45 protein-coding genes and 2 pseudogenes (1 of these 47 running past the window's edge) are annotated in these 57,671 nt (G+C 71.2%); 23 read left to right on the top strand and 24 right to left on the bottom strand.

The window, feature by feature from the left end:
- Positions 1-291, bottom strand: partial view of a hypothetical protein gene (locus AB0I71_RS27190; protein WP_357589290.1) — the 5' portion only. The gene continues 51 nt to the left of window position 1, outside the view; 291 of the gene's 342 nt are visible here — the first part of the coding sequence; the start codon lies at positions 289-291; its stop codon lies beyond the left edge, outside the window.
- Positions 288-680, bottom strand: coding sequence for a YbaB/EbfC family nucleoid-associated protein (locus AB0I71_RS27185; protein ID WP_099852692.1), 393 nt, complete (start codon positions 678-680; stop codon positions 288-290). The genes AB0I71_RS27190 and AB0I71_RS27185 overlap by 4 nt, the downstream gene beginning before the upstream one ends.
- Positions 681-831: 151 nt before the next feature.
- Between AB0I71_RS27185 and mycP (AB0I71_RS27180) the strand changes: the two genes are divergently transcribed.
- Entirely contained in the window at positions 832-2,130 is a 1,299-nt protein-coding gene (gene mycP / locus AB0I71_RS27180; protein ID WP_357589288.1) for a type VII secretion-associated serine protease mycosin, read from the top strand.
- 100 nt (positions 2,131-2,230) lie between these two features.
- Here the strand turns inward: mycP (AB0I71_RS27180) and AB0I71_RS27175 are convergent, their stop codons facing one another.
- The 3 genes from AB0I71_RS27175 to eccB form a co-directional block, all read right to left on the bottom strand.
- Positions 2,231-2,521: a WXG100 family type VII secretion target gene (locus AB0I71_RS27175; RefSeq protein WP_357589286.1), complete on the bottom strand. Its 291-nt coding sequence runs from the start codon at positions 2,519-2,521 to the stop codon at positions 2,231-2,233.
- Between the two features lie 15 nt (positions 2,522-2,536).
- Positions 2,537-2,866, bottom strand: a complete 330-nt coding sequence (locus AB0I71_RS27170) for a WXG100 family type VII secretion target (protein ID WP_204008955.1) — start codon at positions 2,864-2,866, stop codon at positions 2,537-2,539.
- 156 nt (positions 2,867-3,022) lie between these two features.
- Positions 3,023-4,450 carry a type VII secretion protein EccB gene (gene eccB, locus AB0I71_RS27165; protein WP_357589284.1) on the bottom strand — a complete coding sequence of 476 codons (1,428 nt, stop codon included), beginning with the start codon at positions 4,448-4,450 and terminating at the stop codon, positions 3,023-3,025.
- Between the two features lie 141 nt (positions 4,451-4,591).
- Here eccB and AB0I71_RS27160 point away from each other — a divergent pair, with 141 nt between their 5' ends.
- The 3 genes from AB0I71_RS27160 to AB0I71_RS27150 all read left to right on the top strand — a co-directional run bounded on the left by AB0I71_RS27160 (position 4,592) and on the right by AB0I71_RS27150 (position 6,971).
- A complete protein-coding gene (locus AB0I71_RS27160; protein WP_357589282.1) occupies positions 4,592-5,332 on the top strand; it encodes an SUKH-3 domain-containing protein in 741 nt (246 codons plus the stop codon).
- Positions 5,333-5,405: 73 nt separating this feature from the next.
- A complete protein-coding gene (locus tag AB0I71_RS27155) occupies positions 5,406-6,152 on the top strand; it encodes an SUKH-3 domain-containing protein (RefSeq protein WP_357589280.1) in 747 nt (248 codons plus the stop codon).
- Positions 6,153-6,224: 72 nt separating this feature from the next.
- Entirely contained in the window at positions 6,225-6,971 is a 747-nt protein-coding gene (locus AB0I71_RS27150) for an SUKH-3 domain-containing protein (RefSeq protein WP_357589304.1), read from the top strand.
- Positions 6,972-6,978: 7 nt separating this feature from the next.
- On the opposite strand, the gene eccD is transcribed toward AB0I71_RS27150, so the two are convergent.
- Positions 6,979-8,367 carry a type VII secretion integral membrane protein EccD gene (gene eccD / locus AB0I71_RS27145; RefSeq protein ID WP_357589278.1) on the bottom strand — a complete coding sequence of 463 codons (1,389 nt, stop codon included), beginning with the start codon at positions 8,365-8,367 and terminating at the stop codon, positions 6,979-6,981.
- Positions 8,368-8,507: 140 nt separating this feature from the next.
- Here eccD and eccCa point away from each other — a divergent pair, with 140 nt between their 5' ends.
- The 5 genes from eccCa (at position 8,508) to AB0I71_RS27120 (ending at position 16,951) form a co-directional block, all read left to right on the top strand.
- Positions 8,508-12,470: a type VII secretion protein EccCa gene (eccCa, locus tag AB0I71_RS27140; protein ID WP_357589276.1), complete on the top strand. Its 3,963-nt coding sequence runs from the start codon at positions 8,508-8,510 to the stop codon at positions 12,468-12,470.
- A gap of 132 nt (positions 12,471-12,602) precedes the next feature.
- A complete protein-coding gene (locus AB0I71_RS27135; protein ID WP_357589274.1) occupies positions 12,603-13,223 on the top strand; it encodes a hypothetical protein in 621 nt (206 codons plus the stop codon).
- Positions 13,224-13,254: 31 nt separating this feature from the next.
- A complete protein-coding gene (locus tag AB0I71_RS27130) occupies positions 13,255-15,018 on the top strand; it encodes a hypothetical protein (protein ID WP_357589272.1) in 1,764 nt (587 codons plus the stop codon).
- A gap of 106 nt (positions 15,019-15,124) precedes the next feature.
- Positions 15,125-16,420: a type VII secretion-associated serine protease mycosin gene (gene mycP / locus AB0I71_RS27125; RefSeq protein ID WP_357589270.1), complete on the top strand. Its 1,296-nt coding sequence runs from the start codon at positions 15,125-15,127 to the stop codon at positions 16,418-16,420.
- A gap of 24 nt (positions 16,421-16,444) precedes the next feature.
- The gene (locus tag AB0I71_RS27120; RefSeq protein ID WP_357589268.1) at positions 16,445-16,951 is read left to right on the top strand and encodes a hypothetical protein; all 507 of its coding nucleotides are present in this window, start codon (positions 16,445-16,447) and stop codon (positions 16,949-16,951) included.
- 89 nt (positions 16,952-17,040) lie between these two features.
- On the opposite strand, the gene AB0I71_RS27115 is transcribed toward AB0I71_RS27120, so the two are convergent.
- From AB0I71_RS27115 to AB0I71_RS27105, 3 genes are read right to left on the bottom strand one after another with little or no spacing between them, the layout of a single operon-like run.
- Positions 17,041-18,303, bottom strand: a complete 1,263-nt coding sequence (locus AB0I71_RS27115; protein ID WP_357589302.1) for an SseB family protein — start codon at positions 18,301-18,303, stop codon at positions 17,041-17,043.
- Positions 18,297-18,782, bottom strand: coding sequence for an SUKH-3 domain-containing protein (locus AB0I71_RS27110; RefSeq protein ID WP_357589266.1), 486 nt, complete (start codon positions 18,780-18,782; stop codon positions 18,297-18,299). Before AB0I71_RS27110 ends, AB0I71_RS27115 begins: the two co-directional genes overlap by 7 nt.
- The gene (locus AB0I71_RS27105; RefSeq protein WP_357589264.1) at positions 18,779-19,162 is read right to left on the bottom strand and encodes a YwqJ-related putative deaminase; all 384 of its coding nucleotides are present in this window, start codon (positions 19,160-19,162) and stop codon (positions 18,779-18,781) included. Before AB0I71_RS27105 ends, AB0I71_RS27110 begins: the two co-directional genes overlap by 4 nt.
- 187 nt (positions 19,163-19,349) lie before the next feature.
- On the opposite strand from AB0I71_RS27105, the gene AB0I71_RS27100 reads away from it, so the two are divergent.
- Genes AB0I71_RS27100 through AB0I71_RS27090 form a run of 3 tightly spaced genes read left to right on the top strand, consistent with a single transcriptional unit; the run spans position 19,350 to position 23,240 of the window.
- Positions 19,350-21,029: a right-handed parallel beta-helix repeat-containing protein gene (locus tag AB0I71_RS27100; RefSeq protein ID WP_357589262.1), complete on the top strand. Its 1,680-nt coding sequence runs from the start codon at positions 19,350-19,352 to the stop codon at positions 21,027-21,029.
- A 31-nt stretch (positions 21,030-21,060) separates the two neighbouring features.
- Positions 21,061-22,551, top strand: coding sequence for a type VII secretion protein EccE (eccE, locus tag AB0I71_RS27095; protein WP_357589260.1), 1,491 nt, complete (start codon positions 21,061-21,063; stop codon positions 22,549-22,551).
- Complete coding sequence (locus AB0I71_RS27090) at positions 22,548-23,240, top strand: hypothetical protein (protein WP_357589258.1); 693 nt, start codon at positions 22,548-22,550, stop codon at positions 23,238-23,240. The genes eccE and AB0I71_RS27090 overlap by 4 nt, the downstream gene beginning before the upstream one ends.
- Positions 23,241-23,253: 13 nt before the next feature.
- On the opposite strand, the gene AB0I71_RS27085 is transcribed toward AB0I71_RS27090, so the two are convergent.
- Positions 23,254-24,147: an arginase family protein gene (locus AB0I71_RS27085; RefSeq protein ID WP_357589256.1), complete on the bottom strand. Its 894-nt coding sequence runs from the start codon at positions 24,145-24,147 to the stop codon at positions 23,254-23,256.
- Positions 24,148-24,329: 182 nt separating this feature from the next.
- Here AB0I71_RS27085 and AB0I71_RS27080 point away from each other — a divergent pair, with 182 nt between their 5' ends.
- Both AB0I71_RS27080 and AB0I71_RS27075 read left to right on the top strand, forming a co-directional pair.
- Positions 24,330-28,703: an ExeM/NucH family extracellular endonuclease gene (locus AB0I71_RS27080; RefSeq protein WP_357589254.1), complete on the top strand. Its 4,374-nt coding sequence runs from the start codon at positions 24,330-24,332 to the stop codon at positions 28,701-28,703.
- Positions 28,704-28,899: 196 nt separating this feature from the next.
- Complete coding sequence (locus AB0I71_RS27075; protein WP_357589252.1) at positions 28,900-30,300, top strand: MBL fold metallo-hydrolase; 1,401 nt, start codon at positions 28,900-28,902, stop codon at positions 30,298-30,300.
- A gap of 57 nt (positions 30,301-30,357) precedes the next feature.
- On the opposite strand, the gene AB0I71_RS27070 is transcribed toward AB0I71_RS27075, so the two are convergent.
- The 3 genes from AB0I71_RS27070 to AB0I71_RS27060 all read right to left on the bottom strand — a co-directional run bounded on the left by AB0I71_RS27070 (position 30,358) and on the right by AB0I71_RS27060 (position 34,128).
- The gene (locus AB0I71_RS27070; protein WP_357589250.1) at positions 30,358-31,770 is read right to left on the bottom strand and encodes an ATP-binding protein; all 1,413 of its coding nucleotides are present in this window, start codon (positions 31,768-31,770) and stop codon (positions 30,358-30,360) included.
- Positions 31,771-31,808: 38 nt separating this feature from the next.
- Positions 31,809-33,467, bottom strand: coding sequence for an FAD-dependent oxidoreductase (locus AB0I71_RS27065; protein WP_357589248.1), 1,659 nt, complete (start codon positions 33,465-33,467; stop codon positions 31,809-31,811).
- A gap of 97 nt (positions 33,468-33,564) precedes the next feature.
- A complete protein-coding gene (locus AB0I71_RS27060; RefSeq protein WP_357589246.1) occupies positions 33,565-34,128 on the bottom strand; it encodes a TetR/AcrR family transcriptional regulator in 564 nt (187 codons plus the stop codon).
- Between the two features lie 112 nt (positions 34,129-34,240).
- Here AB0I71_RS27060 and AB0I71_RS27055 point away from each other — a divergent pair, with 112 nt between their 5' ends.
- Entirely contained in the window at positions 34,241-35,173 is a 933-nt protein-coding gene (locus tag AB0I71_RS27055; RefSeq protein WP_357589244.1) for an SDR family NAD(P)-dependent oxidoreductase, read from the top strand.
- Positions 35,174-35,195: 22 nt separating this feature from the next.
- Here AB0I71_RS27055 and AB0I71_RS27050 read toward each other — a convergent pair whose 3' ends face one another.
- From AB0I71_RS27050 to AB0I71_RS27040, 3 genes are all read right to left on the bottom strand, one after another.
- Complete coding sequence (locus AB0I71_RS27050) at positions 35,196-35,768, bottom strand: hypothetical protein (RefSeq protein ID WP_357589242.1); 573 nt, start codon at positions 35,766-35,768, stop codon at positions 35,196-35,198.
- Between the two features lie 121 nt (positions 35,769-35,889).
- Positions 35,890-37,200, bottom strand: coding sequence for a sigma-70 family RNA polymerase sigma factor (locus AB0I71_RS27045; RefSeq protein WP_357589240.1), 1,311 nt, complete (start codon positions 37,198-37,200; stop codon positions 35,890-35,892).
- The gene (locus tag AB0I71_RS27040) at positions 37,197-37,532 is read right to left on the bottom strand and encodes a YciI family protein (protein WP_282236493.1); all 336 of its coding nucleotides are present in this window, start codon (positions 37,530-37,532) and stop codon (positions 37,197-37,199) included. The genes AB0I71_RS27045 and AB0I71_RS27040 overlap by 4 nt, the downstream gene beginning before the upstream one ends.
- Before the next feature lie 392 nt (positions 37,533-37,924).
- On the opposite strand from AB0I71_RS27040, the gene AB0I71_RS27035 reads away from it, so the two are divergent.
- Both AB0I71_RS27035 and AB0I71_RS27030 read left to right on the top strand, forming a co-directional pair.
- Positions 37,925-39,730: a hypothetical protein gene (locus AB0I71_RS27035; protein WP_357589237.1), complete on the top strand. Its 1,806-nt coding sequence runs from the start codon at positions 37,925-37,927 to the stop codon at positions 39,728-39,730.
- 83 nt (positions 39,731-39,813) lie between these two features.
- Positions 39,814-42,597, top strand: coding sequence for a LuxR C-terminal-related transcriptional regulator (locus AB0I71_RS27030; protein WP_357589235.1), 2,784 nt, complete (start codon positions 39,814-39,816; stop codon positions 42,595-42,597).
- A gap of 42 nt (positions 42,598-42,639) precedes the next feature.
- On the opposite strand, the gene AB0I71_RS27025 is transcribed toward AB0I71_RS27030, so the two are convergent.
- Positions 42,640-43,809 (bottom strand): low temperature requirement protein A, encoded by a 1,170-nt coding sequence (locus tag AB0I71_RS27025; protein WP_357589233.1) that lies wholly within the window; start codon positions 43,807-43,809, stop codon positions 42,640-42,642.
- A 151-nt stretch (positions 43,810-43,960) separates the two neighbouring features.
- On the opposite strand from AB0I71_RS27025, the gene AB0I71_RS27020 reads away from it, so the two are divergent.
- Complete coding sequence (locus AB0I71_RS27020; protein WP_357589231.1) at positions 43,961-44,953, top strand: DUF817 domain-containing protein; 993 nt, start codon at positions 43,961-43,963, stop codon at positions 44,951-44,953.
- On the opposite strand, the gene AB0I71_RS27015 is transcribed toward AB0I71_RS27020, so the two are convergent.
- Positions 44,922-45,044 carry a 50S ribosomal protein L36 gene (locus AB0I71_RS27015; protein WP_204008814.1) on the bottom strand — a complete coding sequence of 41 codons (123 nt, stop codon included), beginning with the start codon at positions 45,042-45,044 and terminating at the stop codon, positions 44,922-44,924. The genes AB0I71_RS27020 and AB0I71_RS27015 overlap by 32 nt on opposite strands.
- 79 nt (positions 45,045-45,123) lie before the next feature.
- Positions 45,124-45,402: pseudogene (locus AB0I71_RS27010) on the bottom strand (metalloregulator ArsR/SmtB family transcription factor); the annotation flags it as partial.
- Here AB0I71_RS27010 and AB0I71_RS27005 point away from each other — a divergent pair.
- Positions 45,398-46,186 (top strand): annotated as a pseudogene (locus AB0I71_RS27005) (flavoprotein); the annotation flags it as partial. The pseudogenes AB0I71_RS27010 and AB0I71_RS27005 sit on opposite strands and share 5 nt — an antisense overlap.
- Here AB0I71_RS27005 and AB0I71_RS27000 read toward each other — a convergent pair.
- Entirely contained in the window at positions 46,152-46,604 is a 453-nt protein-coding gene (locus tag AB0I71_RS27000; RefSeq protein ID WP_357589229.1) for a hypothetical protein, read from the bottom strand. The pseudogene AB0I71_RS27005 and the gene AB0I71_RS27000 overlap by 35 nt on opposite strands.
- Complete coding sequence (locus AB0I71_RS26995; RefSeq protein WP_357589227.1) at positions 46,604-48,424, bottom strand: carbon starvation protein A; 1,821 nt, start codon at positions 48,422-48,424, stop codon at positions 46,604-46,606. Before AB0I71_RS26995 ends, AB0I71_RS27000 begins: the two co-directional genes overlap by 1 nt.
- A gap of 111 nt (positions 48,425-48,535) precedes the next feature.
- Here AB0I71_RS26995 and AB0I71_RS26990 point away from each other — a divergent pair, with 111 nt between their 5' ends.
- On the top strand, positions 48,536-49,318 hold the full coding sequence (locus AB0I71_RS26990) for a pyridoxamine 5'-phosphate oxidase family protein (protein ID WP_357589225.1): 783 nt from the start codon (positions 48,536-48,538) through the stop codon (positions 49,316-49,318).
- A 24-nt stretch (positions 49,319-49,342) separates the two neighbouring features.
- Here the strand turns inward: AB0I71_RS26990 and AB0I71_RS26985 are convergent, their stop codons facing one another.
- Both AB0I71_RS26985 and AB0I71_RS26980 read right to left on the bottom strand, forming a co-directional pair.
- Positions 49,343-50,242, bottom strand: coding sequence for a redoxin (locus AB0I71_RS26985; RefSeq protein WP_357589223.1), 900 nt, complete (start codon positions 50,240-50,242; stop codon positions 49,343-49,345).
- Entirely contained in the window at positions 50,239-50,964 is a 726-nt protein-coding gene (locus AB0I71_RS26980; protein WP_357589221.1) for a DUF1223 domain-containing protein, read from the bottom strand. The genes AB0I71_RS26985 and AB0I71_RS26980 overlap by 4 nt, the downstream gene beginning before the upstream one ends.
- Before the next feature lie 397 nt (positions 50,965-51,361).
- Here AB0I71_RS26980 and AB0I71_RS26975 point away from each other — a divergent pair, with 397 nt between their 5' ends.
- The 3 genes from AB0I71_RS26975 (at position 51,362) to AB0I71_RS26965 (ending at position 56,181) form a co-directional block, all read left to right on the top strand.
- Positions 51,362-52,429 (top strand): lytic polysaccharide monooxygenase, encoded by a 1,068-nt coding sequence (locus tag AB0I71_RS26975; RefSeq protein ID WP_357589219.1) that lies wholly within the window; start codon positions 51,362-51,364, stop codon positions 52,427-52,429.
- Positions 52,430-52,658: 229 nt separating this feature from the next.
- Positions 52,659-54,326 (top strand): right-handed parallel beta-helix repeat-containing protein, encoded by a 1,668-nt coding sequence (locus AB0I71_RS26970; RefSeq protein WP_357589217.1) that lies wholly within the window; start codon positions 52,659-52,661, stop codon positions 54,324-54,326.
- Positions 54,327-54,396: 70 nt separating this feature from the next.
- Entirely contained in the window at positions 54,397-56,181 is a 1,785-nt protein-coding gene (locus AB0I71_RS26965; RefSeq protein WP_357589215.1) for an N-acetylglutaminylglutamine amidotransferase, read from the top strand.
- A gap of 17 nt (positions 56,182-56,198) precedes the next feature.
- Here the strand turns inward: AB0I71_RS26965 and AB0I71_RS26960 are convergent, their stop codons facing one another.
- Positions 56,199-57,344 carry a glutamate--cysteine ligase gene (locus AB0I71_RS26960; RefSeq protein ID WP_357589213.1) on the bottom strand — a complete coding sequence of 382 codons (1,146 nt, stop codon included), beginning with the start codon at positions 57,342-57,344 and terminating at the stop codon, positions 56,199-56,201.
- Between the last annotated feature and the right edge of the window lie 327 nt (positions 57,345-57,671).

The following is a 57,671-nucleotide window of genomic DNA, read 5'->3' as shown; positions in this document are numbered from 1 at the left end:
GGTGCCCTCGACCGCCCCCTTGACGGTGGGTCCCAGCACCTCGACCAGCGGCACGAGATCCGCGGCGAGGTCGAGGACCCGCTGCGCCGGCTGATCGTCGCCACCGAGGTAGTTCTTGTTGAACTCGTTGCCCGGCTCGTCGTCACCCCAGGGCCGGTCTCCGTTCAGGGTCCCGATGGTCGCCGCGAGGTTCTGCCAGGTGGTAGCGAGCCGAGCGCCGGCCGCGCCGAGTTCGTTTGCGCCCTCCAGGGCAGCGTCGGGCTTGACGAAGGTCTCGCGCAGCTCGCTCATCGCCTCTCCTCCCCGGGCAGTTCGCTGTCCAACTGACGGAAGATGCCGTCGAGATCGTGATCGATGTAGGCCTGGAACTGACTGTCCGGTACGAACGGTCGGACCAGCTTCTCGACCTCGGCCATCGCCTGCTCGGTCGCCCGCCGGATCGTCTCGGTGACCGTGGCGGAAAGCTCCTTCGAGTTGGGCCGGCGGTAGATGCGCGGATCGAACTCGACCTTCGTCACCTGACCACGAGGACCGACCGTCACGGTGACCAGGCCGTCTTCGGAGGTGACCGTGGCCTTCACCGTCTTGAGCTGTTGCTGCAGATCGCCGACGCCGGAGCGCATCCGCTCGAACTGCGCCATCAGCTCGTCGGCACGGGCGCGCAGCGCCTGTACGTCCATGGCGTGTTCCTCCCCGCGCAGGTCCCATCCGCCGCCCACGCCCGGGCGTGACAACTCGACCATACTGAATGGGCACGACATCGGGGTGCCCGGTCTGGAGGCCACCCGCCGCTAGGATGCAGCGGGATCGGTTGACGGGAGGCGCGCAGACATGTTCCGGGACCGTCCTGTGGCGACGTTCGCGCTGGTGGGCACGCTGTTGGCCACGGTGTTGACGATTCCCTTCGCGAGCCAGGCGGCTGCCGCACCGGCGATTTGCGATAATCCGAGCGATCCGGGAGAGGTCAACACCGAGACGCCCTGGCACCAGCGGTGGCTCGCCCCGCAGCGGGTGTGGCCGTTCAGCACCGGCTCCGGCGTGCGGGTCGCGGTGATCGACTCCGGCACCGACAGCAGCCACCCCCAGTTGGCCGGTCGGGTGACCAGCGGCTTCGACGCCCTGCGCGGCACCGCCGGAGGCGACGTGGACTGCGTGTCCCACGGCACCGCCGTGGCCAGCATCATCGCCGCCGGCCGGCAGGACGGCGTCGGCTTTCACGGCCTCGCCCCGGATGTCACGATCGTGCCGGTACGGGTCAGTGAACGCAACGCCAACGACGGCCCGGGCGCTGGGGGCGACACCGTCACCGGCGCCGTCTTCGCCCAGGCGATCCGGTACGCGGTCGATGACGGCGCCGATGTGATCAACCTGTCGGTGACGCTCTACCAGCCGGACCGCGACGTGGAGCAGGCCGTGCGCTACGCCCTGGAGAAGGACGTCGTGCTTGTCGCCGCCGCCGGCAACAAGCATCAGGACGGCGCTCGCCCTGATCCGGTGCCCTACCCCGCGGCCTACGACGGCGTGATCGGCGTAGGCGCCATCGATCAGTACGGCGCCCGGATCCGGCAGTCCCAGATCGGGCCGTACGTGGACATCAGCGCCCCGGGCGGTGCGGTGGTAGCCGCTACCCGGCTGTTCGGACACGGAGCCTACGACGGCACCAGTTTCGCCGCCCCGATGGTGAGTGCGACCGCCGCACTTGTCCGCGCGGCGGAGCCCAATCTGTCGGCCCGGGAAGTCACCCGACGAATACTGGCCACCGCCGATCCGGCCCGGGGCGACGCCACGCGCGGCTACGGCAGCGGGGTGGTGAACCCGTACCGGGCGGTCACCGAACGGCTGACCACAGGGGCGCCGGTGGCTCAACCTCCGCTGCCCGACGTGCCGTACGACGCAGCGGCGCAGGCGCGCGCGGAGCGCTGGGCGCTGTTCGGTCGGCTGGCCCTCTGGATCGGCCTCGGGCTTGCCGCGCTGGCGGTCGGGGTCGCGGTGCTTGCCACGTTGCTGCCACGCGGTCGCCGCACACGGTGGCGGCCCACCCGCCCGTCGGCGCCGCCGCCGACCCATCCCGAGATCGACGAGCCCGAGGAGATCTTCTTCCGGGTACCGAACTCGATGCCGCGCGGGTGACAGTGGAGTAGGCGGAACACCTCGGACGGTGACCGCTGCTTGCGGCACAGACGACGATGGCCCGGCGCGGGCCGGGCCATCGGTACTGCGGGTCCAGGTTTCAGCCGCCGAACTTCGCGCGGTTCGCCGCCTCACGGGCCTGCATCTTCGCGGCCGACTCGCGTAGCGCCTTCTCGATCCGACCGAGCAGGTCACGAAGGTCGTTGGCGGCCGACTCCCACTCGGACTGCCGCTGGAAGTACGCCTCTTTGGCGTCACCGTCCCAGGTGGCCAGCAGCGGCGCGATGCCGGACTTGAGCCCGTCCAGCTCTCCGGTCATGTTCCGCACCGCACCGTTGCAACTGTCGGCCGCGGCGTTCAGCCCGGCGAAGTTGTACCGAATCTCCGTCATGAGTCTTCTCCCCCGTCAGAGCTTCAGCGCCGCGGTGATCTGACCGGCGGTGGCACCCGCGCCATCCATGTCGGCCCGGATCTCCTCGTCACTGACGTCGTAGTCCTTACCGGCAGACCCGACCGCCTCGGCGATCGCCCGCAGCGCGACGTTGAGCCGGGCCATGTCCTGGTCGAACCGCTCACGCACCTGCTGGAAGGAACCGGCACCAGCGCCCCTCCACTGGTCGTACAGCGGAGCGAGCTGGTCCATCAGCGAGTTGAGGTTGCCGGTGAGCCGATCGGCGACGGCATCGACGTCACCTTCGGTCTTCAGCATCAAGCCGGTGTCGGTGTTCATCGACATGGCGGAAGTCACCCCCGTCCTCAATTGATCGCCCCGATTCACCGGGGCGTCCTGTCAGTCGGTGCTCGCGCACCATCGTCGTACGAACGGTAACGGGTCGTGTCCAGCCCGCGCTAGACCGTGACTCGTTCCGCATCTCCATTGTGGCTGGTCAGGTCATTCCGGGTCGAGGGCGAGTTTCGCCGTGGTCGGGTCGAGCACCGGTCCTGCGGGCAGGCGGACCACCAGACTGGCGGGCAGCCGTACCGGTTGCACACCCGCGTAGCCGAGGATGGCGGGAACGCCCTCGGAGGCCAGCGGGTAGCGGTGGCCCAGATCGGTGACCAGGTTGAGGGTGCCCGCCTCCTGGTCAGGGGAGGAGACCGCGGCGACCAGGACGCCGTGACCCGGCTCGATGACGACCCGATCGGCCAGCGGGATGCCGTCACCGGTCTGCTCACCGGTGCGTACCGGTTCACGTACCGGTTGGACCTGTGCGTCGAGCAGCAGCGTCGGCTCGTCCGCATCCGGTTGGTAGGCCGCGCAGATCGCGGGCTGGTCGCCGGACAACCGGGCGATCTCCGGCCGCTGGTCCGGCGCGCGATGCCGCCCCTGGGCCGGCGCGGCCGCCTTGGGTGCGGCGGCAGCGGCGCCGGCGGCCAGTTCGATCGGGTAGGGCCGTGCCTCTCCCGGATACGCCAATTGTGTCTCCCCGTCGGCCAGCACCACGTCCGCTTGAAGAGGTGTGATCGGCACCAGCCTCGACCGTTCGGCGAGGTAGTACTGCCGGCTGCCGCCCTGGCTCTCCACCACGAAGACCTGACCGATGCGGGCGTCCGGCAGAGCGGTCGAGGGTGTCCCCCGATCGGCCACCCGTCGGGGTGCGATCGGCTCTCCGGCCGGCAACGCGTTCAGCCACGCCCCGCCGACCTCCACCACCGGCTCGGCGCTCATGGTGAGGCCCTCCAGCACGATCTTCTCGCTGCGGATCTCGTACCGGTGGTCGTGCCAGACCAGGTGCAACCGTTCTGTCTTGCGGTCACGAACCAGCAACGCGCTGTCGCCTGGTTCCCGCCCGCCACCGGGTGCCCGCCCGACGGTGAGCACGGTGGTGGCGACGATACCGCCGGCCGCGTTACGAGCCGGCTGGGTGCAGAGCGTCCACGGCCCGTCCAGGATGCGGCCGGCCGGGGGCAGCGCGTCCGGAGCGAACGGGATGCCGATCCGTGGGCCGCGCGGGGTCCCGACAAGAGAGTTCCGGGAGACCGAGATGGTCGGTGCCGCCGTCTCCATGGCGAGCAGGGCGGAAGCGTAGTTGAGCACCGGGTGCAGCCGACCCTCCCGGTACAGGTAGCGGGTGCCGGTCTCCTTCTCCAGGATGACCGCACCGCCCTCCTTCCATTTGGTCGCCCCGCCGGGACGCAGCAGGCCGTAGACCCCCACCGCGGCTAGAAAAAGCACGGCCACCATGACGCTGGCGAAGCCGGCTCCACCCAGCCGGCGGAACGGTGCCGCCTCCGGATCGGGCTCGCGCGCCACCAGCGCGGAGGTCATCCGCTGGACGAAGAACTGGTACGACTGGACCTGATCCCGCCGCGACGGCATGGCACCCCTCCCCTGGCGTACGCCGGCACGGTCACGAACTCCGGACCGCGGTGCCTACCATAGGCACGGCGTCGAGCCGCCCGGTGCCCGCATCCGGCGTTGGCCGGCGGAACCGACGACGGCAGCCCGAGGAGTCCTTCGATGATCAGCCGCGACGAGGCCCTGGCCATCGCCCGCGAGTGGGCCGACGAGCGCCGTGCCGCATTCGAGGTGACCCTGTTCGAATTTGATCTCGGTTACGTCGCCTGTCTCGTCGAACCTGTCGCCGCTGCGACAAACGGTCCGCCCATGCCGCCCCCGTCCACCGGGTATCCCCGGGCCGTCATCGACCGGGAAAGCGGCGAGGTTTCCCAGTGGCCCTCGCTGCCGTGGCAGACCATCGCCGAGCGGTACGCGCAGCGCCGGGCCGCCGAGGGACGCTTCCCGCCCGACGTGCGGTACGTGCTGGACGAGGCCGGTTGGTTTCCCGGCCGCGATGCAAGCGCGGCAGTCGATCACTGGATGGTCCGCTTCGCCGATGAACTGACCGGGCTTGAATGCCCACCCGTCGTACGGGCCGCCCTTGTGGAATTCGGCGGCTTACGGCTCCCCCAGTTCGGTCGGAGTGGCCGTCCAGGCGCCGGCTTTATGAGCTTCATCCACCCCACTCGCGGTGGTGTGGTCACGGAGGCGGCCCGCGACTTCGCCGAGGAGTTCCACAACCCGGTCTATCCGATCGGCAACAACGAGGACGGACCATCCGAGCTGGTCGCCGATGCGCAGGGCCGCGTGTTCATGCTGCACTGGGCCGATTACTTCTTCGTCGGACCGGACATCGACTCCGCCATCGTCAAGCTGATTCGCGGGGGTCCCATGGCCGAGGCCCATGACCGCGACTGGTGATCCTGCCCGGCCGTCGACGCCGTACAAGCCCGCGGCTGTGGCGAACGGAGGGGATGATCCGAAAAGCCCTTCGATGATCAGCCGCGACGAGGCTCTTGCCATCGCCCGCGAGTGGGCCAGTACGGGTAAGCCCGGGCCGGCGCCCGAAGTGGACCTGTACGAGTTCGACCTCGGCTACGTCGTCTGGCGCGTTCTTCCGGAAACAGCCGTCGTCGACGGTGTACCCGTGCCGCCACCGTCGACGGGATATCCCCTGGCGGTCATCGACCGCGAGACCGGTGAGGTTTCCCAATGGACCGCGTTGTCCGCACCCCTGGTGGCCGAAGAGTACGCATTTTACCGCGCAGCCGAGGGCCGCTTTCCCCCTGACGTGCGGCAAGTACTGGACCGGGCTGGGTGGTTTCCCGGCAGAGACGTGACATCCGCGGTGAACCACTGGATGGTCCGCTTCGCCGACGAACTGGCCGGGCTTGAGTGCTCGCCCGTCGCCCGGGGCGCACTAATCGAGTTCGGCGGCCTTCAACTGCCTCAATTCGGCCGGAGCGGCCGCTTGGGCGGCGGCTTCATGAGTTTCATCCACCCTACGCTTGGCGGTGTGGTCACGGAGGCGGCCCGCGAATTCGCCGAGGAGTTCGACAACCCAGTCTACCCGATCGGCAACAACGAGGACGGACCGTCCGAACTGGTAGCCGACGCGCAGGGGCGGGTGTTCATGTTGCACTGGGCCGACGACTTCTTCGTCGGCCCGGACATCGATTCCGCCATCGTCAAGCTAATCCGGGGCGGCCCGATGGCTGAGGCCAGCGACCGCGACTGGTGAACCTGGCCTGACCGCCGACGTAGCGCCACCGTGGCCGCCGTCAATCAATGCGGCAAGCCCGAGGAGTCTTCGATAATCAGCCGCGACGAGGCCCTGGCCATCGCCCGCGAGTGGGCCGGTGCGGGCAAGCCCGGGCCGGCACCCGAAGTGGACCTGTACGAGTTCGACCTCGGCTACGTCGTCTGGCGCGTTCTTCCGCCCGTGGCCCCCACTGAAGGACCGCCCGCCCCGCCGTCTGCAACCGGCTATCCCCGAGCCGTCGTCGATCGGGAGACCGGCGAGGTGTCCCAGTGGCGCTCGCTGCCGCCGTCACTGGTTGCGGAGGAGTACACGCAGCACCGGGCCGCTGAGGGGCGTTTTCCGCCCGACGTGCGGTACGTGTTGGAAAAGGCAGGCTGGTATCCCGGAAGAGATGTTACCTCCGCGGTGAACCACTGGATGGTGCGCTTCGCCGACGATCTGGCCGGGCTTGAATGCTCACCTGTCGCACGCGCCGCGCTTGTCGAATTCGGTGGCCTGCGGTTGCCGCAGTTCGGTGGCCACGGGGAGCCGGGCGGGGGTTACACCAGCTTTATCCACCCCACACTGGGTGGGGTGGTAACCGATAAGGCGCACGGCTTCTCGGAGGACTTCGAGAATCCTGTGTTTCCGCTCGGCAACAACGAGGACGGGCCGTCCGAGTTGGTCGTCGACGCGCAGGGTCGCGTGTTCATGTTGCACTGGGCCGACGACTTCTTCGTCGGCCCGGACATCGATTCCGCCATCGTCAACCTGATCAGAGGTAACGAGATGTCCGAGGCCAGCGACCGCGACTGGTGAGGGGACGTCAGCCGTTGAGAGCCCGCATGAACGCGTACAGGCCGAGCACGCTGCACGCGACCGGCACCACGGCCAGTTGGAGCAGGATGTCGAACATGTCGCCGAGCCGGGCCAGTCGGGGCGACGGGGCGCGCCGGCTGTAGGCGAGCCCGGCTGCGGCCGACAGCCCGGCCGCGACCAGGGCCACCGGCAGCACGGCCAGCACCCGGGCGCCGGTCGACGCGTCGGCCGCACCGACCAGGGGTAGCAGGCCCAGGCCCACCAGACCGACGGCGAGCATCGGCACCCGGTGCCGGACCGTCGACACCAGTCGGGCGCGCAGCAGGTAGCCGAGCGAGATGATGCCGGCGAGCAGCAGCGCGGAGAGCGTGCCGGTCGCGGTGAGCACGATCAGGCCGGCGATGGTGACGACGAACGCCCCGAAGACCATGCCGGTGAAGACCTCGTCGGCCCGGGCGGTGGCCTGGTAGATCACTTCACGCTTCGGCTGCGGCTCGTCGCGGAGCAGGTCCGCGGCGGTGCGCGGCAGCGCCGGCATCGGCATCTTCCCGAGCCGTACGGAGAGCAGCGGCATGGCCGGCAGCAGCAACGCCACCGCACCGACCACTATCGCGCTGCCTTGGGCGGCGTCCATCGAGCCGAGGGCGATCAGGCCGCCGACCATCCCCCAGAAGCCGACGAAGACCGCGGCCACGAAGACCCTGGTCGCGTCGCCGACCCCGAGCAGCCCGAGCAGCCCGGAGAGGAGCAGCACCGCCGAGCCGAGCAGCACGTGCGGGGCGCCGAGCGCCCAGACCGATTCGCCGGTGCCGATCACCAGCACGCCGCCGACGAAGGCGTAGGGCAGGCCGGCGGCGGCGACGACCGCGCCGGCGAGTGAGTCGGCCATCGCCCGGGACAGCACGATCCCGCAGACCAGCAGCAGACCGGCCGCGCCGAGGGCCACCGCACCACCGAGCCAGCCGGGCTGCTCGGACGTCACGATCACGACCAGACCGAGCAGGAGCAGCACGCCGGCCACGATCAGGCCGGTCAGCCGGGTCGCGAACGGGCTCCAGGCCACCCCGCGGCGTCGGGCACCGTCGGCGACGGCCTCCATCAGGTCGTCGTACGCCAGCTCCGGCCACTCGGTGCGCCGTGGCACCAGGTGCAGCGTCTCGCCGTCACGAACGTTCTGCGCGGCCAGCGTACGGGTCAGTTCGACAGCGCTGCCGTCGCTTCGCCGCAGCATCCAGCCGCCGTGGCTGGTGCCGTCCGACGGTTCCTCGTCGGCCTGTCGCAGCACGGCGGGTAGCAGCCCGACGAGCGGCAGGTGCTCGGGCAGGGCGAGGTCCAACCGTCGGTTGGGAGCGACGACGGCGATGCGCGCGAGTCCGGTTCCGGCCTGGGTGACCACTAAAGACCCCTCGGTACGAGGAGCGGGCCGACGGCCCGCGGCTGTCCTGACGGGCAAAGGCTACCTACCATGTGCCGGTGACGCGGGGGGCGGTTCACCGCGGCGCACCAGACCCAGGAGAGGCGACGGAGGTCTGTCACGTGAGCACGGTGGTCGTCAAGCGACCCGCCCGCCAGCCGGAGCCGGAGTATCCCTCCGGCGAGGTGCTGCTGGACGCGCCGCCCGAGGTGCCCGCACCGAGCGGTAAAGCGTGGGGGCAGATGCTGATGCTGCTGCCGATGCTCGCCGGCTCGTTCGCGATGGCCCTGATGTTCGCCGGCCGGGGCGGGTCGACCCTCGGCTACGTCACCGGTGGCCTGTTCGGACTCTCGGCCATCGGGATGCTCGGGTCACAGCTGGCCAACAACTCCGGCGGACCGGGCAAGCAGGAGATGCTGCAAAAGCGCCGCGACTACATGACGCATCTGTCCCGCCAGCGGCGCCGCGTACTCAAGACGATCCGCAAGCAGCGGGAGGCGGCCTTCTACCGGCACCCGGATCCGGATGTCCTCTGGTCCCTGCCGCTTGGGCCCAGACTGTGGGAACGCCGGCGCGGCGACGTGGATTTCGCCACCGTCCGCATCGGCCTGGGGCCGCAGGAACTGGCGACTCCGCTGGTGCCGCCGCCGGCCACGTCGCTGGAGAAGCTGGAACCGATGTGCGCGCTCGCGCTGCGCCGGTTCCTCACCACGTACGGCGAGGTGCCGGACCTGCCGGTGACCATGGCGCTGAACGGATTCGCCCGGGTGCACCTGCGCGGCGACACCGACGCCGCCCGGGGCATGGTCCGGGCGGTGCTCGCCCAGGCCACCGCGTTCCATGCACCCGACGACATGCTCGTGGCGATCTGCGTGGCGCCGGACCGGCGGGCCGACTGGGAATGGACGAAGTGGCTGCCGCACGCCCTGCACCCGTCACGCACCGACGCGCTCGGCCAGCTGCGCCTGGTGGCAGCCTCGGTGACCGGCCTGGAGGCGATGCTCGACGACGTGCTGGCCAGTCGGCCCCGGTTCAACGCCAGTGGCGGTACGCCGCAGGTCGCCGGGCCGCACGTGCTTGTGGTCATCGACGGTGGCGACACCGCCGGTTCGGATCATTTGATGACCGAGGGCGGTGTGGAGGGTGTCACGTTGCTCGACCTGTCCACTCCGGCGCCGCGCCTGCTGGATCGGGCGCGCCTGGTGCTGGAGGTGACGGCGGACCGTCGGTTGCACAGCATCACCGTGGATGGTCCGGCCGAGATCGGCCGGGCCGACGACTGCCGGGTGGCCGAGCTTGAGGCGTTGGCCATGCAACTGGCCCCGCTGCGCCTCTCCGCCGCCTCCCGGGGCAGCGGTGACACTCCGCTCACCACCGAGCTGGGCCTGGCCGAGCTGCTCGACATCGGCGATCCGTACGAGTTCGACGTGGACCGGGCGTGGCAGCCGCGCCCCAACCGCGACAAGCTGCGGGTGCCGATCGGGGTGGGTGCCGACGGCGGGCCGGTGGAGCTGGACCTCAAGGAGTCTGCGCAGGACGGCATGGGGCCGCACGGGCTCCTCATCGGCGCGACCGGTTCCGGCAAGTCCGAGCTGCTGCGCACCCTGGTGTTGGCGTTGGCGGCGACGCACTCCTCGGAGAGCCTCAACTTCGTCCTTGTCGACTTCAAGGGTGGTGCCACCTTCACCCGGCTGGACGGCCTGCCGCACACCAGCGCGGTGATCACCAACCTGGCCGACGAGCTGCCGCTTGTGGACCGGATGACCGACTCCATCAACGGCGAGTTGGTCCGTCGGCAGGAACTGCTCCGGGCGGCCGGTAACTACGCCTCGCAGCGGGACTACGAGAAGGCCCGGGCGGCGGGCGCACCGCTGTCCCCGCTGCCGAGCCTGCTCATCATCTGTGACGAGTTCTCCGAGCTGCTGACCGCGAAGCCCGACTTCATCGACATGTTCGTGCAGATCGGCCGGGTCGGTCGCTCGCTCGGCGTGCACCTGCTGCTGGCCAGCCAGCGCCTGGAGGAGGGTCGGCTGCGCGGGCTCGACACCCACCTGTCGTACCGGATCGGTCTGCGGACCTTCTCCGCGATGGAGTCCCGGGTGGTGCTGGGGGCCACCGACGCGTACGAGCTGCCCCGGTCGCCGGGCCACGGGTACCTGCGGTTCGGCACCGAGCCGCTGATCCGGTTCAAGGCCGCGTACGTTTCCGGCACCTACCGCAGCAAGACCGCGGCGGCGGTCGCGGCCGGCGACGGCGAGGACCGGGTCCGCGAGTACACCACCACATACGTCGCCCCGCCGGTGACCCGTGCGCCCAAGGAGGAGGTGGCACCGGAACCGACCGACGGGGTGGGCGAGAGTGTGCTGGACATCCTGGTCGGTCGGCTCGCCGGTCGGGGCAAGCCCGCGCATCAGGTGTGGCTTCCCCCGCTGGCCGAACCGCCGACGTTGGATCAGCTGCTGCCACCGATGACCGCCGATCCCGCCCGTGGCATCACCGTCGCGCACGCCGGGCTGCTCGGCGAGTTGCAGGTGGCGGTCGGCATCGTCGACAAGCCCTTCGACCAGCGCCGCGACGTGCTCTGGTTCGACCTGGCCGGTTCGGCCGGCCACGCGGTAATCGTCGGCGGCCCGCAGAGCGGCAAGAGCACCCTGCTGCGGACGGTCGTGACCGCCCTGGCGCTGACCCACACCCCGCGGGAGACCCAGGTCTACTGCCTCGACCTGGGCAGCAGCGCGCTGTCGTCGCTGCGCGACCTGCCGCACGTCGGCTCGGTGGCTACCCGCCTCGACGCCGGCCTGGTCCGGCGTACCGTCGCCGAGCTGCAACTGCTGATGGGCGAGCGGGAGCGGCGATTCGCCGAGCGCGGCGTGGACTCGATGGCCGAGTACCGGCGGGCACGGCGGCATGGCCAGCACGACGACGACCCGTTCGGCGACGTCTTCCTGGTCATCGACGGTTGGGCGACGCTGCGGGCGGAGTTCGAGGACCTGGAACCGACGATCAACGACATCGCCAACCGGGGGCTGTCCTTCGGCATCCATCTGATCGTGACCGCAAGTCGCTGGATGGACCTGCGGCCGGCGGTCCGGGACGTCTTCGGCACCCGGCTGGAGCTGCGGCTGGCCGACGCCAGCGACTCCAACCTGGACCGACGGGCGGCGATGAACGTGCCGGAGAAATCACCGGGCCGGGGTATCACGCCGGACGGGCAGCAGTTCCTGGCGGCGCTGCCGCGAGCGGACAGCGCGCAGGAGGCGGAGAGCCTGCCCGAGGGCGCGCGGAAGCTGGTCACCGATCTGGCCGCCGCCTGGCAGGGGCCGGGAGCGCCGCCGATCCGGTTGCTGCCACCGGTGGTGCCCTACGGCAGCCTGCCGAACACCGGCCGCCCGGGCATCCCGATCGGTATCGCCGAGGTGGACCTTCAGCCGGTGCAGGTGGACTTCGCCGCCGACCCGCACTTCATCCTGTTCGGCGACGGCGAGTCGGGCAAGAGCACCTTCCTGCGCGCCCTGGCGCAGACGATCGTCGACCGCAACGAGCTGACCGAGGCCCGGCTGGTGCTCGTCGACTACCGGCGTAGCCTGCTCGGCGACATCGACACGCCGCATCTGATCGGGTACGGCTCGACCGCACAGGTGACCGAGAGCATCATCTCCGAGGTGGCCGCGGTGATGCGCGACCGGCTGCCGCCGCCGGACATCAACGCCGAACGGTTGCGGGCCCGCGACTGGTGGAAGGGCCCCGACCTGTACGTGCTTGTTGACGACTACGACCTGGTGGCCGGCGCCGGCAGCAATCCGCTGACGCCGCTACTGGAGTTTCTGCCCCAGGCTCGGGACATCGGCCTGCACGTGGTCATCGCCCGGCGTACCGGCGGTGCCAGTCGGGCGCTCTACGAGCCGGTGCTGATGCGGCTTCGGGAGATCAGCACACCGGGCATCGTGATGTCCGGCAACCGGGACGAGGGGGTGCTGCTCGGCACCGTCCGGCCCGGGCCGCTGCCACCGGGTCGGGGCTGGCTGGTGTCCCGGCGTGGCGGTACCCGGTTGGTGCAGCTGGTGCATCTTCCGCCGCGCTCCTGAGCCCGGTACGGGGTTGCCCGATCAGGCTACTGTCGGCCAGAGTGGATTTACGGTGCGCGGCTGCATGACCCCCGACACGTCGGAGGAGGAAGCAGCCGCGCCGGCATCGTGTGAGCGAACGGGGGAGGGAACATGGGCGACGAGTGGCTCGTCGACGAACAGATCGACGTCGACATCCAGCAGCTGAAGGATTTCGCGCTGGCCATCCAGAAGGAAATGGAGCAGAACTTCCAGCCCAGTTTTGACAATGGCCTCCGGCCCATGCTGACCGTGCAAGCGCCGTTCGGCGGCGGCGGGATGAAGGAGGCGGCGTTCTTCCGGGGTCGGCACGACGAGAGCCGGATGGCCATCTCCAACCTGATGGGCGACGTGATGAAGGGACTCACCGCCCTGAGCGTGGCCGCCATGTCCATCTCGGCGGAGTACCTGACCGGTGACGCGCTGGCCCAGGCCACGAACGAGGACGTCTACAACGCCTTCTCCGCCGTCGGTGGTCAGGACACTCTCAGCGGCCGATGGCAGGAGGGCGCGGAGAACCCGTCGGACTCGGTGCCGGAGGCGGCGCTGAACCCGGAGCCGATGAACCCTTACTACGGCCTGGACTCCTGCCCGACCGGGGAGCAGCGCGAGGAGACTCCGGCGTGGGCGCAGTCGGAGGTCGTCGGTGAGGGCTCCGGCAGGTACGTGATCCACGGTGACGGCGAGCGCATGCACGGCGAAGATCTCCGGCTGAACCAGTCGGATCTCCGATGACGGTGTCCGGGCGAGGGCCTGAGGAGCGGGGATGAGCGAGGACTACTACGGCTGGCAGCCGGTCAGCTACCCGATGTACGCCGGCGTGACGGACGACTACGCGGCCGAGCGGGCCGCCGGGGCCACGCCGTACGAGCCCACGGCCTGGGACTCGGTAAACATCGAGCAGATGTGGGAGTACGTCCGCAAGGAGAGTGACGAGCGGACGACAGCACTCGCCGACATGTGGCGGCGAGCGGCGAGCCTGCTGCAGACCACTCGGGACAACCTCAAGCGCCACGCCGACTCCCTGGACGCTCGCTGGCAGTCGCCCGCAGCGCGGGTCTTCATGTCCCGCGTGGGCGCCACGCTGCACTCGCTCGACGAGTGGAAGGAGGTGGCCAGCAACAACGCCACCGGCCTGGACCAGCTCGCCAGCAAGATCGGTACTGCTCAGCGGGAGATGAAGACGCTCTGGGAGGAGTACCGGGCCGAGCAGATCCGGCAGGGGGAGCGCCGGACCAACGACAAAGGCTTCCAGCCGGTCGACCTCGTCGACTGGGTCCCCGGCGTCACCGGCAACGACGCCAAGTCGTACGAGGACGTGCAGAACGAGTACCACCAGCGCGCCAAGAACATCACCAAGCCGCTGGCGGACCTCTACATCGACGTCTACATCTCCAACATCTCCCGGGGTGGGAAGTTCAAGGGCCCGACGGACGCGGTCATCACCAATCCGTCCAACGTGCCCGGCCCGGGCGCTCCGGGAGCACCCCCGCCCGGCGCACCCGTCAACGGTGCCCCTCCGAACCGCCCGGGTATGCCCAACCGGCCGGACCTGCCGAATCAACCTGGCGCGGGGGACGGGCCGACCGGCTCGGCACCACCGCCGCCGCCCGGCCTTCCGGAAGGCGTCGGTCTGGCCGGTGGCGCCGCCGCGCCGGTCGCACCACCGCCGACCGCGCCGCCGGTGACCACCGCACCCAACGCCCCCGTGACGCCCGGTCCGGTGGTGCCGCCGGTGGCGCCACCCGGGCCGCGACCGGGCAACCCCGGCCTGACCGCACCGAATTCAGCGCGACCCAACGCACCACGGACCACCCTGCCGGGTGCGGGCGGTCCCGGCGCGCCCGGCGGTCGTGGGCCGGGACCCAACCGGCCCACCCTGCCCGGTGCCGGCGGCCCGGGCAGTGGGTCCGGGGCACCCGGCGGTGGCCGGCGAGGCGCCGCGCCGAACCGCCCGACCCTGCCCGGCAACACCGGCGGCGGCGCTCCCGGCGGTGGCCGAGGTCGGCCGGGTCTGGGCGGCCGGCCAGGCACTGCGGCCGCCCCACCGCCGTCCAGCCCACGTCTGCCCGGCTCCACCGCCCGCCCGGGTCAGCGCGGTGCCACCCCCGGGCGTCCCGCCGCACCTCCACCGAGCCTCGGCGGTCAGCGGGGTGCCACGCCGGGCACGCCGCCCAAGGCCGGTTCGCCGCTGACCGGCAAGTCCACGCCCGGCAAGCCGGCGGCCGGCAAGCCGGTGACCGGCGGGAGCACCGCCGGCGCCCGGCCCGATCTGAGCGGACGCGCCGGGGCGGGCACCGGCCGACCCGCGCCGACCACCGGACCGGCTCCCTCGCTGGTTGGCCGACGCGGTGGCCCGACCACCCCGGCTCCGCGTAAGGGTGCGCCGCGCGACGGTGACCCGGAGACCTGGGAGTACGGCGACGGCGACGACGAACTCTGGGTCACCGAGTCGTCAGCGGTCGGCGTCGTGGAGGCCCCGACGGAGCACCGCCCCCGGGAGCAGGGCAGGACGCTCGGCCAGAGCTGACCGTGTGCGGGCCGGTCACCCAACCCTGGGTGGCCGGCCCGTACCATGCAGTGACCGTCCAACCTGGCCGTCCCGGCTATGGCCCGACAGAGGAAGGTAGACGGGCATGCGTGTCCTCGCCCGACCGGCAGCCATCTTGGCGATCGCCGCCGCGAGTGTCCTGGCGACCGTGGGGCTGCCTGCGGCACCCGCCCTGGCCGATGCCACAAGGGACAAATCGTGGCACCTGAAGGCCCTGGAGATACCCGAGCTACACAAAATCACTCAGGGTGAGGGTGTGGTGGTGGCGGTGATCGACACCGGGGTGGACGCGAAGCACCAGGACCTCAAGGACAACGTACTGCCCGGAGTCGACTTCTACGACGACGACGCCAAGGGCCGGGTCGACCGAGTGGGCCACGGCACCGCCATGGCTTCGTTGATCGCCGGTCACGGGCACGGGCCGGGCAAGCGCGACGGCGTGCTCGGCATCGCCCCGAAAGCCAAGATCCTTCCGGTGACCATCAAGAGCGAGCGGAGCCCGCTGATCCAGCCGACCGCCATCGCCGCGGGGATCAACTGGGCGGTCGACCACGGCGCCGACATCATAAACGTCTCGCTGTCCAGCAGCTTCAACGACGAGCTGAACCGAGCCGTCGAACGGGCCTACCAGCGAAACGTGATCGTCGTCGCGTCCGTCGGCAACCGAAAGGATTCGATAATTGCCAGCCCGGCCTCGCACCGGAGCGCCATGGCTGTCAACGGCACCGCCCGCAACGGCAGGATCAGCAAGGAGGCCGCCCTGCCGGCCGAACAGGTCGACATCGCCGCGCCGGGGGAGGACATCGTCCAGGCCGTCCCCGGCAACAGCTACGAGACCGGACTCGGCAGCAGCAGCAGCACGGCCATCGTCTCCGGCGCGCTGGCGTTGGTGAAGGCCGAATATCCGGACCTGAACGGCTACCAGATGTTCCAGCGCCTGCTGGAGACCACTCGCGATGAGGGCGAGCCGGGCCACGACCTGCACTACGGATGGGGCGCCCTCGACATCCGGCAGGCGTTGACAGGTGAACCGGACGGCCGGGGCACCCGCCGCACCGATACTGCACCTGATGATTTTCGTCTGGAGCCGTGGCAGGCCGACCCTCGCGAACGCGAGGACGGCATCCTGGTCTTCGTGTGGGCGGTGATCATCGCCGTGCTCCTGCTCATCGTCGGCGGGACCGTGGGCACCGTCATGCTGCTGCGGGGCCGCGCACGCCAACGCCAGGCGGAGTCGGCCGACCAGGATCCGCCGGACGAGATGTCGGCAGTTCCCGGACCTGTCGCGTCGGCGGCAGGAGGCCCGGTGACGCCGGCCGGCAGCACCGGTCAGCCCGCAGACAGAACCGATGACGCGGTCTGGCAACGCCCGCCCGGCTGAGCAGATCGCCCCGAGGAGGCAGCCATGTCGTCAGCCGCGCCAGCCGGCCAGTCCCCCAACCTCGGCCCGGCCCCGGGTACCCCTCCCAGCGGCCCCGAGCCGGCGCCACGCCGGCGACCAGTCGTCGTCACCATCGCCGTCCTGCTGATGGTGCCGCCGATCATCATCTGGCTGATCGCCGGGGTCGCCTTCTTCCGGGCGATGCTGCGTGCCGAGGGAGACGGGCTCGGCAAGATCCTGGTGGTGGGCATCGGTGCGGGCGTACTCGCGATCGCGTTGCTGGTGGTGCTGCTCGCATCACTCGGGATCCTGATGGCCTGGACCGGCGACAACGCGGCAGGACTGGCCGTGCCGGCCGGATTCACCTTCGGGCTCTTCGTCGTCGTCATCGTCACGCTGCTGGCGCAGGGCAAGCTCAGTTATCACCCGACGATGGTCACGCCGCTGGTCGTGGGTGGGCTGGCCGGCGTGTCGCTCGTTCTGATCAAGAGCCCGCCAGCGCGAGCCTGGTTCGCCGGTCGCGGTCGCTGAACCGACCGACGGCGTCGCGCGGTGACCCGCGGCGGGCCGTCGAGGGCACTCTGATCAGCACCGCCACCGGTCGCTGGCACCCGACCGGGTCAGGCCGGGGACCAGCGACGGCCGGTGGCGTCGAAGCGAGCCAGCAGCTCGTCGCGGCCGTCCGCGTGCAGGCAGTGCAGCTCGGTTCCGTCCGGTACGACGAGCGACTCCATCCGCGGTTGCCCCTGACCCCACTCCTCGGGTGTCGCCTCGCCGGGGGGCCAGCGCAGCACAGCCACCCACTCGTCCGACTCCTCGAACGGAGAGCCCTCGCCGAGCAGCCCCAGCCGTCGGTACAGCCGGGTCGGCGTGTCCCGTCCCGGTCCGTGCCAGGCGTGCACCAGTCCGGCCGCCCGGTCGTACCCGTCGTCCAGGTAGGACGTCAGGTAACGGTGCGGGATGACAAGTTGCAGCAGCAGCGGTGCGGCGGGGTCGGGCTCGTCGTCGTCGGCGGCGGATTCCGATGCCGGACGGGGCACCGGAACGCCCACCGTCGACGGGTCGGCATACCTGGCCGTGTCGCGGCGTAGCTGCTCCTGCTCGGCCGCCTCGTTGATCACCTGTCGCAGCTCGCCGAGCCAGTCGCGCAACGTCAGCAGCGCCTCGCCGGGGAGCGCCGCCGCCAGCGGCGTCTCCGGGTTGAGCAGCAGCTGCCAGGAGAGGTCCGGCCAGTGGTCGGTGAGCTGAAGGCTGCTGACCACCACCAGGTCACGTTCGCCGAGTGCCTGCCGCAGACGGGCTTCCGAGCTGAACACCGGCAGGCTGGCCCGGCCCTGCTCATCGGGGAGGGTCCACCACGGGAACTCCGGATCGGACAGGTCCCGCGTCGCTGGACCCTGCGGGTCCACCGGCAGCACCAGCTCGGTCCGGAGCAGGGCGGACATCAGGGCGTTCGGGTCCTGCTGCCGGACCGCCTCGCGGAGCGGTCGCTCGGCCTCCACGACCGGCGCGGTCAGGGCCCGAAGCTCGTCGGCGGTCAGTCGGATGCCGATCGGCAGTCCGGCGTCGATCGCCAACATCCATTCGTCGTCGGGCCACTCGACGGCGATGTCGACAAGTCCCGACACCCGGTAGCTCACCGATCGGCCTGGCATTCCGGCGGCGATCGCCGCCGGTGAGGTGTACGCGAGCACGTGGGTGACGCCCTCGTGCTGAGCGGTCGGCCACGCCATCGTCTCCCGTCCGGCCGCAGCAGCCGGCGAGACGGGCAGCAGCAGCGGACCGGCGACGAGTTCGGTGAGGAAGCCTTCCCGGTCGTCGGCCTCGGCGGCGGCCAGCAGCGCCTGCTCGGCGGCCGTGGTCGGCTGCCAGCCGGTCACCAGGTGCCGTCCGCGCGTACCCGTGCGGGCCGGCGACCCAGCACCAGCGTGGTCAGAGCCTCGTCGAGATCCGCGCCGAGGAACCAGTCCCCGGTGTGGTCCAGCACGAACACCCGGCCGTGCTGGTCGAGGGCCAGGATGCCGGTGCCGTCGCCCTCCTCGCCCAGCGGGCTCAGCGGCGCGCCGATCGCCTCGGCCAGTTCGGCGAGGGTCTCCACCGAGTGCCGCACCAGGAACGGGTCGAGGTGGAAGTCGCTCGGTGCGACCTGCTCACCTTCACCCTGCGGGCGCACCCGCAGCCCGCCGAACTCGGCGTACGCCTCGATCGCCCGGGCCGTCACGGTGTGCTGGCGGCCGCCGGGTGTCGCGTGCGCGGCGATCCGCAGCCCCCACTCGCGGCCCCGGCTCTCGTCGGAGCGGTCGGGCGACCAGCCGGCGGCGGTGAGGGTCTGCGCCACCGGGGACGGAAAGCGTTCGCTCATGTCAGCGCCTCCACACCGAACCAGTCCAGCAGGGCGGCGCAGGAGCGGCAGGGCGGCTGAACCTCGCCGTGGCGCGGGTCACCTTCTTCCCGTACCCGGGTCACTCGGACTTTGGCACCCCACAGCAGCGCGCGGGACCGGGCGGCGTCCAGCGGTGGTCCGCCGGCCTCGGCCGCGTAGAGCCGGTCGGAGATCAGCACCGCCTCGGCGCACCAGCCGGCGTAGCGCTCGCGCTGCTCGACAGGCAGCCCGTGCAGGAAGCGCCGGACCACCGGATGCAGGTCGGGGACCAGGTCGCCGCGTACCGAGGTGTGCGTGTGGACGGTGCCGTCGGCCAGCAGCGCACCGGCCGCCAGCGGCAGCATCCGTGGCTGCGCCATCCGTCCTCCCGGGTGTCGAAAGGGGACCGTCGGCGAGGTTTTGCCCGCCCCGCCCGCGAGCCTAACCGTCGTCGTCCGTCCGGCGGGTGGGACGTGCGGGTACCACTGGCATCGAGGGGCTCACATCACGTCGACCGCCTGGGATATCGTCGGTCCAGCCCTCTCTTCGCCGTCCAGAGCCGGAGCCATGACGCGCACCCTTCTCGTCTCCCCGGATCAGCCCGGTGCCTACCCGTCCATCGGTGAGGCACTGGCGGTCGCCAGCGACGACACGGTCGTGTCGGTCAGCCCCGGCACCTACCACGAGGCCCTGTTCGTCAACGACCGTGGCGTCAGCGTGGTCGCCGCGCAGGGCCCGGGCACGGTCACCATCGACGCGTCCTCCGGGACGTACCCGACGGTGTCCTGCAACTCCGGTCGGTTGGAGTTGCGCGACCTGGTCCTCAAGGCGGGTGACGCGCCGGTCGTGGTGGCCGACCGGGCGAGGCTCACCATGACCGGGTGCGAGCTGAGCGCCGGCTTCGGTGCGGCGATCCAGGTGGCCGGCCGTTCGGAGTTCACGCTGAACCGGTGCCGGGTGACCGGCGGGCGGTACGGCCTGGTGGTGGAGGACTCCGACGGCAGCGTCGAGGGATGCGAGTTCACCGACCTCAGCGAGGACGGCATCATCGTGCGGATCGGGGCGGCACCGACCATCCGCACCAGCACGGTGACCCGCTGCGGCAACCGTGGCATCTACATCTACCAGTACGGCCGGCCCACGATCGAGACCTGCGACATCTCGCAGACCGGACAGGCCGGCGTGGCGGTGGTCCATCAGAGCGCTCCGGTGCTGCGTCGTTGCCGGATCCGCGACACCCGCGGCCCGGCTGTCTCGTTCGCCCGGGGCTGCCGCGGCACCGTCGAGGAGTGCACCACGGAGAACACCGGCCAGCCGGCGATCGAGATCGCCGAGGGAGCCGAGCCGACAGTCGTCGAGGGCACCGTCAACCGGAAGGCCGCATTCGGGGCCGACGCTGCCCGCGCCACCACCGGCCAGGACGCCGCCCGGGTGGAGAAGTTGCTGGCCGAGCTGGCGGCGATGGTCGGTCTGGAGTCGGTGAAGGAGGAGGTCCGCGCCCTCATCGACGAGATCCAGGTCAACGAGTGGCGGCGCAGCGCCGGGCTGCCGGTCGGCGCGGTCAGCCATCACCTGATCTTCGCGGGTGCCCCCGGCACCGGTAAGACCACTGTCGCGCGCATCTACGGTGACCTGCTGGCGGCGTTGGGCGCACTGCCCGGCGGCGCCTTCCGCGAGGTCTCCCGACGTGACCTGGTCGGCCAGTACATCGGCCACACCGCCGAGAAGACCGCCGCGGCCTTCGAACTGGCGCGTGGCGGCGTGCTCTTCATCGATGAGGCCTACACCCTCTCCCGGTCGTCGGGCACCGGCGGCGACTTCGGGCAGGAGGCCATCGACACGCTTGTGAAGCTGATGGAGGACCACCGCGACGAGATCGCGGTGATCGCGGCCGGCTACACCGGTGAGATGCTGCAGTTCCTCGACGCCAACCCCGGTCTGGCCTCCCGCTTCGCCAAGACTGTGGAGTTCGGCAACTACTCCCCGGAGCAGTTGGTCGTCATCGTGGAACGGATGGCCGGCGGCGACGAGTACCTGCTCGCCGACGGCGTCTCCGAGGTGCTCCGCGAGCACTTCGGAGCGATCGAGCGGGACCAGAACTTCGGCAACGCCCGGGAGGCACGCAAGCTGTTCGAGGGTGTCCGCAAGACGCAGGCGCAGCGACTGCGGCAGTCCGGCCAACGTCCGAGCCTGGACGAGTTGCGGACCGTGACCGTGGCCGACGTACGCGCCGCGATCGGGCGATGACGATGCCGCGCCGGTCAGGGAGGGACGTGCGGTGACTCATCCGGGTGCGGCCCAGCCGGGCGAGCCGGGTTGGCAGCATCACCCGGGGGCGGCGGCACCGCCGCCACAGCAGCGCGCGGCGCAGCCCCAGCAGCAGGGTGCGCCGCCGGCACCCACGCTCGGCGGCACCGGGCCCGGCCACAACTGGGCGGCTCAGCGCGGGCAGGGGCGGGCCACCGTCGGCACCGCGTACACAAGTCAGGCCGCCGCTGCGGCCTCGGCCGCCGTCGCCGCGCCGGCCGCTCGGGCGCCGGAGCGCCGGGCCGTTCCGCAGGCCACGACCGCCCCGGCGGGACAGCCCGTCGCGGAGGTCGCGGCCGCCGACGCCGCGACGTCTCCGGTGGTACGCCCGCACCGACGGCAGCCTCGCGTCGGTGGGATCCACGTGGCTCAGCTGGTGGCCTGGCAGGCCGGTGCGGCGGCAGTGCTCGCGGCCACCCCGCACGGCGTGCCGCTCACCGTCGCCGTCGCCGCCGCCACGGTGCTGCTGCTCTCTCCCACGGTGGTGCGCCACCGGGGCCGCTGGCTCCACCAGTGGCTGGCGGTGTGGTGGGCGTACCGGGGGCGGAGCCGACACCTGGTTGATGCCGGGTCCGACGGCCCCTGGCAGCTGCTGAGCCATCTGGAGCGCACCGTCGAGCTGGATCAGGTCGAGATCGACGACCAGCCGGCCGTACTGCTGACCCATCGGGGTGGGCTCAGTGCGGTGCTGGAGGTCGATCCGACCGAGGGGGCGCTGCTGATGGGCGCGCCGCAGGCCCTGCCGTCGCCGGTGGCGTTGCTGCCGGCGGCCGACCCGGCGACACCCGTCGTGACGGTGCAGGTGCTGATCCAGGTGACCCCGGCGCCACGTGCCCGCGCGGCGGCTGTCGACCGCGCGTACCGCGAACTGACGAACGGTGGCGTGCCGGCCAGTCGGCAGGCGTGGGTGGTGCTCCATGCTCCGCGTACCCCCGATTTCCACGCCGACCGTGACCTGCGGCCGGCGCTCACCGCGGCGATCCGGCGGACGCGACGCCAGCTCCGGCAGGAACGGGCGACGGCCCGTCTGCTCAATCGCGACGAGGTGCTCGCCGCGGTCGCCCAGCTGACCCACCTCACCGGTGGCGCGGTGGGCGCGGACCGTCCGTTGGCCCGGGAAGGCTGGCGGAACCTGTCGGTTCAGGGTGTTCCGCAGAGCTGTTACCGACTGCTCGCGTGGCCCAGCCGGGCCTGGAAGATGGATCCGCTGCTGCGCGGACTGCCCGCCGCAGCCGGCGTGGTGTCCATCTCGGTGGCTCGGGAGAATGGTCGCCCGGGTGACGACGACGCCCTGGTGGAGGTGGCGTTCCGGCTCATCGGCGCCGACCCGGACGCGCTGGCCGCCGCCGATCGCGCGCTCGACCAGGCGATCCGCGATCGCGGCGGTCGCCTGCAGAGACTCGACGGCGAGCACGCCCACGGCGTGGCCGCCACCCTGCCGTTGGGAGGCTTCCTGCGATGAACGGCGTCGCCTTTCCCGGCAGTCGGATGGGGCTGCACGTGGCAGACGGGGCCGCCGTCGCCGGGCTACGGCTGGTCGCCGGTGGCGGTGGGCTGGTCGTGGGCCGTAACCGGCAGCAGGAGCCGGTGGGGTTGCGGGTGTTCCGGGCCGAGCCGACCCGGCTGATGCTGACCGGCGGGGTACGCGCGGCCGAGCTGCTCGCCTTCCGGTCGCTGGCGCTCGGCGCCCGGCTGTTCATCCAGACCGCACGGGAGCAGGAGTGGGACGCCTTCCTGCGGCGTTGCGTCATCGGTCGTGAGATCGCCTCCTTCCTGCCGCCCGGTGTCGCTCCTCCGGTGCCGGCCACGCCTACCGAACCGCAGCTCGTGGTCATCGACACCGGCCCGGTGACCGGGCCGGACACCAATCTCAGCGCACCCTGGCGGGCCACCCTGGTGGTCCGCGACGACCTGGCCGGCTGGGACGTCGAGGTCTTGGTGCGCAGCGACATCGTGGTGCTCCAGCGGCTCACCGAGGCCGAGGCGGCCACCGCCGCGAACGCCCTCGGCCTGGCCAGCGTGCAGAGCTGGTTCACCCAGCTGCATCCGGAGATGGTCGGTCTGATCACCAAGGGCAAGGTGCAGTGGGTGATGCTCAGCATGACCGGCACCGAGCGTCAGCTGATCGGTCCGGTCGCCCGGGGCGGCTGACCGGGATCGGCTCTCAGCGGGCGGAGAGCGCTCCGGCGAGGATCCGGGCGAACCGGGGCAGGAGGTCGGTGTCCGGCAGGTGGTCCGGGTTGATTTCGGTGACCGAGAGGCCGGCGAAACGCGGGCTGGCCACGAGGGTGGCGAGCGTGGCGGACGCCTCGTCCAGGGTGAGCCCGTCCGGTTCGGGTACGTCGGCCAGCGGGGCGTCGACGAAGTTGAGCACATCGACATCGAAGTGCACCACGAACGCCGCCGCTGCGTCCTCGGCGGCCGCCCGCGCCCGGTGGGCGGCCGCGATCGGATCGGCGTGCACCTCGCTCGCCGGCACGTGGTCGATGCCGAGTTCGGCCACCAGGTCGTACTCGTGGTCGCCGGGGGGCAGTGAGTCGCCGTAGACCACCACCCGCTCAGGATTCAGCAGCGGCACCGCCCCGCCGACCGCCGCGACCTCGGGCAGCGTCCCCGGCAGCCCGAGCAGGTGCGCCAGACCCATCGCGTCCAGGTTGCCGTTTGCCCGGGTCAGCGGCGTGTAGAGATCCGGTCCCCCGTCGACGTAGACGAGCGCGACCGGCGAGCCCGCCCGCTCGTGGCCGGCCACCAGGCCCATCGTCACCGTACAGTCGCCACCGAGGACCAGCGGCGACCGACCTCGGCGTACCGACGCCTCGACCCGTTGCGCCACGTCCGCCGCCACCCGGAGCACCTCCGTGGCGTTCTGGCCGTTGGGCCGGGCCGGGTCCGGCCGCCATCGGAACGGCGGCACGTCACCGACATCGTCGACCTCGGCGGCCTGCCGCAGCAGCTCCACCAGGCCGGCTTCGCGTAGTGCGGCCGGTGCCCGCTCCACCCCGGGGGTGTGGGCCCCCGCGCTCGACGGGGCCCCGATGACGTCCCAAGTCACGACCATGCCCTCATCATCACTCCGCGGCCCGACATGCGCCCGGCCGCGCACGACGACGCTCGTCGCTGCGAGCGGGTTCGGCACGGGCCAGGTCACGGTCTTTGCCGCATTGGTACACCCGGTGGCTCCCCCCTGGACACCGGTGCCGCTTATCCTCCGACGGTCTACTCCCTTCGGAGGCCGCTTACATGCAGCGCACAAGAAGTACACGACTACTCACAATCCCGGGCGTACTGGTCACCGCCACCACGCTCATCCTCTCCAGTGGCACCCCCGCCTTCGCGGACCCGGTGCCCACGACGCCGTTCATCAGTGAGATCCACTACGACAACGTCGGCACGGACACCGGCGAGGCGATCGAGATCGAGGCGCCGGTCGGCTTCGACCTGACCGGCTGGCAGATCGTCCTCTACAACGGCGCCAACGGCGCGGCGTACGGCACCAGGACGTTGAGCGGCGTGGTGCCGGCCACGGGTGTGGTCGTCGAGTCGTACCCGACGGACGGCATCCAGAACGGGTCGCCCGATGGCGTCGCCCTCGTCGCCCCCGGTGGTGACGTCGCCGAGTTCCTGACCTACGAGGGCACCTTCACCGCGGTCGGTGGGCCGGCGAACGGCCGGACCGGTGTCGACATCGGGGTGCAGGAGACCGCGTCGACCCCGGCGGGCCACTCGCTCCAGAAGATCGATGGCAGCTGGCAGGCACCGGCCCCGAACACCTTCGGGGTACGCAACGCAGCGTCGGACCCGGACCCGGACCCTGATCCGACCGGCTGCACCGTCACCGTCGACCACACCATCGCCGAGGTGCAGGGCAGCGGTGCCGGCACGCCGGTCGCCGGCAGTCGGGTGACCGTGGAGGGCATCGTCACCGCCGACCACCGCACCGGTGGCTACAACGGGGTGTACGTGCAGACGGCCGGCAGCGGTGCGGAGCGCCCGGTGGCCGCCGGAACCGCCTCGGACGCCATCTTCGTGTACCTCACCACCAACACCGCGAACCACCCGTCGGTCGCGATCGGCGACCGGGTACGGGTCAGCGGGACGGCCAGCGAGTTCAACGGTCTCACCCAGCTGACCATCGCGGCCCGGACCGACGTCCAGGTCTGTGCGCAGGGCGCACCGCTGCCGGCGCCGGTCCCTGTCGAGTTCCCCCTGGACGAGGCGGCTCGCGAGTCGGTCGAGTCGATGCTCGTGGCACCGGTCGGCGCGTACACCGTCTCCGAGGTGTACAACACCAACCGGTACGGCGAGGTGGTGCTCGCCGCCGGTGACCAGCCGGCCCGGACGCCTACCGATGTCGCCCGTCCCGGTTCGGCCACCGCGCAGGCCCTGGCCGCCGAGAACAAGCTGCGCCGCCTGCTGGTGGATGACGGCCGGACGACGAACCTGGCCACCGCCGGGCTGTTGCCGCCGTACGTCTCGCCGACCAGCCCGCTGCGGGTCGGCGACTCGGTGGAGGCGTTCGGCCCGTCGGTGCTGTCGTACGGCTTCAACGAGTGGCGCCTGCAGCCGACCCGTCCGGTCGACGCGGACACCTCGCCGGCCGACCGGACCACCTTCAAGGCCACCAACCCGCGTACCGCCGGGCCCGTCGAGGTCGGTGGCGACCTGCGGGTGGCCAGCTTCAACGTGCTGAACTACTTCGTCCACTTCGGTGGCGACGCCCGGGGCGCCGCCGACGAGGCGGCGCTGGCGAAGCAGGAGGCGAAGATCGTCTCGGCGATCAGCGCGCTGGACGCCGACGTGGTCGCGCTCCAGGAGATCGAGAACTCGGTCCGGTTCGACACGGCGGACCCGCACCAGGCGCTCAAGCGCCTGGTCGCCGCCCTGAACACCAAGGACGGCGCGGGCACCTGGGACTACGTGCGCAACCCGGCCGAGCTGCCCGCCCCGGCCCAGCAGGACGTCATCACCGGGGCGATCATCTTCAAGCCGGCCAAGACGCAGCCGAAGGGTGCGTCGCGGTCGGTGAACGACGAGAGCGTCTGGTTCAACGCCCGCGAACCGATCGCGCAGACCTTCACCGCCGGCCAGATCGACTTCGTGGTGGTGACCAACCACTTCAAGTCCAAGAGCGGCGCGGGCAGCGGCGACAACGCCGACTCCGGTGACGGTCAGGGCGGCTGGAACGGCGACCGGGTCCGGCAGGCGACCGCGTTGGCCGCCTTCGTCGACCAGGTGAAGGCCGACAGCGGGACCTCCGATGTGATCCTGCTGGGTGACTTCAACTCGTACACCCAGGAGGACCCGATGCAGGTCCTCTACGGCAAGGAGTACCGCAACCTCAACGACACCGGGAAGGCCAGCTACGTCTTCAACGGTGAGTCCGGCTCACTCGACCACGCGCTCGCCTCGCCGTCGCTGGCGTCGCGGGTCACCGGGGTCGACATCTGGCAGATCAACGCGGTCGAGTCGTACGCCTTCCAGTACGACGGCCTGGCCGCCTTCTTCGCGCCGGACCCGTACCGGGCCAGCGACCACAACCCGCTGGTGGTGGGCATCGACACCGGGGCCGACACCGGCCCGGTGGACCTGCAACTGCTGAGTATCAACGACTTCCACGGCCGGCTGGAGTCCCCGGCCACCGTGGGCGGCCAGCCGGTCGGCGGCGCCGCTCAGGTCGCCGGCCTGGTGAACCAGTTGCGGGCGGAGAACCCGAACACCGCGTTCGTCTCCGCCGGTGACAACATCGGCGCCTCCACCTTCATCTCGGCGATCGACGACGACAACCCGACGATCGACGCGCTGAACCAGATGGGCCTGCTCGTCTCGGCGGTGGGCAACCACGAGTTCGACAAGGGCATGGCGGACCTCACCGACCGGGTGATCCCCCGGGCCGACTTCCCGCACCTGGGTGCCAACGTGTACCGGGGTGACGAGCGGGCCCTGCCGGCGTACTCGGTGCACGACATCGGCGGCGTGCAGGTCGGTTTCATCGGCGTGGTCACCGAGCAGACCGGTTCGCTTGTCTCTCCGGGCGGCATCGCCGGCATCACCTTCCGTGAGCCGGTCGCCGAGGCCAACGCCGTCGCTGGTCAGCTCAAGGACGGCAACCCGGCCAACGGCGAGGCCGACGTGGTGGTGCTGCTCACCCACGAAGGCGCCGCGACGGAGAACATCGACTCTCCCGAGGCGCTGGCGAGCGACCCGGTCTTCGGCAAGTTCACCCGGGCCGACGCCACCATCGACGTCATCTTCAGCGGGCACACCCACCAGCCGTACGCCTTCGAGGTGCCGGTCCCCGGCACCGACAAGCTGCGGCCGATCGTCCAGGCCGAGGACTACGGCAAGCGCCTGGGCAAGGTCACGCTGACCTTCGAGCCGGAGTCGGGCTCGGTGACCTCTGCCGACGCGTCCCTGGTGGATGTCGTCGGTGCGCCGCAGGACCCGGCGGTGGCGGAGATCGTGGCCGCCGCCAAGGTCCGGGCGCAGGAGCTGGGCCAGCGGAAGCTCGGCGAGATCACCGCCGACATCCGGCGGGCCTACACCGACGGCAACGAGGATCGGGGCAAGGAGTCGGCGCTTGGCAACTTCATCGCCGACGTGCAGCTCGCCGGTACCCGGGACGCCGGCCGGGGCGGGGCGCAGATCGCGTTCATGAACCCGGGCGGTCTGCGGGCCGACCTGCTGTACGGGACCGACGGCACGGTGACCTACGCCGACGCCTTCGCCGTCCAGCCGTTCGCCAACGACGTGGTCACCAAGACCTACACCGGTGCCGAGATCAAGCAGGTGCTGGAGCAGCAGTGGCAGCCGGCGGGTGCGTCCCGGCCGGTGCTGTGGCTGGGTGTGTCGGAGGGCTTCAGCTACACGTACGACCCGCAGGCCGCCCAGGGCTCGCGGATCACCTCCATGCGGCTGAACGGAACGCCGATCGATCCGGCGGGCAGCTACCGGGTGACGGTGAACTCGTTCCTCGCCTCCGGCGGGGACAACTTCACAGCTCTCGGCGGCGGCACCAACCCGGCGACCACCGGCGACAACGACCTCACCATGCTGGTCAGCTACTTCGCCGCCAACTCGCCGGTGACCGCGGACACCGAGCCGCGATCGTCGGTCGGTCAGGGCGGGCCGGAGTGCACCACCACTATCACCGGCAAGCACGCCAAGCCGCTGCTCGTGACCACCGGCCTGACCTGCGTGGACAACGCCACGATCGCCGGCCCGGTGTCGATCGCCGCGGGGGCCTCGCTGCGGGTGACCGGCGGCACCATCAACGGCCCGGTGTCCGCCACCCGGCCGGTGCTGTTCGAGCTGTCGGGTACGAAGGTCTCCGGTCCGGTCACGGTGGCCGGTGCCACCGGCGACCTGAAGATCAGCAAGGCTCGGATCAACGGGCCGTTGTCGCTGGTGTCCAACCTCGGTGGGGTGCGGGTCGATGAGGTCACCGTCAGCGGCCCGGTGAGTGTGACAGGCAACTCCGGCAGCCAGCCGGTGGTCGTCGCCGCCAACACCGTAAGCGGTCCGCTGGCCTGCTCGGGCAACACCCCGGCCCCGGTTAACGAGGGCCGGGCGAACACGGTGCGGGGCCCGGCGTCGGGTCAGTGCGCGCGCCTGTGACCGGTAGGTGACAACGCCGGTCCGCGGTCGGAGCAGTCCGACCGCGGACCGGCCACCTTTCGATCCGGCCGTCCCACCAGACTGGGCGACGCATACCCCCCGGGGTATAGTCGAGGCGAGTACCCGAGCGAGACGGCATCTCCGCCATCCGACCGGGTAAGCCACCTGCTGGAGACGAGCTATCGAGGAGCTGGGCATGACGGTGCAGGTTTCGGTCATCACGACGTCGTCCCTCGGCGATCGCAGCTACCTGGTCACCGACGGCCGGGTCGCGGTCGTGGTGGACCCACAGCGGGACATCGACCGGGTGCTGTACCTCGCCGGTGCGGCAGGCGTGCGGATCACGCACGTGGTCGAGACGCACCTGCACAACGACTACGTCTCCGGCGGACTGGATCTGGCCCGGCTGACCGGGGCGCGTTACCTGGTGGCCGCCGCCGACGAGGTGGGCTTCGACCGGGTACCGGTCGGGGACGGCGACATCATCGAGGTGTCGGAGGCGGTGCGGCTGCGGGCCGTCGCCACGCCGGGCCACACCTTCCACCACCTGTCGTACGTGGTCGACGAGGCCACCGAGGGTGGCTGGACCCCATTGGGGGTGTTCACCGGAGGATCGCTGCTGTTCGGCACCACGGGCCGCACCGACCTTCTCGGTGCGGAGCACGCGCACGAGTTGGCCCGCCGTCAGCACACCTCGGCGAAGCGGCTCGCGGACCTGCTGCCCGACGGGGCACAGGTGTGGCCGACCCACGGTTTCGGCAGTTTCTGCTCGGCCAGCCAGGCCGACGCCCCGGACTCGACGATCGGCCGGGAGAAGCAGGTAAACCCGGTGTTCCGGCTGGCCGCTACCGAGTTCGTCACCGAGACCCTGGCCGGCCTGGACGCCTACCCGGCGTACTACGCGCACATGGGGGTGGCCAACACCGCCGGCCCGGCGCCGGTGGACCTCACCCCGGTGGCGCGTGCCGACGCCGCGCAGCTACGGGAGCGCATCACCGCCGGGGAGTGGGTGGTCGACCTGCGGCATCGCAAGGCGTACGCCGTCTCACACCTGGCCGGCACGGTCAGCCTCGGCCTCGACGGCCCGATGTCGACCTGGCTCGGCTGGCTGATCGACTGGGGCACCCCGGTCACGCTGCTTGCTGAGACACCCGAGCAGGTCGCCGACGCCCAGCGCGAGCTGGTCCGGATCGGCATCGACCGGCCCGCCGCCCAGGCGACAGGCGCTCCACGGCAGTGGGCCGACGGGCCCACCGAGCTGCGGGAGCTGCTCGTCGCGGACTTCCCGGCGCTGGCCGCCGCGCAGGCCGGGAACCCACCGGTCGGGCTACCCGCCCCGCAGGTCGTCCTCGACGTGCGGCTGGGCAACGAGTGGCGGAACGGCCATGTCGACGGTGCCGTGCACGTACCGCTGCCCGAGCTGCCCCGCCGGATGGCCGACATCCCGGCCGGCACCGTCTGGGTGCACTGCGGGTCCGGCTACCGGGCCGCCCTCGCCGCCTCCCTGCTGGCCAACACCGGCCGCGACGTGGTGCTCATCAACGACGTCTTCGACCATGCCGAGCCGGCCGGCGTACGGCTGGACCGCACCGCCTGACCGCTCGCCGGCCGGGCAGGTGACCGGTGATCGCGAGCCGCCCCGGGGCGGGCCCGGTCAACCGGCCGGCGGTTCCGGCGGGCTGATCGGCAGCAGGACGCGGAACAGCGTGCTGCCGGGCGTGCTCGTCACCCGTATGTCGCCATGATGCTTGTTCACCACGATCCGGTAGGAGATGTCCAGACCGAGGCCGGTGCCCTCACCGACCGGCTTGGTGGTGAAGAACGGCTCGAAGATGCGGGGACGGATCTCGTCCGGAATTCCCGGACCGGTGTCGGCGACCTCGACGATCAACCAGTCGTCCTGCCGGAGAGTCCGGACGGTCAGCACACCGTCGCCACCCATCGCGCCGAGCGCGTTGTCGATCAGGTTGCTCCACACCTGGTTCAGCTCGGCGGCGTACGCCGGAATGGAAGGCAGGCTCCGGTCGTACTCGCGGACCAGCCGGACCCCGGCGGAGATCTTCCCCTTGAACATCACGAGCGTGGCGTCGAGCAGTTCGTGCACGTCCACCACCTGGTAGGGCGCCCGGTCGAGCTGGGAATACTGCTTCGCCGCACCGACCAGCGTGGAGATCCGGATGGCGGCGTCCGCGATCTCACGCATCAGCAGTTCGGTCTCGACCGTGTAGGTCAACCAGCGCACCGCGGCTTCCAGATCCTCCTCGCCGACCGCCGCGCGGACCCGCTCCAGCCAGTCGACGTCCAGCCCTCCACCGACGAGCGTCGACGCCAGCTCCCAGCCGGCGGTCAGGCCCCGGTCGTCGAGCCAGTCGGTCAGCTCGTCCTCGGCGTCGCTTGTCGCCAGCGGTGAGAGGGTCGGTGCCTTGGCCACCCGCTCCACCGCCTCCTCCTGAAGGGCCACCAGGGCGTGCAGCCGCCGGCCGTCGAGCCGACCGTCGGCGATCATGGCGAGCTTGTGGCGCATCCCGGCGATCCGCTCCCGCAGGCTGGTGGTCGCCCGCACCGCCGCGCTCGCCGGATTGTTCAACTCGTGGGTGAGGCCCGCCGAGAGGGAGCCCAGGGCCAGCAGCCGCTCGCGCTCGCCGATCAGCGTCTGGGTGTCCCGCATACCGATGAACATGCCCTCCAGCAGGTGCATCGCCATCGGGAACCAGGTGCGCACCGCGTGGGCGAACTGCTCCGCCGGCAGCACGAAGAACTCGGCGTCGGTGAGCGCCCACATGCTGTTGCGGTACTGCCGGTCGTCACCGAGGTACGCCTGGGTGGCGCCGCCGTACACGCCGCGCTGGGCGGTGCGGCTGATCTCCACCTGGTCGCCGTGCACCGTGCGGCAGAGCCGTACCGTGCCGTCGAGCAGGACGAAGAAGCACTCCGCCGAATCACCCTCGCCGTAGACCAGGTCACCTTCGTTGCGCCGCTCGACCCGGCCCTGGTCGGCCAGCCAGCGCAATTGCCCCTCATCGAGCGACTCGAAGAGGAACAGCGTGCGGAGGTCGTCAGCGGTCATCCGCCGCGGCTGCCGGTCGCCGCCCGGATCTCCGCTGGTCACTGCGCCTCCAGGTACCGGTGCACCAGCGACACGGCCATGGCACCCTCGCCGACGGCGGAGGCGACCCGCTTCACCGAGGCCGCGCGGACGTCACCGGCGGCGAACACCCCGGGCACGCTCGATTCGAGGTGGTACGGCTCGCGTGGCAGCGACCAGCCCGACGGTCGCCGCCCTCCGGTGACCAGGTCCGGTCCGGTGACCACGAACCCCCGCTCGTCGCGGACCAGCGTGCCGTCCAGCCAACCGGTGCGGGGCTCGGCGCCGATGAAGACGAACAACCACGACGTCTCCACCTCCCGCTGCTCGCCGGTCCGGGTGTCCCGCAGGGTCAACCGTTGCAGGTGCTCGTCACCGGCGGCGCCCGCCACCTCGGTGTGCGGGTGCACGACGACCTGGTCGATGCGGCCCAGTTGGTCGATGAGGTACCTGGACATCGACGCGGTCAGGTCCGCGCCCCGGATCAGCAGGTGCACCCGCTGCGCGTAGCGGGAGAAGTAGACGGCCGCCTGTCCCGCGGAGTTGGCCCCGCCCACGATGTAGACGTCCTCACCCACACAGCTCGGTGCCTCGCTGGCCGCCGAACCGTAGAAGACGCCCCGGCCGGTGAAGTCGGCCAGTCCGGGCGCACCGAGCATCCGGTACGACACGCCGGTGGCCAGCACGACCGAGTGGGCGGCGAGGGTCTGGCCGTCGCTGAACCGCAGCAGCCGGGCCGACCCGGCTTCCTCCAGGCCCACCACCTCCCGGGTGCTGAGCAGCTCCGCGCCGAACTTCAACGCCTGCCGCCGGGCCCGGTCGGTGAGCTGCGCTCCGGAGACCCCGTCGGGAAAGCCCAGGTAGTTCTCGATCCGGCTGCTCTGACCGGCCTGCCCGCCGGTGGCCAGCCGTTCCACCAGGACGGTGCGCAACCCTTCGGACGCCCCGTACACGGCAGCGCCCAGGCCGGCGGGGCCACCGCCGACCACCACCAGATCGTAGAAGTCGGCAGTGGGGTGGACGTCCAGTCCGACCAGCCCGGCCAGTTCCACCTCCGAGGGCGCCACCAGCGCCTTGCCGTCGGCGGTGACCACCAGCGGGACGTCGGCCGGGGTCACCCCGGCGGCCGTGAGCAGCCGGCCGGCCTCGGGGTCGTCGGTCAGCAACCATCGGTACGGGACCAGGTTGCGGGCGAGGAAGTCCCGCACCGTGAACGACTCGGCGGACCAGCGGTGCCCGACCACCCGGATCTCGCTCGCCCCGGCGGCCGGGCTGGCCGCCCACGCCTCCAGCAGCGAGTCGACCACCGGGTAGAGCTTCTCCTCCGGCGGGTGCCAGGGTTTGAGCAGGTAGTGGTCGAGGTCGACCAGATTGATCGCGTCGATCGCCGCACCGGTGTCCGCGTACGCGGTGAGCAACACCCGGCGCGCGGCGGGGAACAGGTCCATCGCGGCTTCCAGGAACTCGATGCCGGTCATCTCCGGCATCCGGTAGTCGGCCAGCAGCAACGCCACCTGATCGCCACGCAGCTTCACCTCGCGCAGCGCCTCCAACGCCTCCGGCCCGGAAGCGGCACGTACCACCCGGTACCGGTCGCCGTAGCGGCGCCGGATGTCCCGTGCGACCGCCCGGGAGACCGCCGGGTCGTCGTCGACGGAAAGAATCACCGGGTTCGCCATGCGCCCATGAAACCACGCTGCTGTTCCGTAGCCGTTGCGACGACAACCGCCACCGTCGGCGGGGTGCCGGACCACAGCCCGCCGGCGAAGTCCCGCGCTAGGGCCGGATGCCGCGCAGCAGGATGTCGATGTACAGCTCGGTGTCGCCCCCGACCTGCACCGTGCGCTGCAACCCGCAGAACAGCGCCCGGACGTCCTCGGCGGTGATCTCCGGCCGGATCGCCCCGGCCTCGCGGGCCCGTTCCAGCAGCCGGTCGACGGCCTCGGCGAGTGCCCGGACCAGCTCCGTCGTCTCCTGGCAGGCGTTGTCGGAGGCGGACAGCACGACGGCGAGCGCGGGGTCGCCGCGCTGATGTTCCAGCGCGGCCCGGAGCAGGCGGGCCAGTCCCACGGCGACGTCTGGACAGGTCACGGCCTGCTCAGCCGCCTGCACCAGGAGAGCGAACCGTTCGGCGGCCAGCGACTCCAGCAGCGCGTGCCGGGTGGGGAAGTGCCGGTAGACGGTCCCGACGCCGACCCCGGCGGCCTTGGCCACGGCGTTCATCGGCAGATCCAGGTCACCGGCGGCGACCCGCTCACGGGCGGCCCGCAGCATCCGGGCACGCACCCGGGCCGAGTCCGCCCGCAGGGACTCGCTGTTTGTCGTCGGCCCACCCGCCACGGTACGAGGATAATCCATCCGGAACTCAGCGGATTATCTATCCGCTCGCGTGCTATGGTCACCGGGAGAGAGCGGATAATTAATCCGTTCCGGAGCGAACTGGAGGTGGGCCATGCCCGTTGCCTGGGCTCTCGCCGAGATACCCGACCAGACCGGCCGGACCGCCGTCGTCACCGGCGCCAGCAGCGGCCTCGGCCTGGTCGCCGCCGAGCAACTCGCCGCTCACGGCGCAACTGTGATCATGGCGGTCCGGGACGTGGCCAAGGGCGAGCGGGCCCGCGCCGGCAGCACCGGCGACCTGGAGGTGCGGCGGCTCGATCTGGCCGACCTCGACTCGGTCCGGGCCTTCGCCGGACAGCTGCGCGACGAGGGCCGTGAGATCGACCTGCTGCTCAACAACGCCGGCATCACCGCCACCGGGCTGGAGCGCTCCCCGCAGGGGTACGAGCCCATCTTCGCCACCAACCACCTGGGTCACTTCGCCCTGACCGGCCTGTTGCTGGATCTCTTCCGCAGCGACCGCGATCCACGGGTGGTCACCGTGAGTTCCGACTTCTACCGCCTGCTCCGTGATGGACCGGACCTGGACGACCTCGCTGGTGACTCCGCCACCGCCGCGACCGAGCGGTACATCCGGTCCAAGCAGGCGAACATCCTCTTCGGCGCCGAACTGGACCGCCGGTTGCGCCGCGCCGGCAGCCAGGTACGCAGTTTCCTGGCCCACCCCGGAATGGCTCGAACGCCCATGCACCGCCAGGCTGACGGCCTGGCGGCCTGGGCCTTCACCCGGATCGGCGGCCTGCTGCTCGCCCGCACTCCGCTGCGCGGCACCATCCCGCTGCTCTACGCCGCCACCAGCGCCACCGCTGAGACCGGAGTCGTCCTCGGCCCGTCACTACGGAAATGGGACAGCCGGGTGCACGCCCGCCCGATCCTCCCGCCCGGCGACGACCTCGCTCTCGCGAGCCGGCTCTGGCAGGTTTCCGAGGCCGCGACCGGCGTCAGCTACCTGAGCCAGGCAGCGCACCCGGCGTCCCGCCCGTGACCGGGCGCGGCAATGCTGGCGATCAGGACGGACGGCTGGTGGCCGGGACGGCGCGGAAGACGACAGTCACGCTGAACGACACCCCGTCGACCTGGTACGCGTAGCAACCCGGTCCACTGACCGTCGTGGTGGCCGGCAGGTCGCTGTCCGGTTGGCTCAGCACCGCGTGATGCGCATCGTCGCGGGACTCACCGGTGTAGGAGAACTTCACGGTCGCGCTGCCCGGCGCGTCGATCCGCGCCGCTCGTACCAGCACCGGCCCGGTGTAGCCGGAGCCGATCCACCGGACCTTCTTCGTGTACGTGCCGTCCTGTTCCCGGTCCTCGTCGCGCAGTTGCAGGGCACCGTCGGCGAAGTAGTCGGCGACCGGGTACAGCGGGCCGGGGCCGAGCACCCGGTGTGCCTGGTCGCTGTCGGACCAGGGCCGGGGCTCGGTGACCGGGCAGGCGTCGCCGGGCCCTGTGGTGGGCAGCCGGAGCGGCGGTGCCGTCCAATCTGCGGACGGGGCCGCTGGTGCCGGCGAGACCGGGGCGGCTTCCGGCGGCGTACCGTCACAGGCCGCGACGCTCGACGCGAGCAGAACGACGGCGCTCATCCGGACCCACCGCATCATTTCCGCAGTATCGACCGGTTCCGTCGTCCGCGCAGCCCCGGTACGGCCCGACGCTTGCGGTTGTCCGGTTGCCGCCGCCCAGGCCACCGGTCCAGGAGGTCGACTACCCGTGCCGCGCCCGTTCGAGCAGTGCCCGACGTTCGGCCTCGCCGTGCACCCGGTCCGCCGCCGCGCGGAACAGCGCCGCTGCCCGCTCCCGGTCGCCCTGTCGGGCGACGAGGTCCGCCTCCACCGCCAGGGTCAACGGATAGCCGTCCAGCCCGCCACCGCCGCGCGCCTCAGCGAGCAGGGCCAGTCCGGCCGCCGGCCCGTACGCGTAGCCGTGCGCGACGGCCCGGTTCAGTGCGACCACCGGGGTGGGCTGCACCCGGGCGAGCTGGTCGTAGCAGTCGGCTATCCGTCGCCAGTCGGTCTCGTCGGCGCTGGGCGCGGTGGCGTGGCACGCCGCGATCCGGGCCTGCCACGCGTACGGGCCGGACTGCGTCAGCCCGGCGAGCAGGCGGCTGGCCTCGGCGATCGCCGCGTGGTCCCAGCGGGACCGGTCCTGTCGGTCGAGCGGGATCAGGTTGCCGTCGGTGTCCCGCCGGGCGGCCCGGCGGGAGTGCTGCAACAGGCACAGCGCCAGCAACGCCGTCGCCTCCTGCTGCTCCGGCATCAGCCGGACCAGCAACCGGGCCAGCCGGATCGCCTCCTCGGCGAAGGCCGGTTCGCCGTCCGCGTCGTACCCCTGGGTGAACAGCAGGTAGAGCACGCCGAGCACGCCCGGCAGCCGCTCGGTCAGGGCGTGACCACGGGGCACCCGGTAGGGGATGCCCGCGTCGGCGATCCTCGCCTTGGCCCGGGTGAGCCGCCGCGTCATTGTGGACTCGCTGACCAGGAAGGCACGGGCGATGTCGGCGGTCGGCACCGCGCAGATCGTCCGGAGGGTCAGCGCGACCCGCGCCTGCGGCGCGAGGGCCGGGTGGCAGCAGGTGAAGATGAGCCGCAGCCGGTCGTCCACCACCTCCTCGTCCGGTACCGGTTCCGCGGTGGCGGCGGTGAGGGCCAGCACCGCGACGTCACGCAGCTTGCGTCGTTCGACCGACGCCCGCCGCACCACGTCGAGGAGCCGGTTACGGGCAACCGCCATCAGCCAGCCCGCCGGGTTGGCCGGTACCCCGTCGACCGGCCACCGGTCCAGCGCCCGGGCCAGGGCTTCCTGCGTGCAGTCCTCGGCCAGCGTCCAGTCACCGGTGATCCGGATCAGGGCCGCCACGATCCGCGGGTACGCCTCGACGGCGGTGGCCGCGACGGCTTGCGCCGCCGCGGCCCGACCGACCGCCGTACCCCCGTTTTCGGCGGGCCGCTCCGCCGCCGCGCCATCGCCGTCGGGCAGCGCCTGCGGCACCGCGATCTCGGCGGCCGGATCCGTCACTGCTCGAAGTCGGCGAACGGGCGGAGTTCGATCCGCCCGGCCCAGGCCATCGGATGCGCCCGGGCGACCTCGATCGCCTCGTCCAGATCGGCGCACTCCAGCAGGTCGAAGCCGACGATCATCTCCTTGACCTCGGCGAACGGACCGTCGGAGACCAGCAGTTGGCCGTTGCGGACCCGTACCGTGGTGGCGGCCGACGCCGGTGCCAGCTGGGCGCCCTGGAGGCGCCGCCCGGCGGCGTCGTTCTCCGCCACCCACACCTCGACATCGGGGTGGTTGCTCGGCTCCGGGTCCGGCTCCGGATCGGTGCAGACCAGCATCATGTACTTCACGTCAGGTCTCCCTACTAACTCGTCGTGCCGAGTATTCATCTGCATGACGAACGGCGACCGGTTGACCGGACGACCCGTGACCGGAGTTTCCTGTTTTCCCGGGCTCCCGACCGGCGGCTCGTTCCCCGCGGCGAGAGAGCAACCCCTCGCCGCCACCCCTCCTGGCCGCCGACCGTCCGGGGGACAACCGGCTCTACACTCCGGCGCTCGCCACGGATGTACCGGTGGCCCGTTGCCCGTACCGTCTACCGACGCACATCCGGCTCGGCTGCCCGCTCGCCTCAGGCGGCGGCGGACCGCCGGACCCGGGACCAGGACAGCACGCGGAGGTCTCCTTGTCACGACGCGGTCGTCGAGACCCGCTTCTCGCGCTCCTGCTCGCCCTCCTGCTCTTGGCAACCTCCGGATGCACGGCAGCCGGCAAGAAACTGGCGCCGTCCGACGGCGACGCGGTGGAGGCACGGCCCGATCCAGCCCTGCTGGCACTCGGTGAGCTGCTGGACAAGGACGGTGTGCTACCGCTCGACCAGGCGCAGCGGATGGTGGCCGGACTCGTCGAACCGCTGCCGGGCGTCGAGCCCTGGACGGAGGCGGGGTCGACCGCACCGCCGCTGGCGGCACTTGCCCTGCGTACGGTCGCGCAGGCGTTGCCCGCTCTCGACCCACCGGTCGCCGACCGGATCAGGGCGATCATCGAACCGTCCGGCGAGGAACAGGAACTCGTCCTCCAGCCAGGTCAGGCTCCCGCCCGACGCGGCCCGACCACGGTCGCGCCAGAAACGGTCCCGTCGAACGAGGAACTGACCGCCATCATGGCGGGGATCGTCGCGGACATCGAGGGGCGGAGCGGGCACCGGCTGCGGCTACCGGTGCGGGTACGCACGGTTGCCGACGCGAGAACCGGCGGCGATGCCCTGACGACCCCGGTGGTCGACGCTGGCGGGAGGGCGCAGGCCTGTCGCATCGCGCTGCCGCGCACGCTCTTCGGCGACGACGCCAACTCGATCACGAGCACCATCGCACACGAGGTCTGGCACTGCTTCCAGTACGACGCCGCACCGAGACGCAACCTCGACGGCACACCACTGTGGATCGTCGAGGGGCAGGCCGAATGGGCGGGCGAAGCCTACGTGGGCGGTTCCCTGTCGAGCGCCCCACGCTGGGACACCTGGCTGCTGCAACCGGCCAAGGCCCTGACGACGCGCAGCTACGACGCGATCGGTCTGTACGCGGTGGCTGACGCGGCCGGGGCTGATCCGTGGCGGACGATGCTGCCCATGCTGGGTCACCGGGGCGCACGGGCGGTCGAGACGCTCTTCGACCGCGCCGCCGACCAGGCGGTCCGCCGCGTCGCGACCTCGCTCGTCCGTGCACCCGAGCTGGGTGAGGTCTGGGAGTCCCGTGGTCCGGGGATCACCGACTCCCGCGTCGCCCCGGTCCTGACCGTCGCGGCCGGACCCGTCGAGGCCCGCATGCGGGTACCCGCCTTCGGCACGCTGCCGGTACGGATCGCCGCATCCGATGGCGAGGTGCTACGCGTCACCGTCGAGGGCGGTGCGGCGGGCGCCGTCGCCATGCCGCTCGCCGGCACGGTCGAGCTGGCACCCGGTGGCAACGCACTGTTCTGCCTGGCCGAGGGAGGATGCGTCTGCCCGGGTGGGGCGGCAAGGCCGGAGGTTCCCCAGGCCGGAGCGGGAGAAGGTGCCGCAGCCGTGGGGGCGACCGCCGCCGGGCAGGTCGCCGTGGTGGCCGAGCTGCTCACCGTCGAGGAGCTGTGCGAGTCGGGCGGGCTGGTCGGTGAATGGGTCACCGACGTCGCGAGCGTGATGCGGGCGATGTCGGCGGATTACGGCCCGATGCCCTCCTGCAACGGGCCATGGGTGGCGACGTTCACGGCGGAGGGCGGATTCTCCGCCGGTTACCAGGCCACCTGCCGGGTCGCCGACGTGACGGGCCGGGCGACCGCCCGGTTCACTGGACGCTATACCGATACCGGACTCACGTTCACCGTGTCGGACGTCGAGGGGGACGGCTCGATCACGCTCGGCGGTCGCACCACGCCGCTGCCCGGCGTCGACGGATTCCGGACCGCGCTCGGAAACACGGCCGACTACGTGATCGACGGAGACACCCTGACGTACTCCTTCGCCGCACCGGACGGCAGGAAACCGACGATCGTGCTCACCCGACGGTCCTGATCGCCCACCACCGTCCTCCCTTCGGCCTCCTTGCCGCCCGACGGGCACCGTGCGAGGGTTCCTGCGAGGGAGCGAGGTGGGGCGTGGGCTGGCGCGAGACGTACGACGCCGTGGCCAAGGTGCTCGCCCACCCCGCCCGAGACGACGAGCGGTCCCCGGTGGTCGTCCTGCACGGCTGCGTCGGCGCGGGCAAGACCTGGCTGCTGGACCGCCTGACGGAGCGGGACCTGCCCGCTCCGGTGCTGCGCGCCACCGGGCACGAGGCGGAGGCGCGGATCGCGTACGCGGGTCTGCACGAGCTTGTCGCACCCGTGCTCGACCGGTCGGGTCCGGCGGTGGTGACGCTGCGGGCGGCGCTGCGGATGGATTCCGGCGGGTCGGCGACCCTGCGGCCCATCGCCGTCGCCGCCGCGCTGCTCGACCTGCTGCGCGGGCTGGCCCGCAACGGTGGTGTCACCCTCGTCGTCGACGATGTGCAGTGGCTCGACGAAGCCAGCGTGTCCTGCCTCGTCTTCGCTCTTCGCCGGCTGCACGGTGAGCGGATCGTCTCCATGCTCGCCGCGCGTACCGACGCCGGCCCGGACTCGGCGGCACTGCTCGAACGGCTGGCCGGCGTCGCCACCCGGCTGCACCAGGTCGGTGAATGGTCCGAGGCGGAGTCGCGGGCGCTGCTCCGTGAGCTTTACCCCGGCCTGACCCGTACCGCCGTCGACCGGGTGGTCGGCCTCAGCGAGGGTACGCCCCTCGCACTTGTCGAACTCGGCGCGGCGCTGCTGCGCGAGGGCGCCGCCGCGGCACCGCCGTCCACGATGGTGCTGCCGGGCCTGGGCCGACGGATGGAGGCCTACTTCGGCCTCCGGCTGGAGGCTCTCGATCGGCGTCAACGCCTGGCCCTGTTGGTGCTCAGCCTCGACGACCTGCCGCTGAGACTCGCCGAAACGGCCCTGACCTCGGTCGGGCTCGGGCTGGCGGACGTGGCACCGGCCGAGGAGGGCGGGCTGCTGCGGCTGGCCGGCGGCGACCGGGTCCGGTTCCGGCATCCGCTCGTGCGCGCGGCGGTGGGTGCCCGGGCCTCACGATCCGAGCTGCGCACCGCGCACCTCGGCCTCGCCCGGACGTTCGCCGGGAGCGACCCGGCACGCGCCGCCTGGCACCGCTTCGCCGCCGGGGACAGGACACCCGACGAGCCGCTCGCCACCGCCCTGGAGGTGGCCGCCGGTAACGCGCTCGACGGCGGTGCCGTCTTCGAGGCGGTGCAGGCGCTCACGGCGGCGTGGTCGGTCTCCGCTTCACCGGACACCCGGCGCGCCCGGGCCGCTCGGACGGCGGAACTCGCCGCACGGCAGGGCCGCCTGGAGATCGCCGGTGCCGTGGCGTACGCGATGGCCACCGAGGCGCGGACGCCGGCCGAGCGGGCGGGCTGGCTCCGGGTACTGCTGGCTCGGGACTTCCTCACCGGTTCGACGGACTGCCTGGCGTCCTGTGCCGAGGTCGTCGACGAGCTGGCGACAAGCGATCCCGTCCTCGCCGCCGAACTGCTGGGCGCGGAGGCCGGATGCCTGTACAGCCTCGGCCGTCTCACCGAGGCCGAGCTGCGCCTCGCTCGCCTCACGGAGCTGGTCGAGGCCGTCCGCGGCGCGCGGACGACCTGGGAGACGACGTTGCTGCGCGACATCGTCCGGGCCTCCCGCGCCGACCTGCAGAGCGTGCGGGCGCTCGCGGAGCCGTGGTGGCGGGCACTGGACGACGAACGACTGCTCCGCTCGGCGTACCTGCTCATGCCGGCGGTCGCGACCCTCCTCGCAGCCGGCGCCGTGGCTGCGGCCGAGGAACTGGTCGAACGCTTGGAGCGGGTCTGCCGAGCGGGCGGCGCCGCCGGCCTCGACGTGGTGCCGACCACCCTGCGGTGCGTACTGAACATCGAGCGAGGCGCCTGGGACGATGCGGCCCGCATCATCGCGATCGCCGAGGACCTCTACGGAAGCGGCGAATTCGTCGTGCCGATCGCCCACCTGCAGGTGCGCTTCGCCGCGCTGCTCGTGCACCGCGGGCAGTACGCCGAGGCCACACGCCGGATCGATCTGGTCCGCGGGGTCGCCGGCCGGATGCCCACCATCGCCCTGATGACCATGTCGGTTGCTGGTCTTCGGGATCTGCTTCAGGGCCGGCTGACGGAGGCCGTCAGCTCACTGGGCGAGGGCGAGCGCATCGCACGCTCCCTCGGTACCGCCCTGCGTGGCACCACGACCGTCGGCACGGACCTGGTGGAGGCGCTCTGGCGGCAGCGCCGCTTCGAGGAGGCTCGCGCCGCCGCGGACGAGTTCTGGCGACGCAGCCGGTCCGATCCCAATCCGGACGTACGGGCTGCGGCGTGGCGCTGCCGTGGTCTCACCGCCGACGCCGAAGCCTCGGCGCGGCAGGCGTTCGAGGTGGCTCTGCGCCTGCACACCCGAGGATCGAACGTGCTCGCCCGGGCAAGGACGCTGCTCTGCTACGGCATCTCGCTGCGCCGCCGCCGCCGAAAGGGAATCGCCCGTGCACATCTGGACACGGCGCTCGCCCTCTTCCGGTCGCTCGGCGCCACGCCGTGGGTGACCGCGACCGAGGCGGAGTTGGCGGCCTGCGGTAGGCGGCGGGCCGGGCAGGCAGGGGTTGCGGGTGTCCTCACCCCCGGGCAGTGGAGCGTTGCCCGCGCGGTGGCCGACAACCTGAGCAACCGGGAGGTCGCCGAGCGTCTCTCCCTCTCGGTACGTACCGTGGAGTACCACCTGGCGAACGCCTACCGACTACTCGGCGTGGCCAACCGGGCGGAACTCACCGCCCTCGTCCGCACCCGCTCGTCCGAACCGGTCCGTCTCAACCACTGAACCGGCGAGCGGTTACCGCTGCCCGACAGCACCACCGACCGTTCACGGTAACCGCCTGGCTGGGCGCGCCCGAGAGGCCAGCGTGTCGCTGTGCGCGATCAGGATCAGCAGGCCGGTGATGATCGCGGAGTTGACAAGCAACGACTGATCGCGGCCCGCCACGGCGGCGACCACGACGGCGAGCATCCCGATCAGCCGGTGCCAGGAGATCCGACGGTGCACGGCCAGCGCGAACAGGATCCAGCCGCTCAGGAAGAGCGCCGGCCCGGCGACCATCGTCACGAGGGCGACCCGGTCGTGGGAGAAGGGCTCCATGATCATCAACCGCGAACCGACCCCGGTCGCCACCACGCCAGCGATCATCACCAGGTGCAGGTAGCCGGCGAGCAGCCCCAATTTGCTTCCAGGTGGTCCCAGCGCCTCGATGGCGGCGCCCAGCCGCATCCCGCCGGGCACCAGGTACAGCCGGCCGAGACTTACCGCGTTTATGAACATCAGGGCGAACGCCAGGCTGCGACCGAGGTCGAAGCCGCGCTCGCTGTACGTGATGCCAGCGGTCAGGATCAGCTCGCCCAGGGCGATGATGAAGATCTTCTGGTAACGCTCGGACAGATGCTCCCCGATGATCTGAAGGTTCTCCCAGCTGCTGCGACCGAGCGCCGGCGTCGGCCAACGCAGTCGCGCCATCGAGTAGTCCAGCACCACCGCCGCCGTCCAGAGGACCACCTGGGCCGGTCCGACGAACGCCCCCACGAGCCACAGCACCCCGGAGACGGCGAACCAGATCGCCACCCGCAGGGTCCGCAGTTGCAGCGGGTGCCCGCGCAGGGCCGGCAGCAGCAGGGCCGCCCGCCCCAGATGAATCGCCACGTACGCACCCGCGAACACCAGCGCGTGTCCGGCGTACGCGGTGGGTGCCGCGGCGGCCATCAGCATCCCGCCGAACATCACCCAGAGCAGCAGCGCGGTGATCAGTGGCGTACGCGGCTCGAACCAGTCGGTCGACCAGGCGGTCACGAACCACACCCACCAGATGGCGGCCAACAGCAGTGCCGTCCGGAACGCCCCGTCCACGCTGAGGTCGTCCTCAAGGGCCTGGGACAGCCGGTTCAACGCCAGGATGAAGGCCAGGTCGAAGAAGAGTTCCAGGAACGACGCCCGCCGGGAGACCTCGCGCCGCCGCAACAGCCGCGCCGGCAGCCCACTGGACATCTCGCCTCCGCGTCCCCCGGTGATCGCGCCTCAGTCGTACCACCGGCCGGGTCCGCTTCGGCGCTGAACGGCGAGGTCGGCGCGGTGCCGGCCGACTCTTCGCGCCGGCGGGTGCGGACTCCGCCGCGCAGCGGGCACTAACCTCGGGGCGATGCAGCACACCCCCGACGGACGGGCCACCCTCACCACTGCCGAACGCGCGATCGATGCCCGCTTCCGCGCGGGGCTGGCTCGGTTGCCGCGTCACGGTCCGGCCGGTTGGCTCACCGAGTTCGTGGTCTTCGGGCTCAAGCAGGCCTGGGCGTGTGTGTTCGGTGCCGCCATGTTGGCGATCATCTGCGCGGCGCACCTCTGGTACCCGGACGACGCCACCGTCGCCCGCAACGACGTCCTCACCGTCGCGGCCGTCGCCATTCAGGTCGCCATGGTGGCCGGGCGTCTGGAGACCCTGCGCGAGCTACGGGTGATCGTCCTGTTCCACCTCGTCGGCACGGTCATGGAGCTGTTCAAGACCCACATCGGCTCGTGGACGTACGAGCCCGACGGCGTGCTCCGGCTCGGCGGGGTGCCCCTGTTCAGCGGCTTCATGTACGCCGCGGTCGGCTCGTACCTGGTGCGGGTGAACCGGCTCTTCGACCTGCGCTTCAGGCGGTATCCGCGGCGCTGGTTGACGGCCCTGGTGGCGACCGCGATCTATCTCAACTTCTTCGCCAACCACTACCTGCCGGACGTGCGCTGGCTGCTCATCGCGGTTGTCGCGCTCGTGTTCGGCCGCTGTGTCATGCACTTCCGCATATTCCGGGCCCGATGGCGCATGCCGCTGCTGCTGGCCTTCGTCCTCGTCGCCTTCTTCATCTGGCTCGCGGAGAACATCGCCACCTGGTCGAACGCGTGGCTCTATCCGAGCCAGCTGGACGGTTGGCACCCGGTGTCACTGACGAAGCTGGCGTCGTGGTTTCTCCTGATGATCATTTCGGTGGTGCTTGTCACCTGGATCTCACCGCCGCAGCCACCCGATGACGACCGGCAGCCACCCCGGGACACCGACGGGACCGCGCCCGGCGCGGTGCCGGTGGGCCAGCGGGAGCGGCGCCGATCGTCTCTTGACCAGTTCAGCCCTGGCGGCTCTTCCACTGCGGGTTGACCCGGTTCACCACGACCACCCGGCCGCGTCGGCGCACCACTGTCGAACCCGGCTTCCGCTTCAGCGACCGGAGGGAACTGCGTACCTTCATGTCCGTTTCTCCTCGGCTCGGGCCTCACCTCGTACGCAGGAGAAAACGTCGACGTCCGAGGTGGGATTCCCCGCCCGATCTACCGGTCGGCGGGAAGCGTCGGCTCGACCGCCAGCAGGGCGGCGAGTTGCCGCAGAACCTGGGGTCGAGCCCGGTAGCAGACCCAGGTTCCACGTCGTTCGGAGTCGACAAGACCCGCCTCTCGCAGCGTCCGCAGGTGATGCGAGATCGTCGGCCCGGTCAGGTCGAAGGCCGGAGTCAGGTCGCAGACGGACACCTCCCCACCCTCGGCGGAGGCGGTCATCGACATCAGTTGCAGCCGAACCGGATCGCCGAGTGCCTTGAACGCCGGCGCCAACACCCTGCTCTCGCTCGCCGAACTCGCCGCCATCGCACCCGGCACCGAGGTCACGTGGGCCATCCGATCGCTGTCACCGACGCGTACCTACGGTGGCGGCGACGCGGACGCGCTACCCGCTCGCGGCGCACTCGGCTCCCGGCTGCGCGCGCACGTCGACGCCGGCCGCATCCGCCTGCTCACCGGATTCTCCGTCCACGCGATCAACCCCGCCGACGGCCGGGTCGCGGTGATCGTCCGACGCCCCGACGGCGCCCAGGAGCAGGTCACGGTGGACCGGATCGTCGCCGCCACCGGTTTCCGGCCCGACCACACGATCGCCGCCGAGCTGCGCCTGGATCTCGATCCGATCATGGGTGCCACCCGCGCCCCCGCTCCGCTGATCGACCCCAACGAGCACTCCTGCGGCACCGTCCCTCCGCACGGCGTCGACGAGCTCGCCCACCCGGAACCCGGCTGCTACGCCGTCGGCATGAAGAGCTACGGCCGCGCGCCCACCTTCCTCATGGCCACCGGCTACGAGCAGGTCCGCTCCGTCGTCGCCGCTCTCGCCGGCGACTGGCAGGCCGCCCGCGACGTCCAGATCGACCTGCCCGAGACCGGCGTCTGCAACAGCAACCCCGCCGACTCGGTCGCCGGTGACGACTGCTGCGGCCCGGTGCCCGAGCCGGCCGGCAAGGGCCTTGCCACCGGCATCAGCGGCGGTCTGCTCACCGCACCGTTGAACCTGGTCAGCACCGACGGGCCGGCTACCGACCGGACCGGTGGCTGTTGCGGCGGCTGAGGGCGGCCGACGAGTCGAGCGCCCGGCGGACGATGTGCAGGGCCTGCTCCGCCGGGGGTAGGCGGGACTCGCTCACCACCCGGCCGTCCACGATGATCGCCGCGTACCCGGTACCCCGGACCAGGTCTCGCAGCAGGGCGCGCCAGGGCCGCCGGTGCCGGCGACCGTCGCGCACGATCGCCGGCAACAGGAACAGCGTGTTACGTGGGTCGACGATCTCCACTGCGATCTCGGCGGGCAGACCGGCGCGTACCACCTGGTAGACCTCGCCCAACGGGCGCTGGTCGGCCCGTTGCCGGGCCAGCGCCGGATCCTCGTGCCGGCCCTCGACGCAGATGCCGGCCGCGCCGGTGCAGCAGCCGGAGCCGGCCCCGGTGGCGTCCCACGGTCGGATCAGCAGGACCCGGTGCCGGGCCATCAGCGGCGATCGTCGGTGGCGCCGGCACCGGCTGCTGACTCGGCACCGACCGCCTGCTGCGACTTGTCGACCGGCTCGGGTCCGGTGGCACCCGCACCGCTGCTGTCCGGGCCTGGCCCGGCGTCCGCGTCCGGCTCGACGGACTGGCCACTGGCGCGCCGCAGCGCGAGCACCGCCTCCACGATCAGCCAGAGCGCGAGGACGAAGATGATGGCGTCCAGCGGTGCCAGCACCCACTCGTCGGCCGCCACGAACTCGCGCAACTGCACGATCAGTGCCCAGGTCGTCATCACCAGCAGGAAGACCAGCGGCACGATGACCGCGACCGGGTTGCGCCGACGGCGCAGCACCCAGACCGCGATGACAGCCAGGGCGAGCCCGGCGGTGAGCTGGTTGGTGGTGCCGAAGAGGCGCCACAGCACCCCGAAGGTGTAGCCGGCGTCCCCGCCGCCCGGCAGCAGGGCGAGCGTGAGCGGTGCGGCGATCGCCAGCAGCCCGGCCAGAGTCAGGTGACGGGACAGCCGCCGCCACCCGACCAACTCGGCGATCTCCTGCACGATGTAGCGCTGCAACCGGACGCCGGTGTCCATCGTGGTGGCCGCGAACGAGATCACCACCACCGCCGCGAAGACGGTCGCGAGCTGGAACTCGATGCCGAGGTTCGTGGCGAAGCTGGCGATGCCGTTGACGAAGTTGCGGGTGGCTCCGCCTGACGCTTCGGCGTAGCTGGCGTACAGCCCCTCCCACTCGGCGCGCGTGGCGGCGACCCCGGCCGTGACCGCGATGATCGACCCGAGGGCGAGGCTGCCCTCGCCGATCGCCCCGGCGTAGCCGACGTACCTGGCGTCGGTCTCCTTGTCGAGCTGTTTGGAGGTGGTGCCGGAGGCCACCAGCGAGTGGAACCCGGATATCGCCCCACAGGCGACCGTGATGAACAGGAACGGGAAGATGCTCGGTGAACCGGCCGGTACGTCGTTGAACATCGGCGCCACGATCCGGTCCATCCCGACCAGCACCCCGGCGAAGATCACCGCGATGGCGATGAACAGCTGGTGGGAGTTGATGTAGTCGCGCGGCTGCAACAGCAACCAGACCGGCAGGCGCGAGGCGATGAACGCGTAGACGAAGAGGATGATCACCCACAGGTCACGCGTCCGCTCGAAGCCCAGCGTGTCGGCCAACCCGGTGATCTCGATGGGGTAGAGGTTGCCCACCCAGATCAGGAAGTAGAGCGCGGCCACGCCGATGAGCGACGGCACCAGCGCCGCGCTGCGGGTGCGGTAGATGTACTGACCGATCGCGATGGCGAGGGGAATCTCCACGAAGATCGGGATGACCGCGCCCGGATACGCGACGAGCAGGTTGCCGATCACCACCGCGAAGACCGCGTTCACAAGTGTGAGCAGGAAGAAGATGATCAGCAGAAACAACGTACGGGCCCGTTTGCTGATCACGTCCGCGGCAAGAGTGCCGATGTTGCGCGCCCGGTGTCGTACCGAGACCGCGAGCGCCCCGAAGTCGTGCACGCCGGCCGCGAAGATGGTGCCGAACACCACCCAGGCCAACGCCGGGCCCCACCCCCAGAACACCGCGATCGCCGGGCCGACGATCGGGGCGGCTCCGGCGATCGAGGTGAAGTGGTGGCCGAAGAGCACATGCTTGTTGGTGGGGACGAAGTCGACTCCGTCGGCGAACCGGTGCGCCGGGGTGACGTAGGCGGGGTCCAACCCGTACACCCGGTCGGCGAGGTAACGCGAGTAGTACCGGTAGCCGAGGGCGAACATCGCCATGACCGCGATGACGACGACGATGGCGGGCACACGGCTGCCTCCTTGCAGCCCACCTGGGCGGGCGCTCGTGTGCAGATCCCGAAACCTGCCGGTAATGTAACGGGGATCACAATCCGAGGTCAACCGAACGGCTCTGAACACATGGACGTGGATACGGATGTTCGCCGCGCGATCCAGGCTGCCACCGTTGGCGAGTTGGCCTGGCTCGACCGGGACGGCCGACCACAGGCCCGGCCGGTCACGCCGCTGCTGCTCGGCGACCGGCCCGCAGTCGCGTTCCCGTACGCCGAGGTCGGCCTGGCCCGCAGGCTGGCCACCGCTCCGGTCGCGGCGCTTGTCGTCTCCGACGACCGGCTCACCGGGCGTGGCTGGCGGCCGGTCGCGGTGACCGGCCGGCCCCGGCTGACCGAGGATCGCGACGGCGCGCTGTTCGCGGAGCGGTTGCTCGACCAGGAACTGCGCAAGTACCCGCCGGCCCGGGCGCTTATCGACTCACCACTGCTACGCCGGGAGCACTGGTGGTACCTGCCCCGACTGATCGTGGCGCTGGACGTCGCCTCGGCGACCACCGTCGGTGTCCGCGTCGGCGGGGTCGGCGAGGTGCTGGCGGTCGCCCGCGACGACAAGCACCTGCACGTGGACTCGGTGGCCCGGCCCGACCGCGAGGCGACCGAGGCGGTCCGGGTGCGCAGCCTCGCGGGACGGCTGCCGGCCAACGGCCCGGCGGTGCTGCTGGGGCACGACTTCTCCGCCCCCGACCTCGAACGGTGGACCCCGTGGACGACCCGGGGCGAGGTGACCGACGGCATCCTGGCCGTGACGGCGGCACCTGCGCGCACCGCCCTCGCGCCGCCGCTCGGGTTGTGGCGACGGCTGACCCGTCAGCGACGGCTCGCCCGGGCATGCCAGGACGGGCTCAACTGAGCCGTGCGGTAGCTCAGGGACGCCCTACGGGCCGAACGTGAAGACGTACGCCCGCAACCCCGGCTGGTCGCTCGTCAGGGTCAGCAGGTGGTCGATCCGGGACGCCCCGGCGACGAGCCGGACCATGCGCGCCCGGTCGATTCGTGCCACCGCGTCCGCGCCGACGTCCGCACCACGCTCGTCGCCGATCGGGCTTCCGTCGAGCAGCACCCGCAGGGCGGCCGGCCCGGCCGGTCCGGGGTCGACGACGAGGTTCACCTCGCCGGCGTTGAACGGTAGGGCGAGTTCGCCGCCACCGCTGCCCAGTTCGACGTACTCGCCGCTGGCGGTCCACTCGCCGGCCAGGACGAAGGTGCCCGGCACTCCCCGGTCGGTGCCCAGGTACGTCTCGGGTGTCACGCCGACGTAGGAGGGCTCCCCGGCGACGGCGAAGGCCGTGACCTCCCGACTGGCCGGCGGCAGCTCGACGCCCGGCGTCCAGATCGTCAGCAGTCGCCGGATCTCCGACTCCACCTGTTCGTAGTCGCCCTCGCCGACCCACCGGTCGATGAGTCGCCCGTCCGCGTCGAAGAGGTACTTCGCCGGCCAGGCGTCGTTGCGCAGCGCCCGCCAGAACGTGTAGTCGTTGTCGATCGCGACGGGGTGGGTGAGCTGATGATCGCGGACCGCCTGATCGATGTTGCCCGGTTCCCTGCCGAAAACGAACTCGGGCACGTGCACCCCGATGACGGTCAGGCCCAGGTCCGCGTAGTCGCGGTGCCACGCCCTGACGAACGGCGCGGTGCGTATCCAGTTGATGCAGGTGTACTCCCAGATGTCCACCAGGACCACCCGACCGCGCAGCAGGTCAGGGGTCAGCGGCGGCGAGTTCACCCAACGATCGACGGTGATGGGTGGGAGCTGCATCGTCAGGTTCGTCGTCATGACGCCACCGGGACGGCGGCAGCGCCGACGATGGCTCGGTGGCCGTCATTCTGTACGTACCCGATCACCATGGCGCGGCGAGGATCGAGAGTTGCCGGCACCGAAAGCTCGACCTGGCCGAGATCCCCGTTGATCCTCTCTGACGTGAAGGCGCGGACCACGGCGTCCTGGCGCAGCCGCCGCCCGGCGTTCTCACCTCGGGGGACGTCGTTCTCCAGACCGCGCTCCACGACCGCCATGTTGATCGTTCCGAGCGCCGGTACCCGGTCGACCTGGTAGTCCACCGTGAGCCGGTGCGTCTCGTCGCCGTCCGTCTCGGTCACCGACAGGGTCAGCGGTGTGATCGCCGCCGTCGCCAGAGCGGACTCGATCGCCGCGGACGCCTGCCGGCGGTCGGAGCCGACGAAGTCGGTCGTACCGTTGACGATCATCTGCGGGGTGTACAGGCCGCCGGAACCGAAGGCCCGGGCGTAGTCCTCCTGCCGCCGGGTGTGCGCCCCGTCGGCGTACGGGTCGGCCCACCCGAGGTGATCCCAGTAGTCGACGTGGAAGCCCAGCGCGTACACGGGTCGACCCCGTTCCCGAGCGCTCTGGTCGATCTCGGACAGCACCTCTTCGGCGGGAGGACAACTGTTGCATCCCTGGGAGGTGAACATCTCCACGACGGCGAAGCCGCCGTCGGTCCGGTCGCTGCTCGACCTGCTGGGCGAGGTGTCCGTCACGGCCAATCCTCCTCGGCGGTCCGGCTGACGGTGACCGCCTTCCCATTACGCCCGCGACCACGCCCGCCGGTCGAGACGAAGCGGCAGGCTGATCTCCTGATCACGCTTCGGCGGTGAGGACCGGTTGGCTACCCGCTGCGGTCCTTGCGCCTCCTGCACCGTAAGTCCGTATCCGCACCTCAACCGGCACGGGCCCGACAGCCCCCGACCCCTTCCGGAAAAGATTCACAGGGGTGGATACGATGGGTACCATCGCGGTTGGGAGCCGCCAAGCCGTGGCAGACAGCGCAGTCACCTGCCTGCCTGTCTTGAGATCGTCATGTCGATCGACGCATTCCTCCCGGGACTGGGCATCCCGGCGAGTGACACCGGCGTCGGCGGATCAACTGGAGCATCAATGAAACTCGCACGAACAGCACGTCGCCTGGGAGTCGGCGCGGCCTCCGTGCTCGTCGCCGCGTTCACCATGGTCGTGATCAACCAGCCCGGCCCGGCCTCGGCGCACGGGTCGGTCACGAACCCGCCGTCCCGCAACTACGGCTGCTGGGAGCGCTGGGGTGGCGACCACCTCAACCCCGCCATGGCGCAGAGCGACCCGATGTGCTGGCAGGCCTTCCAGGCCAACCCGAACACCATGTGGAACTGGAACGGCCTGTTCCGCGAGAACGTCGGCGGCAACCACCAGGCCGTCATCCCGGACGGGCAGCTGTGCAGCGGCGGCCGTACCCAGGGCGGGCTGTACGCCTCGCTCGACACGGTCGGCGCCTGGACCGCCAAGCCGATGCCCAACAACTTCACCCTGACGCTCACCGACGGTGCCCGGCACGGTGCCGACTACATGCTCATCTACATCACCAAGCAGGGCTTCGACCCGACCACACAGCCCCTCACCTGGAACAGCCTGGAGCTGGTGCTCCGCACCGGCGCGTACCCCACCACCGGGCTCTACGAGGCTCAGGTCAACGCGGGCAACCGCACCGGCCGACACGTCGTCTACACGATCTGGCAGGCGTCCCACCTGGACCAGCCGTACTACATCTGCAGCGACGTGACCTTCGGCGGGGGCAGCAACCCGCCGCCCACCACTCCGCCGCCGACCACCCCACCGCCCACCACGCCCCCGCCGACCACCCCGCCGCCCACCACTCCGCCGCCGGCCGGTAACGGTGCCTGCACCGCCACCTACCGCAAGACCAGTGAATGGCCCGGTGGCTTCGGCGGCGAGGTCACCGTCCGCGCCGGCAACACCGCCATCTCCGGTTGGACGGTGAGCTGGACCTGGCCCAACGGCCAGAGCATCACCAACTCCTGGAACGCGTCGATCACGACGAGCGGGTCCTCGGTCACCGCCTCGAACGTCGGCCACAACGGCTCCTTGAGCGCCAACAGCAGCGCCACCTTCGGATTCAACGGTTCCTGGAACGGCACCAACGGCACACCAACCCTTTCCTGCACCTCCCGGTAACAGCCTTCGTGCAGGGGGTGGCGCCCATCAGCGCCACCCCCTGCACGCTGCGGGTCCACGGCCGTCGGGTCCGATCCGTCTGACGGGGGACCTGTCGCTCCCCTTCGGCGATCCGTCCTCGCCGGGGACATCGGCCACGTACCGTCGAGGCAGGCCGGCCGTCCCACGACGCCCGATGGTCAGGGACGGAGGACCAGTCGACCTGCCGTCACGGGGAGGGTGATGTCCTGTGTCAGGTCAGCTGACCGTCACCGCCTCGGGTGTCCGGCCGTACGCCGTGGCCGGATCACCGTTGCTCTGCGACGCCCGGGAACACGGCCTGACCGGGGACGGCACGACCAACGACCAGCCGGCGCTCGCCGCGCTCGTGGATCGGCTCGGTGACGCGTTCGCCGCCGACGGACGGGCACGAGTGATCTACTGCCCGCCCGGGGTGTACGCAATCCGCGACGCCGGCACCGTCTGGCGTAGCGGGGTGTCGCTGTTGGGCGCGGGGCCGGGCGCCACGCGGTTCGTCCTGAGCAACGAGGGCAACCGGTCACAGGCGGTGCCGCTGGCCTTCTACACCGCCCATCAACACGGGGCAGGCCCGGACCGGCCGCTGGCGTACTGCACCTTCGCCGACTTCGAGATCGACGGTTCAGGCGTCGCGTCGGCCCAGTACAACCCGCTGGCCAAAGGGCTCGGGTTGCAGTACGTGAGCGGTGGCCTGTTCCGGAACCTCTTCATTCACCACACCGCCGCCACCGGCTTCGGCTGCGACTTCCTCCAGGACACCCTGATCGAGGCGGTCCGGGTGCTGGAATGCGGCCGGCTGGACAACGGCCTGGAGATGGGCGGGGCCGGCATCGGTGTCGGCATCGGCGGGTGGGGGCCGATGGAACGCCTGACCATCACCAACTGTGTCGCGGTCGGCAACGCGACAAACGGCATCTTTCTGGAGATGCAGTACCCAGACCGACCCCAGCCACGGGGCATGAGGATCGCCGGCTGCCACGCCGAGAGCAACCGGTTCGGCATCTCCGACTGGGGTGCCGACGGGCTCATCGTCACCGGGTGCACGATGACCGGAAACCTGGAGGCCGGCTTCCAGGTGTCGGCGAAGGGCACCACAGGCGTGCCCGGCAAGGGCGGCCTGCTCACCGACTGTGTCATCGACGGCAATCTCCGCGACGGAGTGAACATCGGCAACACCGCCGGCCCCTACACGGTGCGGGGTAACCGGATCACCGGGAACGGTCGGCACGGCTACCACCACCAGGATCTCGGTGACGGCGGCGGGGCCGCAGCCGAAGAGATCGTCATCGAGAGCAACGACATCTGGGGCAACAGCCGCGACGGTATCCGGTTCGACCGTCCGCTGCGTGACGCCGTGATCATCAACAACCGGATCCGCAACAACGGACGCCAGTGCGCCCCTGCCGCCTCCGGGAGCGGCGAGTCCGTGCGCTACACCCGGAACACCCTCACCGACCAGGGCGCGGACTGGCCAGCCGACGGTCACCGCGGCAAGGTGCTCCGCGTCGGTGGCCGGTACGCCGTGGTCGCCGCCAACGACGCCACCACCCTCACCCTCGCCCCGATCCGGCCCGACGACGCCAGTAGTTGGAGCGCCGACACGCCGCTGCCCGGCACACCGTACGAGTTGCCGGCAGCCCCTGCCGCCCGGGCCGGCATCACCATCAACGCCACCGCCGACGCTGTCACGATCCGCGGCAACCTGATCCGCGACAGCGGCTCGGCCACCCAGACCCACGGGATCTGGGTCACCGATCGCGGCAGCTGCGTCGACTGCCGCGTACTCGACAACGACCTGGACGGCAACCACACCGCCATCCGCACGGACGTCCCCGCCGACGGTGGTCGTTGGAGCGGCAATGACGGCCACCCGTCGTAGGAGGTACCGGTCGGGTGCCACGGCGTGGCGCCCGGACAGACATGGGGGCGAGGCATGACATCGGAACGTGATGTGCGGCATCAGCGGTGAAGCGAGGTTCGACGGCAGTACGCCCGACGCCGACGCGGTGACCCGGATGACCGAAGCGATGCGGTCCCGGGGACCGGACGGCGAGGGCCTGTGGAGCGATGGCTGGGTGACCCTCGGGCATCGTCGGTTGACAGTCATCGACCTGTCCGACGCGGGTGGCCAGCCCATGGTGCGCGAGGATCTCGGCCTCGCGCTGGTCTTCAACGGCTGCGTCTACAACTACCCGGAGCTGCGCGAAGAGCTACGCGACGCCGGGCACACCTTCCACTCGACAAGTGACACCGAAGTGATCCTGGTGGCGTACGCACAGTGGGGTGAAGATTTCGTCGACCACCTGGTCGGCATGTTCGCCGTGGGCCTGATCGACCGTGCCCGACGTCGGCTCGTACTGGCCCGGGACCGACTCGGCGTCAAGCCCCTCTACCTCGCCGAGACGCCGGGCCGGCTGCGGTTCGCCTCGACGCTACCGGCGCTGCTCAAGGCGGGCGACGTGGACACCAGCGTCGACCCGGTGGCGCTGCATCACTATCTGTCGTGGCACTCGATCGTGCCCGCACCCCGCACCATCCTGCGCGGTGTCCGGAAGCTGCCGCCGGCGACCGTGCGGGTGGTCGAGGCCGACGGGCGCAGCCGCGAACGGGTCTACTGGCGCCCCGGCTACGTCCGGGATCCCGCCCACGCGGGCTGGAACGACCGGGACTGGCGAGCCGCGATCGGTGACGCCCTGCGCACCGCGGTGCGACGACGGCTCGTCGCCGACGTGCCGGTAGGGGTGCTGCTCTCCGGCGGGCTCGACTCGAGCCTCATCGTGGCACTGCTGGCCGAGGCCGGGCAGCAGCACCTACGCACCTTCAGCATCGGCTTCGACAGCCGGCACGGCGAGGCCGGCGACGAGTTTCACTACTCGGATCTGGTCGCCCGCGCGTACGACACCGATCATGTCCGCATCCAGCTATCCAACGACGACCTGGTACCCGCCGTACGCCGGACGATCGAGGCCATGACCGAGCCGATGGGCAGCCACGACGTGGTCGCCTTCCACCTGCTCTCCGAGCAGGTCGCGGCACATGTCAAGGTGGCGCAGTCCGGGCAGGGCGCCGACGAGGTGTTCGCCGGGTACGGCTACCACCAGCCCCTGACCCGGGTGCCCCGCGCCGACGCGGCGCAGACCTTCACCGACGCCTTCTTCGACCGGGACCACGCCGAGCTGACCCGGGTGGTGGGTCCGGCTCACGCCGTCGACGTCGACGCCAGCCGGGACCTCGTCGTCGCGGAGCTGAACGCCCCGGGCGCGGAGACCGCTCTGGACGCGGTGCTGCGCCTGGACACCCACCTGATGCTTCCCGACGACCCGGTCAAACGGGTGGACAGCATGAGCATGGCGTGGGGGTTGGAGGTGCGTACGCCCTTCCTCGACCAGGACCTGGTCGCTCTCGCCGCAGCCTGTCCGCCGCAGCACAAGGTCGCCCACGGCGGCAAGGGTGTGCTCAAGGAGGTCGCCCGCGAGGTGCTGCCCGCCGAGGTGATCGACCGGCCGAAGGGCTACTTTCCGGTGCCGGCGCTGCGCAACGTCGACGGTCCGGTCCGCGACCTCGTCGTGGCGGCGTTGCGGGCGCCGGCCGCGCGCGAGCGGGAACTGTTCCGGCAGGCGTACGTGGACGCGCTGCTCGCCGATCCCGAACAGGCACAGGCCGCCGCGGGCAGCAACAAGTTGTGGCAGCTGGGCCTGCTGGAACTCTGGCTACAGACCCACGGCATCCGCTGAGGGTGCCGGCTGCGGTTTCAGCCTGCGGTGGTCTCGGCGGCGAGGTGGTCGAGGACCGCGCGAACGTCTCCACCGGTGCGCGCGATGACCCGCCGCTGCCGGGCCGCACCGGTGCCGTCCCGGCGCAGCCGGGCCAGCTGTTCCAGGACGTACGACAGGTCCCCGTGTCGGACCAGCGCGGGTGCCACAGTGGTGAACAGCTCCTCCACCAGGTCCCACGCCGGGCGGGCACCGCCACCGCACAGGTCGATCAGCCGGCCGTCCAGCCCCTCATGGGCCGCCCGCCAGTGCGCCGCCGCGAGCAGGCAACTACGCAGGCGGGGTGCCGGAACGCCGGCACGCACCTGGTCGACCATGGTGGCGACCAGCGCCCGCACCAGGGCCGCCACCAGCACCGTGTCGTCCACCCCCGGGCAGACGTCCCCCACCCGGATCTCCACGGTGGGATAGCTGGCCGAGGGCCGGGCGTACCAGTAGACCATCGCCGCGTCGAGCATGATCCCCGCGTCGACGAGTTCCGCCACCGTCGCGTCGTACTCGGCGACGGAGGTGAAGTACGGGGTGGGACCGATGCTCGGCCAACGCTCCAGTTGCATCGAACGCCAGCTGGCGTGGCCGGTGTCCGCGCCGTCGTGCAGCGGTGAGTTGGTGGTGAGCGCCTGCACCACCGGCAACCACGGCCGCAGGTGATTGCTGACCTGCACCGCCAGTTCCCGGTTCGGCAGACCAACGTGCACGTGGCAGCCGCAGACGGCTGGATCGTGTGCGACCGGACCGAACCGGCGGGACATGGCGTGGTAGCGAGGCTCATCCGGCACTGTCCGGTGCGACTCGTGAACCGGGGTGGCTCCCACCGCGACCAGCTGCGCTCCCGCCGACCGCGCCGCTTCCGCGGCGGCACGCCGCAGCCTGACCAGGTGTGCCCGTAGGTCGGCCAGGTCGGCACAGACGGGGGTGACCATCTCCACCATGCTGTGCCGGAACTCCTGCCGGCTCTGCTCGCGGGCCGCACCATGCAGGGCGGTCAGCACCCGGTCGGCGACCGGCAGGCTCTCTCCCGTTTCCGGGTCCAGCAGCAGAAACTCCTCCTCCACCCCGATGGTCAGCCGCGCCGGCGCGTCCACGGCACTCACGGGCGGTGCGGTGGACGGGTGGTTCGTCATCGTCGGCATCCCCTCCTGCCGGCGACGGTCACCGCCGCCACACGGGCGGACTTCCCCGTGGCGGCTCCGGCAAACGGCGCCCGACAACGACCGGACGGGCTCGGTCTGATACCGAGCCCGTCCGTTCCAGCTCCACCCGATCCGATCGCGGGGTCTGCCGGACCTCATCCGATTCGGTGAGCGCCCTCAACCGCGAACGTCAGGCACACGTCGAGCCAGATCTGTGTCGTGTCGTCAGCGTTGCAGGGTGAGCAGTCCGGGACGGTAGGGCAGCAGGCCGTAGTCGCCACCGGAGTTGGGGGAACGTCCCTGGTAGAGCAGTTGCAG

Source organism: Micromonospora sp. NPDC049891 (assembly GCF_040660295.1).
GTDB lineage: Bacteria > Actinomycetota > Actinomycetes > Mycobacteriales > Micromonosporaceae > Micromonospora.
This window is presented reverse-complemented; position numbering and strand designations above follow the sequence as displayed.

Bases quoted from the DNA above. Each gene is read 5' to 3' on its own strand.
- AB0I71_RS27185 (WP_099852692.1), bottom strand. From the start codon at position 680: ATGGACGTACAGGCGCTGCGCGCCCGTGCCGACGAGCTGATGGCGCAG.
- mycP (WP_357589288.1), top strand. From the start codon at position 832: ATGTTCCGGGACCGTCCTGTGGCGACGTTCGCGCTGGTGGGCACGCTG.
- AB0I71_RS27175 (WP_357589286.1), bottom strand. From the start codon at position 2,521: ATGACGGAGATTCGGTACAACTTCGCCGGGCTGAACGCCGCGGCCGAC.
- AB0I71_RS27170 (WP_204008955.1), bottom strand. From the start codon at position 2,866: ATGTCGATGAACACCGACACCGGCTTGATGCTGAAGACCGAAGGTGAC.
- eccB (WP_357589284.1), bottom strand. From the start codon at position 4,450: ATGCCGTCGCGGCGGGATCAGGTCCAGTCGTACCAGTTCTTCGTCCAG.
- AB0I71_RS27160 (WP_357589282.1), top strand. From the start codon at position 4,592: ATGATCAGCCGCGACGAGGCCCTGGCCATCGCCCGCGAGTGGGCCGAC.
- AB0I71_RS27155 (WP_357589280.1), top strand. From the start codon at position 5,406: ATGATCAGCCGCGACGAGGCTCTTGCCATCGCCCGCGAGTGGGCCAGT.
- AB0I71_RS27135 (WP_357589274.1), top strand. From the start codon at position 12,603: ATGGGCGACGAGTGGCTCGTCGACGAACAGATCGACGTCGACATCCAG.
- AB0I71_RS27130 (WP_357589272.1), top strand. From the start codon at position 13,255: ATGAGCGAGGACTACTACGGCTGGCAGCCGGTCAGCTACCCGATGTAC.
- mycP (WP_357589270.1), top strand. From the start codon at position 15,125: ATGCGTGTCCTCGCCCGACCGGCAGCCATCTTGGCGATCGCCGCCGCG.
- AB0I71_RS27120 (WP_357589268.1), top strand. From the start codon at position 16,445: ATGTCGTCAGCCGCGCCAGCCGGCCAGTCCCCCAACCTCGGCCCGGCC.
- AB0I71_RS27110 (WP_357589266.1), bottom strand. From the start codon at position 18,782: ATGAGCGAACGCTTTCCGTCCCCGGTGGCGCAGACCCTCACCGCCGCC.
- AB0I71_RS27105 (WP_357589264.1), bottom strand. From the start codon at position 19,162: ATGGCGCAGCCACGGATGCTGCCGCTGGCGGCCGGTGCGCTGCTGGCC.
- AB0I71_RS27100 (WP_357589262.1), top strand. From the start codon at position 19,350: ATGACGCGCACCCTTCTCGTCTCCCCGGATCAGCCCGGTGCCTACCCG.
- AB0I71_RS27090 (WP_357589258.1), top strand. From the start codon at position 22,548: ATGAACGGCGTCGCCTTTCCCGGCAGTCGGATGGGGCTGCACGTGGCA.
- AB0I71_RS27085 (WP_357589256.1), bottom strand. From the start codon at position 24,147: ATGGTCGTGACTTGGGACGTCATCGGGGCCCCGTCGAGCGCGGGGGCC.
- AB0I71_RS27080 (WP_357589254.1), top strand. From the start codon at position 24,330: ATGCAGCGCACAAGAAGTACACGACTACTCACAATCCCGGGCGTACTG.
- AB0I71_RS27075 (WP_357589252.1), top strand. From the start codon at position 28,900: ATGACGGTGCAGGTTTCGGTCATCACGACGTCGTCCCTCGGCGATCGC.
- AB0I71_RS27070 (WP_357589250.1), bottom strand. From the start codon at position 31,770: ATGACCGCTGACGACCTCCGCACGCTGTTCCTCTTCGAGTCGCTCGAT.
- AB0I71_RS27065 (WP_357589248.1), bottom strand. From the start codon at position 33,467: ATGGCGAACCCGGTGATTCTTTCCGTCGACGACGACCCGGCGGTCTCC.
- AB0I71_RS27055 (WP_357589244.1), top strand. From the start codon at position 34,241: ATGCCCGTTGCCTGGGCTCTCGCCGAGATACCCGACCAGACCGGCCGG.
- AB0I71_RS27050 (WP_357589242.1), bottom strand. From the start codon at position 35,768: ATGAGCGCCGTCGTTCTGCTCGCGTCGAGCGTCGCGGCCTGTGACGGT.
- AB0I71_RS27025 (WP_357589233.1), bottom strand. From the start codon at position 43,809: ATGTCCAGTGGGCTGCCGGCGCGGCTGTTGCGGCGGCGCGAGGTCTCC.
- AB0I71_RS27020 (WP_357589231.1), top strand. From the start codon at position 43,961: ATGCAGCACACCCCCGACGGACGGGCCACCCTCACCACTGCCGAACGC.
- AB0I71_RS27015 (WP_204008814.1), bottom strand. From the start codon at position 45,044: ATGAAGGTACGCAGTTCCCTCCGGTCGCTGAAGCGGAAGCCGGGTTCG.
- AB0I71_RS27000 (WP_357589229.1), bottom strand. From the start codon at position 46,604: ATGGCCCGGCACCGGGTCCTGCTGATCCGACCGTGGGACGCCACCGGG.
- AB0I71_RS26990 (WP_357589225.1), top strand. From the start codon at position 48,536: ATGGACGTGGATACGGATGTTCGCCGCGCGATCCAGGCTGCCACCGTT.
- AB0I71_RS26985 (WP_357589223.1), bottom strand. From the start codon at position 50,242: ATGACGACGAACCTGACGATGCAGCTCCCACCCATCACCGTCGATCGT.
- AB0I71_RS26975 (WP_357589219.1), top strand. From the start codon at position 51,362: ATGAAACTCGCACGAACAGCACGTCGCCTGGGAGTCGGCGCGGCCTCC.
- AB0I71_RS26965 (WP_357589215.1), top strand. From the start codon at position 54,397: ATGTGCGGCATCAGCGGTGAAGCGAGGTTCGACGGCAGTACGCCCGAC.
- AB0I71_RS26960 (WP_357589213.1), bottom strand. From the start codon at position 57,344: ATGACGAACCACCCGTCCACCGCACCGCCCGTGAGTGCCGTGGACGCG.